The organism is Anabaena sp. WFMT (assembly GCF_051781005.1).
GTDB lineage: Bacteria > Cyanobacteriota > Cyanobacteriia > Cyanobacteriales > Nostocaceae > Anabaena.
The window spans coordinates 115344-173014 of the sequence record NZ_JBPWOA010000057.1 but is presented as its reverse complement, the minus strand read 5'-3'; the positions used below and the strand labels follow the sequence as shown (position 1 = coordinate 173014).

The 57671-nt window shown below is 39.1% G+C and carries 50 protein-coding genes and 2 pseudogenes (1 of these 52 only partly in view); 30 read left to right on the top strand and 22 right to left on the bottom strand.

Going from position 1 to position 57671, the window contains the following annotated elements; translation table 11 throughout:
• The 5 genes from ACSQ6I_RS27930 to ACSQ6I_RS27910 form a co-directional block, all read left to right on the top strand.
• Positions 1-368, top strand: the 3' portion of a protein-coding gene (locus tag ACSQ6I_RS27930; protein ID WP_438893409.1) for a hypothetical protein. 46 nt of this gene lie to the left of the window's left edge; the window shows 368 of its 414 coding nt (coding positions 47-414); the start codon falls outside the window, past its left edge; its stop codon occupies positions 366-368.
• Positions 369-471: 103 nt separating this feature from the next.
• On the top strand, positions 472-1128 hold the full coding sequence (locus ACSQ6I_RS27925; protein ID WP_438893408.1) for a hypothetical protein: 657 nt from the start codon (positions 472-474) through the stop codon (positions 1126-1128).
• A gap of 224 nt (positions 1129-1352) precedes the next feature.
• Positions 1353-2777: a hypothetical protein gene (locus tag ACSQ6I_RS27920; protein ID WP_438893416.1), complete on the top strand. Its 1425-nt coding sequence runs from the start codon at positions 1353-1355 to the stop codon at positions 2775-2777.
• 91 nt (positions 2778-2868) lie between these two features.
• A complete protein-coding gene (locus ACSQ6I_RS27915; RefSeq protein WP_438893407.1) occupies positions 2869-3630 on the top strand; it encodes a hypothetical protein in 762 nt (253 codons plus the stop codon).
• Positions 3631-3683: 53 nt separating this feature from the next.
• Complete coding sequence (locus ACSQ6I_RS27910; RefSeq protein ID WP_438893406.1) at positions 3684-4868, top strand: ARPP-2 domain-containing protein; 1185 nt, start codon at positions 3684-3686, stop codon at positions 4866-4868.
• A 193-nt stretch (positions 4869-5061) separates the two neighbouring features.
• On the opposite strand, the gene ACSQ6I_RS27905 is transcribed toward ACSQ6I_RS27910, so the two are convergent.
• Positions 5062-6921 (bottom strand): type IV secretory system conjugative DNA transfer family protein, encoded by a 1860-nt coding sequence (locus ACSQ6I_RS27905; protein WP_438893405.1) that lies wholly within the window; start codon positions 6919-6921, stop codon positions 5062-5064.
• Between the two features lie 196 nt (positions 6922-7117).
• Between ACSQ6I_RS27905 and ACSQ6I_RS27900 the strand changes: the two genes are divergently transcribed.
• Both ACSQ6I_RS27900 and ACSQ6I_RS27895 read left to right on the top strand, forming a co-directional pair.
• Complete coding sequence (locus ACSQ6I_RS27900) at positions 7118-7765, top strand: Uma2 family endonuclease (protein WP_438893415.1); 648 nt, start codon at positions 7118-7120, stop codon at positions 7763-7765.
• A 118-nt stretch (positions 7766-7883) separates the two neighbouring features.
• Positions 7884-8969 (top strand): DUF5895 domain-containing protein, encoded by a 1086-nt coding sequence (locus tag ACSQ6I_RS27895; RefSeq protein ID WP_438893404.1) that lies wholly within the window; start codon positions 7884-7886, stop codon positions 8967-8969.
• A gap of 248 nt (positions 8970-9217) precedes the next feature.
• On the opposite strand, the gene ACSQ6I_RS27890 is transcribed toward ACSQ6I_RS27895, so the two are convergent.
• The 3 genes from ACSQ6I_RS27890 to ACSQ6I_RS27880 all read right to left on the bottom strand — a co-directional run bounded on the left by ACSQ6I_RS27890 (position 9218) and on the right by ACSQ6I_RS27880 (position 12493).
• Complete coding sequence (locus ACSQ6I_RS27890; protein ID WP_438893403.1) at positions 9218-9946, bottom strand: hypothetical protein; 729 nt, start codon at positions 9944-9946, stop codon at positions 9218-9220.
• A 158-nt stretch (positions 9947-10104) separates the two neighbouring features.
• Positions 10105-12039 (bottom strand): M23 family peptidase, encoded by a 1935-nt coding sequence (locus ACSQ6I_RS27885; RefSeq protein WP_438893402.1) that lies wholly within the window; start codon positions 12037-12039, stop codon positions 10105-10107.
• Between the two features lie 145 nt (positions 12040-12184).
• Positions 12185-12493: a hypothetical protein gene (locus tag ACSQ6I_RS27880; protein ID WP_438893401.1), complete on the bottom strand. Its 309-nt coding sequence runs from the start codon at positions 12491-12493 to the stop codon at positions 12185-12187.
• 128 nt (positions 12494-12621) lie between these two features.
• Here ACSQ6I_RS27880 and ACSQ6I_RS27875 point away from each other — a divergent pair, with 128 nt between their 5' ends.
• From ACSQ6I_RS27875 to ACSQ6I_RS27860, 4 genes are all read left to right on the top strand, one after another.
• A complete protein-coding gene (locus ACSQ6I_RS27875; protein ID WP_438893400.1) occupies positions 12622-13317 on the top strand; it encodes a hypothetical protein in 696 nt (231 codons plus the stop codon).
• A 355-nt stretch (positions 13318-13672) separates the two neighbouring features.
• Entirely contained in the window at positions 13673-14296 is a 624-nt protein-coding gene (locus ACSQ6I_RS27870; RefSeq protein WP_438893399.1) for a hypothetical protein, read from the top strand.
• A gap of 160 nt (positions 14297-14456) precedes the next feature.
• Positions 14457-16271, top strand: coding sequence for a bifunctional 3'-5' exonuclease/DNA polymerase (locus ACSQ6I_RS27865; RefSeq protein WP_438893398.1), 1815 nt, complete (start codon positions 14457-14459; stop codon positions 16269-16271).
• Between the two features lie 392 nt (positions 16272-16663).
• Positions 16664-17446, top strand: a complete 783-nt coding sequence (locus ACSQ6I_RS27860; protein WP_438893397.1) for a peroxiredoxin-like family protein — start codon at positions 16664-16666, stop codon at positions 17444-17446.
• Positions 17447-17550: 104 nt separating this feature from the next.
• On the opposite strand, the gene ACSQ6I_RS27855 is transcribed toward ACSQ6I_RS27860, so the two are convergent.
• Positions 17551-17967, bottom strand: coding sequence for a DUF1348 family protein (locus ACSQ6I_RS27855; protein WP_438893396.1), 417 nt, complete (start codon positions 17965-17967; stop codon positions 17551-17553).
• A 189-nt stretch (positions 17968-18156) separates the two neighbouring features.
• Positions 18157-18822: pseudogene (locus ACSQ6I_RS27850) on the bottom strand (HNH endonuclease); the annotation flags it as partial.
• 322 nt (positions 18823-19144) lie between these two features.
• Between ACSQ6I_RS27850 and ACSQ6I_RS27845 the strand changes: the two are divergent.
• Complete coding sequence (locus tag ACSQ6I_RS27845) at positions 19145-20158, top strand: IS701 family transposase (protein WP_438893395.1); 1014 nt, start codon at positions 19145-19147, stop codon at positions 20156-20158.
• Positions 20159-20221: 63 nt separating this feature from the next.
• Here ACSQ6I_RS27845 and iscB read toward each other — a convergent pair.
• The 4 genes and pseudogenes from iscB to ACSQ6I_RS27825 all read right to left on the bottom strand — a co-directional run.
• A pseudogene (gene iscB / locus ACSQ6I_RS27840) lies at positions 20222-20848 on the bottom strand (RNA-guided endonuclease IscB); the annotation flags it as partial.
• Between the two features lie 235 nt (positions 20849-21083).
• Positions 21084-22046, bottom strand: coding sequence for a flavin-nucleotide-binding protein (locus ACSQ6I_RS27835; protein WP_438893394.1), 963 nt, complete (start codon positions 22044-22046; stop codon positions 21084-21086).
• 136 nt (positions 22047-22182) lie between these two features.
• Positions 22183-22785 (bottom strand): glutathione S-transferase family protein, encoded by a 603-nt coding sequence (locus tag ACSQ6I_RS27830; RefSeq protein ID WP_438893393.1) that lies wholly within the window; start codon positions 22783-22785, stop codon positions 22183-22185.
• A 232-nt stretch (positions 22786-23017) separates the two neighbouring features.
• Positions 23018-23167 (bottom strand): hypothetical protein, encoded by a 150-nt coding sequence (locus tag ACSQ6I_RS27825; protein WP_438893392.1) that lies wholly within the window; start codon positions 23165-23167, stop codon positions 23018-23020.
• Positions 23168-23371: 204 nt separating this feature from the next.
• On the opposite strand from ACSQ6I_RS27825, the gene ACSQ6I_RS27820 reads away from it, so the two are divergent.
• Complete coding sequence (locus ACSQ6I_RS27820; protein ID WP_438893391.1) at positions 23372-23929, top strand: TetR/AcrR family transcriptional regulator; 558 nt, start codon at positions 23372-23374, stop codon at positions 23927-23929.
• A 151-nt stretch (positions 23930-24080) separates the two neighbouring features.
• Here the strand turns inward: ACSQ6I_RS27820 and ACSQ6I_RS27815 are convergent, their stop codons facing one another.
• Together ACSQ6I_RS27815 and ACSQ6I_RS27810 are read right to left on the bottom strand one after the other, a co-directional pair.
• On the bottom strand, positions 24081-24932 hold the full coding sequence (locus ACSQ6I_RS27815; protein ID WP_438893390.1) for a zinc-dependent peptidase: 852 nt from the start codon (positions 24930-24932) through the stop codon (positions 24081-24083).
• Between the two features lie 172 nt (positions 24933-25104).
• Complete coding sequence (locus ACSQ6I_RS27810) at positions 25105-26691, bottom strand: AAA family ATPase (RefSeq protein WP_438893389.1); 1587 nt, start codon at positions 26689-26691, stop codon at positions 25105-25107.
• Between the two features lie 218 nt (positions 26692-26909).
• On the opposite strand from ACSQ6I_RS27810, the gene tumA reads away from it, so the two are divergent.
• Both tumA and tumE read left to right on the top strand, forming a co-directional pair.
• The gene (gene tumA / locus ACSQ6I_RS27805; protein ID WP_438893388.1) at positions 26910-27140 is read left to right on the top strand and encodes an antitoxin TumA; all 231 of its coding nucleotides are present in this window, start codon (positions 26910-26912) and stop codon (positions 27138-27140) included.
• Positions 27130-27513, top strand: coding sequence for a toxin TumE (gene tumE, locus ACSQ6I_RS27800; protein WP_438893387.1), 384 nt, complete (start codon positions 27130-27132; stop codon positions 27511-27513). Before tumA ends, tumE begins: the two co-directional genes overlap by 11 nt.
• Here tumE and ACSQ6I_RS27795 read toward each other — a convergent pair whose 3' ends face one another.
• Together ACSQ6I_RS27795 and ACSQ6I_RS27790 are read right to left on the bottom strand one after the other, a co-directional pair.
• The gene (locus ACSQ6I_RS27795; RefSeq protein ID WP_438893386.1) at positions 27514-27996 is read right to left on the bottom strand and encodes a hypothetical protein; all 483 of its coding nucleotides are present in this window, start codon (positions 27994-27996) and stop codon (positions 27514-27516) included.
• Positions 27989-29359, bottom strand: coding sequence for an AAA family ATPase (locus ACSQ6I_RS27790; protein ID WP_438893385.1), 1371 nt, complete (start codon positions 29357-29359; stop codon positions 27989-27991). Before ACSQ6I_RS27790 ends, ACSQ6I_RS27795 begins: the two co-directional genes overlap by 8 nt.
• Positions 29360-29769: 410 nt before the next feature.
• Between ACSQ6I_RS27790 and ACSQ6I_RS27785 the strand changes: the two genes are divergently transcribed.
• The 3 genes from ACSQ6I_RS27785 (at position 29770) to ACSQ6I_RS27775 (ending at position 31982) form a co-directional block, all read left to right on the top strand.
• Complete coding sequence (locus ACSQ6I_RS27785; protein WP_438893384.1) at positions 29770-30393, top strand: primosomal protein; 624 nt, start codon at positions 29770-29772, stop codon at positions 30391-30393.
• Positions 30394-31079: 686 nt separating this feature from the next.
• Positions 31080-31406 carry a hypothetical protein gene (locus ACSQ6I_RS27780; protein ID WP_438893383.1) on the top strand — a complete coding sequence of 109 codons (327 nt, stop codon included), beginning with the start codon at positions 31080-31082 and terminating at the stop codon, positions 31404-31406.
• Between the two features lie 186 nt (positions 31407-31592).
• The gene (locus ACSQ6I_RS27775; protein ID WP_438893382.1) at positions 31593-31982 is read left to right on the top strand and encodes a hypothetical protein; all 390 of its coding nucleotides are present in this window, start codon (positions 31593-31595) and stop codon (positions 31980-31982) included.
• A gap of 95 nt (positions 31983-32077) precedes the next feature.
• On the opposite strand, the gene ACSQ6I_RS27770 is transcribed toward ACSQ6I_RS27775, so the two are convergent.
• The 5 genes from ACSQ6I_RS27770 to ACSQ6I_RS27750 form a co-directional block, all read right to left on the bottom strand.
• Positions 32078-32623 (bottom strand): hypothetical protein, encoded by a 546-nt coding sequence (locus ACSQ6I_RS27770; protein ID WP_438893381.1) that lies wholly within the window; start codon positions 32621-32623, stop codon positions 32078-32080.
• Between the two features lie 33 nt (positions 32624-32656).
• On the bottom strand, positions 32657-33445 hold the full coding sequence (locus ACSQ6I_RS27765) for a DUF6753 family protein (RefSeq protein WP_438893380.1): 789 nt from the start codon (positions 33443-33445) through the stop codon (positions 32657-32659).
• A 194-nt stretch (positions 33446-33639) separates the two neighbouring features.
• A complete protein-coding gene (locus tag ACSQ6I_RS27760; RefSeq protein ID WP_438893379.1) occupies positions 33640-34410 on the bottom strand; it encodes a mobilization protein in 771 nt (256 codons plus the stop codon).
• Between the two features lie 46 nt (positions 34411-34456).
• Positions 34457-35068 (bottom strand): hypothetical protein, encoded by a 612-nt coding sequence (locus tag ACSQ6I_RS27755; protein WP_438893378.1) that lies wholly within the window; start codon positions 35066-35068, stop codon positions 34457-34459.
• Positions 35065-36213 (bottom strand): ParM/StbA family protein, encoded by a 1149-nt coding sequence (locus tag ACSQ6I_RS27750; protein WP_438893377.1) that lies wholly within the window; start codon positions 36211-36213, stop codon positions 35065-35067. Before ACSQ6I_RS27750 ends, ACSQ6I_RS27755 begins: the two co-directional genes overlap by 4 nt.
• A 683-nt stretch (positions 36214-36896) precedes the next feature.
• Here ACSQ6I_RS27750 and ACSQ6I_RS27745 point away from each other — a divergent pair.
• The 9 genes from ACSQ6I_RS27745 (at position 36897) to ACSQ6I_RS27705 (ending at position 51443) form a co-directional block, all read left to right on the top strand.
• Positions 36897-37256, top strand: coding sequence for a plasmid mobilization protein (locus tag ACSQ6I_RS27745; protein WP_015217637.1), 360 nt, complete (start codon positions 36897-36899; stop codon positions 37254-37256).
• A 160-nt stretch (positions 37257-37416) separates the two neighbouring features.
• A complete protein-coding gene (locus ACSQ6I_RS27740; RefSeq protein WP_438893376.1) occupies positions 37417-38943 on the top strand; it encodes a relaxase/mobilization nuclease domain-containing protein in 1527 nt (508 codons plus the stop codon).
• Positions 38944-39041: 98 nt separating this feature from the next.
• Positions 39042-39716: a hypothetical protein gene (locus tag ACSQ6I_RS27735; protein ID WP_438893375.1), complete on the top strand. Its 675-nt coding sequence runs from the start codon at positions 39042-39044 to the stop codon at positions 39714-39716.
• 157 nt (positions 39717-39873) lie between these two features.
• Positions 39874-40596 (top strand): hypothetical protein, encoded by a 723-nt coding sequence (locus tag ACSQ6I_RS27730; protein WP_438893374.1) that lies wholly within the window; start codon positions 39874-39876, stop codon positions 40594-40596.
• 508 nt (positions 40597-41104) lie between these two features.
• Positions 41105-45058: a PriCT-2 domain-containing protein gene (locus ACSQ6I_RS27725; RefSeq protein WP_438893373.1), complete on the top strand. Its 3954-nt coding sequence runs from the start codon at positions 41105-41107 to the stop codon at positions 45056-45058.
• Between the two features lie 189 nt (positions 45059-45247).
• The gene (gene glpK, locus ACSQ6I_RS27720) at positions 45248-46741 is read left to right on the top strand and encodes a glycerol kinase GlpK (protein WP_438893372.1); all 1494 of its coding nucleotides are present in this window, start codon (positions 45248-45250) and stop codon (positions 46739-46741) included.
• A 69-nt stretch (positions 46742-46810) separates the two neighbouring features.
• Entirely contained in the window at positions 46811-50701 is a 3891-nt protein-coding gene (locus tag ACSQ6I_RS27715; RefSeq protein WP_438893371.1) for a hypothetical protein, read from the top strand.
• A 188-nt stretch (positions 50702-50889) separates the two neighbouring features.
• Positions 50890-51114 carry a DUF433 domain-containing protein gene (locus ACSQ6I_RS27710; protein WP_438893370.1) on the top strand — a complete coding sequence of 75 codons (225 nt, stop codon included), beginning with the start codon at positions 50890-50892 and terminating at the stop codon, positions 51112-51114.
• A complete protein-coding gene (locus ACSQ6I_RS27705) occupies positions 51111-51443 on the top strand; it encodes a DUF5615 family PIN-like protein (RefSeq protein WP_438893369.1) in 333 nt (110 codons plus the stop codon). Before ACSQ6I_RS27710 ends, ACSQ6I_RS27705 begins: the two co-directional genes overlap by 4 nt.
• 61 nt (positions 51444-51504) lie before the next feature.
• Here the strand turns inward: ACSQ6I_RS27705 and ACSQ6I_RS27700 are convergent, their stop codons facing one another.
• Together ACSQ6I_RS27700 and ACSQ6I_RS27695 are read right to left on the bottom strand one after the other, a co-directional pair.
• Positions 51505-53043, bottom strand: coding sequence for a phytoene desaturase family protein (locus ACSQ6I_RS27700; protein ID WP_438893368.1), 1539 nt, complete (start codon positions 53041-53043; stop codon positions 51505-51507).
• 430 nt (positions 53044-53473) lie between these two features.
• Positions 53474-54094 carry a hypothetical protein gene (locus tag ACSQ6I_RS27695; protein WP_438893367.1) on the bottom strand — a complete coding sequence of 207 codons (621 nt, stop codon included), beginning with the start codon at positions 54092-54094 and terminating at the stop codon, positions 53474-53476.
• 102 nt (positions 54095-54196) lie between these two features.
• Here ACSQ6I_RS27695 and ACSQ6I_RS27690 point away from each other — a divergent pair, with 102 nt between their 5' ends.
• Both ACSQ6I_RS27690 and ACSQ6I_RS27685 read left to right on the top strand, forming a co-directional pair.
• On the top strand, positions 54197-54397 hold the full coding sequence (locus ACSQ6I_RS27690; protein ID WP_438893366.1) for a hypothetical protein: 201 nt from the start codon (positions 54197-54199) through the stop codon (positions 54395-54397).
• A 2-nt stretch (positions 54398-54399) separates the two neighbouring features.
• Positions 54400-54978, top strand: a complete 579-nt coding sequence (locus tag ACSQ6I_RS27685; RefSeq protein WP_438893365.1) for a siphovirus Gp157 family protein — start codon at positions 54400-54402, stop codon at positions 54976-54978.
• 306 nt (positions 54979-55284) lie between these two features.
• Here ACSQ6I_RS27685 and ACSQ6I_RS27680 read toward each other — a convergent pair whose 3' ends face one another.
• Positions 55285-56031 carry a response regulator gene (locus ACSQ6I_RS27680; RefSeq protein ID WP_438893364.1) on the bottom strand — a complete coding sequence of 249 codons (747 nt, stop codon included), beginning with the start codon at positions 56029-56031 and terminating at the stop codon, positions 55285-55287.
• A gap of 500 nt (positions 56032-56531) precedes the next feature.
• Between ACSQ6I_RS27680 and ACSQ6I_RS27675 the strand changes: the two genes are divergently transcribed.
• A complete protein-coding gene (locus ACSQ6I_RS27675) occupies positions 56532-57653 on the top strand; it encodes a hybrid sensor histidine kinase/response regulator (protein WP_438893363.1) in 1122 nt (373 codons plus the stop codon).
• The last annotated feature ends 18 nt before the right edge of the window (positions 57654-57671 follow it).

Below are 57671 nucleotides of genomic sequence, written 5' to 3'. Positions count from 1 at the left end.
GTCTAGCTATCCTCTTACTAGGCACTATGGAATTAATTGATTCTAATAAATCCAAGGAGGATAAAGAAGGGGCATTAGCAGCAATAGTTGTATTTGGTATACCATCAACAACTATAGGAACATGGATAATCTGGAGTTTACACCAACAACACCAACAAAAACTTAAACAATTTCAGTTAGAAAGAGAGCAACTTTTTCTCCGGTTATTACAACAAGAAGAAGGAAGAGTTACAATTACCAAATTTGCTTTATTTGCTCAAATATCTATAGAAGAGGCAAAACAATATCTAGACGAAAAAGCCAAACAACTAAATGCGAATTTTGAAACCAGCGACCAAGAGGGAATTATTTACAAATTCCCTGAATAAATAACTTTTCGCGCCAAATTAGTGATAAATTTAAGCAAGATTAATCAAAATAATTAATTTGCAGCTAACCGCTGCCTGGGAGAGATGCAATTTTCTCCCAACCATGCCAATAATTAATCTGGCTGATATTCAACAAATTAATAAAACACAGCAACAACTTTTATTTCCCCAGCAAAAACACCATCAAAATCACTCTGCTTTTGATTCTATTATTGCAGATAACTTCCATTTGCTGATGAAACAATTATTTTTACAACTACCTGTAGAAACTTTATTAAATGCCCATCCTCAAATTGCTCAATGGGTTGCTCAAGTACAGGAACTTGCACCAGAAATCTTTCAATATCGGAAGAAATTATTAGTTGATAACCGAGTCATTGCCTCCCTAATGATTAATAACGATAATTACTTTATTCAAGTCACCACAAATATAGCATTTAAACGGGGTATTCCCAGACTTTATGAATGGGCTGTGCGCTATCCTAAATTAAGCTGGCAAGACCGAGTAAAGTTGTGGACTACAACTGTTCAATATTCAGTTGACCCTAACCAAATACAACTTGTAATTGTAGCAGTAGACCCCATAAAACCAGCGCAAAGGTTAGATATAAACTGGACTCAAAAATTGCATCAACAAACTGAAAAATGGTTAATTAAATTACTCAGTCAAACTCAAGATAATAATTTAACATCAAATCAAGTCAATCAACAAATATCTGCAATGGTCAATTTAGACAATATTTCTGAAGTCAACATTTAAGAGGCGAATGCCTTCCTTAGCTAATAGAAGTTAGATTCTTGATTTTGTTAGTAAAATTTCGTTGTATTCCTGTAGCTATTTGATAAATTAGAACTTAAAATAGTCATTAATACTGTTTGCGGGACTTTGGTATGACTTCCGAATCTAGCCTTTGTAGCTATCCTAGCTGGTCGTGCCGCCATTCCCCGAACAGTACCCTTGGAAAGCAAGCCACTATGCCACAAATGAACATTAATTGGACTAAACAACATCAGCAGGTGGCCAGGGAAGATTTAGTCATGTTCATTAATGCCTGCCTTTCCTGCACAGGACAGCGTGAATTTTACAGTGATGGTTACGGGCAGCGTGTATCTATTGACTTTTTACATGATTATATTTTAGGTAATTACCGCTTACTTTATACCCGGACATTGGCAGCAGGGATTAACCACTTCAACCAAGCGCAGATTATTCTCAAATTACTAGCAACCGGAAAACACACATCCCCTGAACATCGCCAAGAAGAAGGGACATTAATAGCCGCCGCATTAGCAGCCCTACCACCACAACGAGGTTGGGATGTATTGCAACAATTACGGAAAAGAGGTATTAATAATCGCCGTAGCCGAGCGATCGCTCGTGACTATCTCCAGCAAAGACGCGACATTAACTTTGATGCTGTCAAGTATCGCTCCAAATTTCGCGCGATCGCCTCCCATGCACACCTCACCCTCAGAGGAGAATTAGGTAATTTCCTCTTTGGTAAATGGAAACAGCGAGTTTATCAAACCGAATTATTCGAGACATTTCGCCAAGCACACTATAGTGCTGAAGCCGTTTATCAGCTACCCTTTACCGTTGCTGAAGGTTTAGCCATAAAACACGGAATTAAACGTGAGGTCTTCTTGTCCCGTATTCAAGACCAAATGACATTGAATGAAAAATTGCGCTTACAAACTTCAGCTAACCACACAGAAGTAGAAATCAACATCAATTTAGGTCGTCTCCCCCTAACTCGTTTGGTGCTGTATATCCTATCCTTACCATTAGAAACTCGCAAACAGCAGTGGGATATCTTCAATCAAGCATTAGAAAAATCTGCGGCTTTCACATTAAAAAAATCACCCCTCAAACTAAGACGAGTAGCAGCAGTCCTAGATTGCAGTTACTCCAGTTCGGGTTCCACCGAAAAACATCGTCGTCCTCTAGGGGTAGCCTTAGCCACTCATTACCTACTCAAAGCCGCATCTCAGGAATACCAAGCCTTTTGGACAACATCAACCAATGATCCACTGCTGATTCTCCCTCGTGGACAAACAGACTTAGCTACACCTCTACTGGATGCTTTAGATTGGGGTGCAGATTTAATAGTCATCATCACCGACGGTTGGGAAAACGACCCCCCCAATGGAGCATCGGAAATTCTGCGTATATATCGTCATCATTTAGACCCTCAACAAAAAACTTCCATTGTGCATTGTAATCCTGTTTACAATGCCGATGACTTTTCCTTACATCCCCTCAGTCCCGCAATTCCCACAGTCGGATTACGAGATGCAGAAGATTTACCGACAATGCTAGGCTTTGCCCGATTTGCTGAAGGTTCTGCATCTTTAGCCGAACTAGAGGAATATTTAGCAGCGCGAGTCAAGCAAATGTTAAGTGGATAGGTTGTAATAAAATTTTGGTAACTTTATCCTCAAATTATTGCATCATCAAATCATTAAAATTCTTACTTTTTAAATGGCTTTTAAATAACTTATGAAAGCGTTGCATTATTTAATATTTCATCCTGACTACGCTAGGAAAAAAACTGAAGTACAATGTCAAGCTCTGACTGATAATCAACTTATAGATTGGAAAGGTAATGTTTGGGTAGATGAACCCTGTGAAAATGAAGACCCTTTCGTATTTTCAGATAGGTGGCTTTATTCCTATTGTCATGCTACTCAATTAATAAGAAAACCTAAATCTCAAGCTGCCTATGTAACAGCAGGATCATATCTTTTCTTCTGTAGTGGAGATGCTGCCAATAAAAACATGATTCAGCTAGATACAGTTTTTGTTGTAGATCATGTTGCTCATTGGACGGAAAACCAGCAAGAAATACCTGAAGAATTCAAAGAACATTATAAAAACAATAAATCTACACTATGGGAGAGACATTTTAAGTACCCTTTTCTTGGACAACATTCTGGAAAATATACCTATGTGAGTAGACAATGGTTTGATAATCCAGATGAGTATTCTTTTTTACCTATTTCTCAAAATGGTGATAGAGTAGACTTTGATTTAGAATTACTAACACCAGATATTCAATCAAAAATAAAAAATAAAGTAAAGGGTAAATATCCAGTACCATTAAGCGACGAACAAAAAAGCGAATTACTTAAAATAATATTATCTCGAACGAATATTCAAGTAATTGGCAATCTCACGCCAGAAGATGAAAATATCAAAATAATAAACCCTGATAATACAGGTGGATGTGGAGGAAGGTTGGGAAAGCTTGGAAAATGTTAGGCTTAGTAAAAAAATTAATATGAAAGATTCAATAAAAATAGGCACACCATCCTATGGCATCCAAAAGTAATTTATTAGCAGATATATCACTCAAAGGATTAGAAATTGCCCCTTCTCAGATATGGGGTTCAGTCCGTATTGTGCCATTATTGCGTCGTCAGGTTCGTGACGATTTGCGCTTATTTCGTCGTAATTATAACGAAGATTTAACAGTTGTTTCCTTAGCAGGAGAAATGACAGCGCCAGGAATGAAATATTTCTCCTATATTCCTCATGGATTAGTATTATCTTGGACTGATGATGGTAGTGCTATGGGTACTTTTGGAGGGCAGATTTTTAAAACAGATAGTAAGCAGTTAAATTGTAATTGTGCTAGTGTTCGATTAATGCACCGCATGGTCAAGCGGGAATCTAGTAATCAACTGAGATTTTTACCACTACATTTAGCAATGGAAGGCTTTTTATCAATGTTCTTTAAGGCTCCTGATATTGCTTGGCGTGAATATTCTAAATATGCCCTTTCTCATGGTCTGGGTAGCCGCATGGAAAGTTCTTTTAGTGGACGTTATATTGCTGGACTTGAAGATGCTTTGCGGGTCTTTGAAATCCACTCTCAACAAGTAGGAGTATTGGTATTTGTGGCTGAAGCATTAGCATCAGCTTTTGTAGTTCCCACACCAGAAGATTATCGCCTTCTACACAATAGTTTGTTGGAAGATTTTTATGGTGAATTATTGTACCAATATGCTTTATTGCACGATACTATTTTCCCAATGAATGTATCTTTAGATGAATCAAAAATTAATGATTTAACAGCTTTGAGAGCAGCAGTAGAAAATATGCGTTCAGATTGGGCATCCTTTCAGGGGTTCATGGCAGAAGGACTGTTAGGACGCAAGTTAATTTCTCAAAAAGTTTATACTGCTGGTTCGTTTGTTTTACAACGATTTATTACTGACCTCAATCCTAAAGAAGAAAATCATATTGGGGAAGCGATTATTCGAGAAAATGGTGAATTGGAGTATTTGAAAACTTACCGTTTATCAGGAATGCAGACTCGTCGAGTTTATTTGTTGAGTCAATTAGCGGATCATAATTGGAATTTGGATGCTACAGCTAGTAAACTGGGCAATACAAGCGAGGAATTTGTCCAGCGTTTAGAGAAGGTAGGTTTTGGTTATTTACTCAATGCAGAAGTACGACTTGCTGCACTGAAAAAAGTTAAGGCTAAAAGATAATAAGAAATTAGCACTCGTTTAGCGATACCGTCCAGGGCAAACGCACCTTATTGTTAGAATGCTTACAGGATAAAGGTTTCAAGCATTATTTATTTTTGTAACGAAAATCTGAAACCCTTACTGGGCATGGATTACAGAATTTAGATGCGTTTGTCCTGCGATACCGTCTAGCCCTATAATTATTCCCAAACTCTTATCCTTGCAATCCCGGAGTTTGATAAACTCGTGGTGAAAAATTCTCCAAAACATCAGGTTCTTGATGATTACTAGACTCCTGGACTGTGGCTACATCTTCCTCTGGTAATGGCAACATCCGTCCTGCTTCCTCAATGCGGTCATACAATGCCTGTGTGAGCATTTTAATATCAGGAATTGTCACCTGACTTTCTAACGCAGGTCTAACTTGTGTTTCCCAAAGACCTTCACTTTCTTTAGCTCGTTTTTCATCTGTTTTCGACACAGGAATAATTAAAGGATAGGGAATTGATGCTTGTCCCCCGGAACTGTAACCGGGACTGGTAATTACACATTTACCTTGGGGAAACTTAAGAATTTCATCTGCACTAATCACAGGCATCTTTTGTAAATTCTCACTCCAGCTAATTGAATGGCTCATTTGTCCGCCCAAAGAACGCCCAGTAGTCCGATTTTTAATTAATATTTCCTTTTCGCCGTAACGCTTTGAGTAATCCTCAGCAGTTTTATAGTTACCAGGATTAAATAAAACATGGGTACTGCTAGCTGATGCAATGGCACTTCCCATTTTATCCCCATAAATATCGTAAAGCTGCTCTAAACTTTGAATACCCAAGATAAAACAAGCACCATTAGAACGGTATTCATTAATCCACTGAGGCAGTCGGTCTAACTTAATTGATGGTAATTCATCCAAAGAAATAATCAACGGGTCTTTACGGGGACGGCTCAAATTACCGACAATCATTAAGTGCATTGCTGCTGCCAGTAAAGGACCAACCACACTACGACGTTCATCATCTAGCTTGAATACTACCATTTCTCTACCTGATAGCTGAGTGGGAATATCCGATTGACCGATAAATGCCCGTAACAAATCAGCTTGAATAAAAGATGAGAAAGTCCCAGCCGCTGTGGTCAAAATCCCAGAAACGGTTTTTTCTGCATCCTTAGCACTCAAAAATTGAATAAACGAAGTAGCTACCCATTCATCCAACCGTTTGGACTGTACCGCATGATCAAGGCGTTGTACCAATTTTGGCAACCGCAACACTGCATACAACATCGCCATATCTGGGTAAGGTGAACCCTTGACTAACTGTAATAATGCTTTTGCTAACAAATCCCCGGCTTTAGCAAAAAACTCGTCACTTTTACCCCCACTAGCAGCATTGCGGTTAATGACTTGACCAATTTCCCCAGCCATCACCCCATCCCGTGCATCCCGCATAAAATCTAGGGGATTGATGACACCGCTAAAAGCTTCACCGGGGGCAAAGACTCGGACTTTGTAGCCATAACGTGCTGCTAGAGGGGCGTGGAGCCGCATTTGTTCTCCCTTTTTGTCGTAGAGTAAAATCGGGAACCCTTGCTGCATTGCACTTTCTAGCATCCTGTCGATAGTTGAGTAAGTTTTTCCAGAACCAGGCGCACCTATTACCAGTGTTCCCCGTTCGGCATGAGGAAACCAAACTGTAGGTGCTGCACCTAGCATGGTTTGCAGGTTTACCAGTAACCCCCGCCACTTGCCTTTTGTCCAGTAACGGGGAGTACCAGACCACAAGGTAACTTTATTGTGTTTGTGTTCTTGGATTTGCTTAAATGCGAGGTTAGTGGCTGCTAGTTTTTCGCTGATACCGCAGACTTTACCAGTGGTGATTTTGCCTTTACCCGTACCACTGATTTGCAGTAGTATTAAAACTACCAGCAGTCCAGCCATCATTGTCCAACCTTGGGGGTTGTTGTATTGTTGAAAGAATTTACCGAAGTCAATACTGGCTAGTGTTGGTTGGTAAGTTGAGACTTCAATTAATGTGGAGTTAGCAGTGTTTACTAGATTTTTCTGGTAAAGGTTCATGGCGGTTGAGTATGCGTTTACCAGCAATTTTAGTTACCAAGTCAAAGTTAGGGAATTACCTTCTGGATATTTTTAGAGAAAAAAAGCAATTCTCTGTTCCCTCCCCATGCCCTAGTTTTGGTCATCTTAAATATGAACTATACTGGAGAAATACTGATTGGGCTAAGTTAGGTTAAGAAAGAGGTAAAAAATGAGTATGTTACTTGAACTCAACCAACTAATTGTTAAACCCGGTCATCAATTGTTAATTAAAAATATCTCTTGGTCTACATACAAACGTATTTTGGCAGAATTAGGAGATAATCGCAATTATAAACTAGGTTACGGTCAAGGAGTGTTGGAAATAATGGCTCCATTACCAGAGCATGAAGTAGCTAAAGTTATTATTGGCGACTTAGTAAAAGCTTTATTAGAAGAACTAGATCTGGAATTTTGGAGTTTGGGTTCTACAACTTTTGATAGAGAAAACATGGATGCAGGTGTAGAACCTGATGATTGCTTCTATATCCAAAATGAAGCAAAAGTCAGGGGGAAAGATAGAATAGATTTAGAAATAGATCCACCTCCAGATTTAGCGATTGAGATTGATATTACCTCCCGCACTCGTTTCAATAATTATCAAGCTTTGAAAGTACCAGAACTGTGGCGATGGAATGGCAGAAAGGTGGAAATAAACGTGCTAATTAATGGTAAATATGTAGAATCCAATACCAGTTCTATTTTTCCCAACCTGCCAATTTCTCAAGCAATTCCTAAATATTTACTGTTGAGTAAAACTAATGGTAGAAATACGACAATGAAAGTATTTCGTGCGTGGGTTAGACAACAAATAGGAGCAATTTAAGTGAACTTAGATAAGTTTATAGTTCTCTACATTAAAACCGCTACATTTCAGGCAAACTCAATAACTGAATTTAGAGGCTAACGCCTCAGACTTTGGACAATCATATTTATGTAGTCCAATGGTTAAATCAAGAACTACAAACAACTCTAAACGCCCCCATCAATCTACGACAAAAACTACTGCTTCTCGACCTAAAACTACCAAAGCTAAAGCAACTGAACCTGATGATTATGACTTTGAAGGAGAAGAATTTGAAATAGACCCAGAACTTTTGGATGATAGCTATAACCAAGTTCGCAAACCACTTCTTCCTTATGGTATTGTCGTTAACGATAAACCTGCTGGAATTTTGATTCCAGAAGACCAGTTAGAAAAAGCTGGTTGGATAGAAATGCCAACAGAAGATGATTTAACTACTGTCACTTTAACTGAAGATGTTACCGGATTATTAATTACTGAAGGGCGGTTACTGGTTTTAGCTTTTGCACCAGAATATATCCGCTATAAATCAGATGTAGAAGATGTAGGTAGTTCGTTTGTTGGGCTTTATGATGACTACAGGAATAGTCTTGATAAAAGAACAATGGATGTGTGTTCAGAACACGCAATCATGTTTCTGGATGACAAAAATCAACCATTACATACTACTCCTGTTGTTGTCCGATTCAAGAATGTAGCTCTCTGGAGTTTTAAATCAGTACGTGAAGAGTTTTATCGTTCATTAGAGAAAACCTTTGCTGATTATTTCCAAGTACCATTTAGCGGTAAAAGTGATAAATGGCGCAGTTTAGGTGTGCTGGAAATTGAGTTTAAAGCAGTTAAAGAAGGTGAAGGTAAGAATAAACATAACTGTTGCAAAACTGTAGCCTACACTAAACCCACAGTTGATAATTTCACCCAACTTTATTTAGGTAAAACCACAACTAAAAGTTTAATTTGGCAACAGCATGATGCTATCGCTGGTTTCAATGAACCACAATCTCTACCTGCTAACCCTGGAGAATCAACTTCTGTAGAGGTGGAAGTTTTACCACCAAACAAGAATAAGAGTAAAACTCAAACTGTCCGTAAATCCAAACCAGCAACTAAACCACCCAGAAGAATTCAAGTAATTGAAGATGACGAGGATGAAAACGACGATTTAGAAACCGATTTGGACGATAATGAATTTGACGATGACGATGAACTAGATGATGACGAATAGTTGAATGTTATCAAATTACCTGGGTTGAACATAAAATCTGCCGTAGTCAAAAACTATGGCAGGTTTCTCACTAAAAGAACTAGACCTTATTTTTATTTACAGCCATTTTCAGGTAAGCTGATAATGTTAAGGAACTCCAGCAAATCTGTATTGAAGAAGATTATTCCTTAGAAATTCCCTCTCATCAAGACTGTCCTAATTTGTTTTTTAAATACCTGCAATGACCTTTTTATTGAATCATAAAACTGTTATTTTGGTAATTTATTCATAGTAGCCAAAAGTTGACTATCTGCAAGTTGATAACGATTACCATTAAAACAAAAGTTCATTTGTCGTAATTGCTGTTTTTCTGTTTGCAATACCTTGATACAAGGTAAGGGCTGATGGTGATTTTCTCCTACTGCTAATAATTGCTTTCCTGGTGGTAATGTAGGATTTAAATAACTCAAAAATACCTGAGTAATTGGTTGATTTGGTTTGAACCAATAACCAGCATATAGACAACCTAAAGCACCACAAACATCTGGAGTGTTAAAGTTAAAAATTGTCAGTTTGCCATCTTTTCCTGCCACATTTACAGCCAGTATATTGTCAACAGATGCTTGAGGATTCAAGTCTGTATTTTCTACAATTATCTGTTCTACAACAGAACTAGAAACAAGATTAACAGCTTTGTTCCAAGTCACAGTTGCTGCATTAAAACTACATCCTCCTAAACCACAGAGAACAGAAAGCAGCAAAAACATACTTAAACCAACACGAAACCAATGCACCCAATAACGTATTCTCATGGGAGGTTCTGGTAATTGATATCCTGTTGTTTTTAGTGGTTGAAACTGAGCAGAAGAGACTGACAAAGAAGAAACTACCTTGTCTACTGTTGCTTGCTCTAATTGCTTTTTTGAATGCAAGTCAGTATCACAAAAATCCTTTGTCTCTGGCTCGGAAGATATAGAGATTGTAGATAAATTAGTCATATAAACCACGGTGATAAGTATGGAAATTACAACTTTTGAGAGCCTAAAAAAACGATGATTTAAACAAATTTATTTGTTGTGATAAGCTATAACAATAGCCATAATTGTTATAAGTAGCTTTCACTCCTGACTCATAACTCCTGCTGTATTTGCTACTTCTAATTACCAATGTTTTGAGCATCGCTCATGTATCTAGAAGTTAAACTAGGAATGCAGGTCAACGTTCCATTATCACTGTTATTATTGCCATAGAGAGTTAAAGCAGTTTGTCCATAATCTTTCAGACTGAGACGACCAAAAACATCAGAACTACTAGCATCAACTTTGCTATTATCACCACCAAAATGCTTTTGAGCTACCCGTTCAATCAGCCGTCCACCAGTGAATGATTGTCCTGTAATTGGGTCAATTTCTCCTTGAGTTACTTGAATTTTATTGGCTATATCAGTCATAAATGCCCTATCCTGATCAGCAGGAGGAAAAAACTCAAATAGTTCAGCTTCAGTAGGTTGATAACCTTGTCTTACCTGATTAAGAAACTCTTCCCCTCCCGGTTTGGCAGCAATTAACCGCACTGCGTAGGGGTTGTAACTCATGAACTGATATCGTCCCAGTCCTCGGCCACAGTTTAAACCCCCATCAGCGCAGGTATGCACACCAACAGCTTTATAATCCCCACTACCAGCACTTTCAATTTCGGCAATGGCGTTTCCTAGTAATGGCAAATTAACACCGTAAAATGATTGACTGATGATTGAGCGATTAGCACTGGTAAATGTGCAAGGATTAATTTGACTTGTTGTGCTATTTTGATTGGGATTACTTCTTGCTTCTCTTTTCGCACCTGTTGGTGTAGAAGTAGTATTTATACTCTGCTCATTCCCATTCTCCAAATTGCCTACAAACATCAGCGCATTCACCTTATAGCTGAAAAAAGGAATTGGACCAATAAAATAAGGTGTGCAACCCATCCTCCAAGCGCAGAAACGAAAATATAAAGCCGTATCAACTGTATCTGTGGTTTCATCTGTTTCCATCACCACAACTTTAAAAGCTTTACCAAAGGGTAAACGTCCCGTTGGTTCTTGTCCATTGTTAACCGCTTTGAGTATGCCCCAACCTCCCTCAACCTCCTGGTATTTACCGGATATCCATTGCTTACCTTCTAGAGATGAGCGATCGCTTGCACCAACATTTTCCAAATTATCTAGCTCTACGTAAGTACAGTCTGTTTGAGTACATGGTACAGAGAAACCTTGTACATCTGAGCCAGAAATTGTATTGTTACGGCGATTTTCTGCTATTCCATAAACTGCATCAATCCGCATGACTAAATTACCAATTTCATTGATAGGATTGGGCATCAATCCTAAAGGTACTTGTCCTAGTCCAGGAATGTTTTTAACAAAGCTATTCATCCAATTGGTCAAATCTTGAATTGCTACTGTTTCTAAATTGGGAATTGAAGTCAACGAAAACTTTGACAAGTCAATTTCTCCCAACTTTATATTCCCAACTTCATATTGTGTCAACACCTGAGCTAATGTTAAATTCAATGCTTCAATTCTTTGAGTTTTCAGTAAAGCAACTACAGGTTGAATATCTTTCACTGGTGTTTGAGCTAATTGAGGAACAACTTGGGCTAAATGACTCAATGTTTGTGCTGCAATTAAAGGAAATTCACTTAAAGCAATCTTGTTTAAATCAGTAGAGGTGATATCTCCAATGGCTTGCAAAGAGAACTTTTCTGCTTGCAAGGCTTCACTGATATCTCCCAACTTCAAATATTCATCAGGAGTCATTCCCACAGTCCAAGTCCGACTCAAATCATAACCTAATGTTTGACTGTAGTAACTACCATTAATTGCCCCAGATTGACTGATACCTGGTAGTTGGTCAAGAGAAATGCGATTCCAGTCTGGCAGTAAAAGTTTGTTAGCAGGTAATCGAGATTGACCATTATTGGCAACTTCTACAATTCGAGTTGGTAGATTGCCATTATTCAATGTACTGTTTGCAGCTTGCACAGTCACACTGTAGATAATAAAACTCATGACAATGAGCAAAAATATCCATCTTTTTGAATTGTTCATAATTCCAGGTTTTTAAATGATGACAACTACACCTCAATCAGTCAAGTACTTTCTTGAATTAAGGCTGGATTGTTTGACTTAGGGGTGTAATTTCAGTGTTAATATGATTAATCAACTGCACTCATGACTCCTAAATTATTACGATTTACAACTCTAATTCTGGAGATGTTGACTGCTGACTTTTCTTAGACTTGTAACCTGAACCAGAGCCATATCCTGGTAATTTAGGATTGGGATTAGCGGCTGATTCAGTATAGGGTGTATCGCCAAAGTTGATTTCAAAAATATTCTCTTGATAACCATCTTCAAATCTGTCTGTTGTCCAGGGATTACCATTATCCTCATCACTGGACTCCTCAATAATATAACCCGGTGATTGATAACCATTGACAGACTTTACTTGACGATTATCTTCATCCTCAGAGTTTTGATTTAATGCGGGTTCTTGATTCATAGCTATTACCTGAACAACAGTACCAATACCAGCATAAAAAAAGAGTTGAGTAACAGCAATAACCTATTGGCTAATTATGTATTAGCCTATTGGCTATTTTTAATGATGCGCTCATATCGAGAAGACAAATGGAACAAATCAACTTGATTCCACCCGAAGTAATGGCAGAAATAAATAATCATAAAAATACTAAACTGCCAGACAACACTTTGAAAATGCTGCAAATTCTCGCTAGTTTAAATACTCCTAAAGAATTGTTAGCAACTCTATTAGAAATAGCCGAATTTTCCATACACCATATTCGCTATTTAGCAGGTCCATTGGTTATTCATGGCAATTCTTGGAGTGATACTATTCCTCAATGGCTGAAGTTTGCCTGTATTCAAGACAGGTTAGAACTAATTTGCAATGAGTATGAACAAAATCAAGTTGGTAAGTATGCCACAGCTACAGAAGTTCTGACTTACATGATGCCTGCAACTTACGAAGCACCTTTGCATCGAGATTACGCTGATCTTTATCTTTGGGTAGGCAATGAAGTTTTAACTAAATACAATAAATTACCAAAAGATTGCCAGAGTTTTTATGAATTTATTGATGGTACTACGAGTGATACTAGCAATAAATCCATCATTCATTTTCAGCAGGTAAAGAATGATTTTCACGATATTAGTCACTCAATTCGCCGCAGCATAGTTAAACACGCAGCACAAGAAGGATGGGGTAAACGTCGTGTTAATTCTAAGTCTAAATTAGACTCAATTGAAAATACTCCTCATCCTGAATCTTCATCGAATTCATCTGTACAAATGGACTTATTTTAGAGTTACCAATAATCCTCAGTCTCGAACTTCTAGTTTTAAACTGAGGATACATTGGCTTTACCAGATTTCATCACTTTTGGCTCAATTAATGAATTTCCAACGATACAAGAAGTAAAGATTCAAGAAGGTTTCACCCCACTTTCATGAAAGTGTCCGCATTCTATAAATATCTAAACAGATATTTTTGTTTCTCACAAGCAGTCCACAAATGGCGCACCACCCACAATTAATGAAATACTCGAAATCTACAAATATTGTAATGCTCTAAGTCTCATTGAATCGTGTTGATTGAAAGCAAGTGCAATGGAAGCTATTGCTTCGTTGTTTTTGATAATCAAATCTCAATTTAGTCACTATGAATATTCAACAAATTCAAGAAAGGTTAAATTATCTCATCCTGGTAATTACAGCATTCTCTACCATTATCATGCTTGTTGATTTTCTGGTGGGATTAGTGCATTTATGGCATCAAGTCGCTCTGAATGTCGAATCTTGTACTGCCCACAAAACATCTGAGCAATCAAACATTGAACCTATTGATACCACAAATAGCAATCTCAATATTGAACAAGAAAATTATCATCCATCTGCTCACTATAATTATACTTCAAATAGTTCTCTCAATGTTGAAAATGACAATGGCAATCAATCAAATGATAGCACTTCTGGACAACCAGAACTTGAACTCAATAATTCGGTTACTCTTAACATAGATAAAATTGATTTACGCACAGCCAGAAAAATTGCCAGTGCCATTAAAAAAGTTTCAAAACCCAAGTCTGACTTAATTATCAAACAAACAGTTAACGGTAAAAGCGTTCCTTTAGCTTGGTTGCAAGCACAGATTAAAAATCGCTTAGAGATTGCCCCAGAAATTGTTAAGCCAATTATTCAAGAATTAGCTCCTACTGCCATTCATAATTCTCAACAGGATATCCAGCATCATCAAGTTGTACAAACAACTAAACATCAGCGTTAAATTAGTTAATTGAATCAAGTTACAAAGAGAGGAATATTTCATATAAACCTCTCTTTAACACAGTTTTTGGCTTTAATTACTAATTACGAATTAATTTAATTATTTTTATCAAACAATACCCGCTAATACTTATAGCTAAAAACCCCAATTAATAAACCCTATGACTTACTCTCCAGAATACACTTTAGTCAAAGATATTCCCACTCTCAAAAACGTTATCAAACCTTTGTTTCATGCAAAAATATTAGCCTTAGATTGTGAAACAACAGGACTCGATCCTTTAACTGACACAATTAGATTAATTCAAATAGCTGCACCCAATTACCCAGTTGTACTAATTGATTTACCAGCTATATCTGTGCGCGATAGCGCAGAACACAATCGTGAAAGTAATCAACTACACTGCACCAGAGGTGGACGCAGTGAAATTTATCGTTTGCTCCTCAAAAAACTCTTCTGCAATTCTGCTGTAAAAATTGCTCATAATGCCAAATTTGAATGGCAATTTCTCACTCAAGCCGGACTTCAACCTTTTGGATATTTCTTCGATACTCAACTTGCTTACCAAGTTTTAAATGCGGGCATTAAAACCAGTGCATCTTTAGAAAATATCACTCGTAAGCTGTTACGTATCCAACTAGATAAAACATTACAAACCAGCAATTGGCATCAACATCTGACTCCAGCACAATTACAATATGCTGCTACAGACGCTGCTATTTTACTTGACCTTTACCCGATTTTAGTCAAAAAATTAACACAGGCGAAATTGCTAAAAATTGCCCAACTGGAATTTCATTGTCTGCCTGTTGTCGCCCAAATGGAACTCAATGGAATGTTGTTTGATTTGTCTAGATGGCAAACGCTGGGTGCTTCTTTAGAAGCTGATAAAATAAATGCACTTCAACAGTTGAAACAATTGCGTTTGGCTGGTAAATCTCAACTATCACTGTTACCAGAACTAACGGATACTGTTAATCCGAATTCACCCCCACAAGTATTAGCCTCTCTCCAAGCTATGGGTATTCCAGTACAATCAACTAATCAAAAAGATTTAGTCCCTTTAGCCAATGAATATCCTATTATTAAGGCTCTTTTAGACTATCGCCACCTTGCCAAAATTACTACTACTTTTACTGATAGTTTACCTAAACACATTCACCCCAAAACTGGGAGAATTCACCCCAATTACTATCAACTAGGAGCAAGGTCTGGGAGATTTTCCTGTCGTCACCCACCATTGCAAACCATTCCACGTCATGCAGCAGCTCGAAATTGTTTTATTGCTGCACCTGGCTATCAAATACTTACAGCTGATTATTCGCAAATCGAATTAAGAATAGTAGCTCGTCTCTCTGGTGATGCTAAGATGCGCCAAGCCTACCGTCAAGGTGCTGATTTACACAAACTTACGGCTGCTTTGGTAACTGGTAAGCTGATCACGGAGGTTACTGAGGAAGACCGCAGACTGGCTAAAGCAATTAATTTTGGTCTGATTTACGGTATGGGGGCTGCCAAACTTCGTATCTATGCTGAAACTAAGTATGGTGTGACTATGACACTCGATGAAGCTAAGGCTTTTAGAAAGCGGTTTTTTGATGCTTATTCTGGTGTGACTAAGTGGCATGAAACGATTAAGCAAGCATATTTGCGGGGTGTTAAAGAAAGTCGGACTTTAGCTGGGAGAAGACGGAGATGGGCTGATAAACCCAGATTAGCAGAAATGCTTAATCATCCTGTGCAGGGGTTAAATGCAGATATTAATAAGTTGGCGATGGTGAAGCTGGTTAAACCGTTAACTAGGACTAATGCAAGGTTGATTTGTGTTGTTCATGATGAAATTGTCCTGGAATGTCCAGAGAATGACGTTGAGCGAGTGAGAAAAATGCTACACAGATGTATGGTTGCTGCGGCTCTTAAGTTTCTCAACCCTGTGCCTGTGGTAGTAGATATTACAGTAGGTGATTCCTGGTAAGTTGGCGGAACTTAGACAAAAAATGTCTTGACGCTCCTTGCACTATAGCTACAGTGTACACACAAGTACTATCTGCAAGGGTTTTAGGCGTTATAGACCCCTTAAATTGTCATTACGAGCGGAGCGAAGTAATCACATCATCCCGTGGTTTTTGCGATCGCTCCGTCGTTCCTCCTCTCTACGAGACGCTAACGCAATGACAGGCTTCCAGAACGATCGCAAAACCTCAAGCTAGATGACGAAACCAAGCACTAGTAGGAATTTTAAGACTTGTGTGTACACCGTAGTCGCACTATAGAGGGACGGGGTATTACGGCAATCTGATAAAATCAACGTAAATTCTGTTAAATTTAACTAAAATTTAATGGCTAAATAGCAGTTTATCCGTGGCAATGAACCCCTACGCTATCCTTAATCAGAGCAAATATCAACGTGTAAGTGATGGCATGAGCCGACCCTTGCTAGAAAACTGCGAGACTGCCTCACATATCCTTATTTTAGTTTGGCCACAACTTGGAGATTTTGATAGTCTTGAATATGCGTGGTGGTTGCAGCGTGAAGCTAAAAAGTTGACAGACAAAAAACTCGCTATTCGTGCAGTGGGAATAGGCAATCTCGCCTCTGGCACAAAATTCTGTGAATATACAGGATTTCCGCCGGAAAATTTATTTGTTGAACCTGATGGAGAATTACATCGCCAACTCAATCTCTATTCTGGTCTGAATTTTTCTCTCCCTGGGCTTGCTGAGTCTGGGAAAGCTTGGCTAAATCTAATTTTGATGTGTGCAGGGATTGGTAGTCCGGGAACGCTGGCTGAAGTTTTTCGGGGATACAAGGGAGACCGCCTTGCCCCTCAACTCATTGGAGATGATGAAATCATTCAAGGTACTCCTCTGCCTGCTTTCCAAGGCTCGTTTTTCCAATTAGTCGGCGGCAGTGGCTTTCAACGCCCCTTTGAATTAGCTACTCTGCGGCTACGGAATATGGTGGAAGTCCTCAGAAATTGGCAGACTTATGTACCGAATTCTGCCTACTTAACTCAGCGCGGTGGCACTTTTTTGTTTGATCGCAAAGGTCAGTTACTTTACGAACATCGAGATCCAGGAATTCTCGGCTTTGCTGCTAATATGAGCCAACCCCTATCATTTTTATCCTTAATTGAAAACTGTGCGTAAACTAAGGAGATGCTGGATAATCGCGTTGGAGCATATATGATAAGCTTTTTCAGATTTTATTTCAGTGATTGCCCTGATTTCTGCTTCATACCAAAGATGGTTAATCACCATCGAAATTTTCGCTCGCTCTCCTGAATAGAGATATCATTAATGCTGGCAAAACGCCGCATCATCAGCCCGTTTTCGGCAAATTCCCAGTTTTCATTGCCATAGGCGCGATACCAAGAACCAGAATCATCGTGCCATTCATATTCAAATCGCACCGCAATCCGATTATCCATAAAGCACCAGAGTTCTTTTTTTAAGCGGTAGTCTAGTTCTTTTGCCCATTTGCGTTGAAGAAACTCTTTAATAGCGGTTCGTCCACTAAAAAAATCGGAGCGATTCCGCCACTGAGAATCTTCCGTGTATGCCAGGGCAACCCGCTCTGGATCACGGGTATTCCAAGCATCTTCAGCCGCTTGGACTTTGGCTTGAGCAGTTTCTAAGGTAAACGGAGGCAGAGGGGGTTTAGTTTCCATGAAGCCATGTTCCTGAATCTGTGTGCAGCTTAATAGTTATTTCCTATACTCGATTAATCATAAGACCTCGCGGTAAGTGGGAAACTCAGACACTTCAGTGCTGAGAGGGATGGTTCGACGCAGATCACCAGCCGCGACACGGGCAGTTCGACAAGCTCACTGACCACGGTTTTAACCGCATTGAATCTTTTAATTTGAGTAGCCATAACCATCTTTTTTGTGGATAGTTTTACAGGTTTTATAACTAATTCCTTGGACTAATCCATTTCTAGTTGAGATATTGAAACTTCCTGTCGCGCGAGTAGCAATTCTTCCAATATATTCGCCAATTTTTTTACCAGTTTTGACGACTGATTTAACGATGTCTCCTGTTTGAAAACCAAAATGAAATTTAGTTCTAGAACAGTGACGATTTGGGAATCCATGTTTGTCAGTTCTGCAAGATTGTCTAGTGCCGTGACCATTAGCTGTAATTAGCAATGGTTTAACACCTTTGATATTGAGAATTGGAGTTGATTGACCAACACAAGCCGCGTCAATCCAGTGAGTTTTCTCTAGTTTCTGTTGACTACGATTGAATTTAGTTAAACCTCCTGAACCCGTTTCTACAGGTAATCCAGTCGCTTTCAAAACGAATAGTAATATAAAACGAGTTGTGTTTACTGCGGCTGCATCAGCCAGTGGTCTTTTTGCTTGTTTCAAGATTTTTTCCAATTTTGATGGATCTTTTTTGAGGAAATCTTTGATATCTTTCGTTCCTTTTTTGGTGTTACATTGTTCACAACTTAAAGCGAGGTTTATAATTGAATCACTACCACCCTTGGCTCGTGGATGAATATGCTCTACTTGAACAGGACTTACGCAACTGGCATAAAGAGTGAGAGGTGAGTGCGCGGCAAAATAGATCATAGAAAACTGTAAACGCCTGTCCTGATCTCACTTTTAATCATACTCCTCATGAAGACAGTATAACCTAGTGATATCTTATATCATTGAAGGCTAAATGAGTGGCACAATTGGTCTGGAAACTGTGAAGTAGCAACCTGGATATTACCTGAGTTACAAATATTTAAAACGCCAATTCTCACGACAAATATCATAAGTAATAAAAATATGATTATCCTACTTTGAGTGAGATAATAATAGGTATCTTTTAATAGTTGCTTGATGATTGTATATGAAATTCACGAAACTGGATTATTGTCATTACCTACTCAGTAGTCAAATTAACTATACAATCACTAATTTAGCAGAGCATTTGCAAAATATTAGTCATGATAAAATTAATTACTATTTAAGAAAAGAAAAATTAACACCTCGTTTACTGTGGGATAATGTAAAAAATTTAATTGTCCCTGATGAAGATGCTTATATCATCTTTGATGATACAGTTTTAGATAAAAGATTCTCAGAAAAAATAGAAATAGTCCGAAGACAATACAGTGGTAATGAACATGGTATTGTTAGAGGAATAGGAATAGTTAGTTGCATATATGTGAATCCTAAAACTCAAAATTTTTGGGTGATTGATTATCGGATTTTTGATCCTCAGAACGATGGTTTAACCAAGATAGACCATGTTAAAAATATGCTGCAAAACCTTGTATATCAAAAGCTTATCCCATTTGAGACTGTTTTAATGGATACGTGGTATGCAGTAAATAATTTAATGCTTTATATTGAGAGTTTAGATAAAATTTACTATTGTCCTTTGAAGACTAATCGTTTAGTTGATGATACTTTCGGCAAAGAAAAATATAAAAATATTGAATTATTAGAATGGAGTAATGAGGATTTAGAATGTGGTAAAATAATAAAAATCAAAGCGTTCCCTGCTGACAAAAAAGTGAAATTATTCCGGGTTACTATCTCTACCGATAGAACGGATTACGTCGCAACTAACGATTTATCTCAAAGTTCTACGGATGTTGTACAACAGGTGTGTAAAATCCGTTGGAAAATAGAGGAGTTTCACCGAGAAATTAAACAATTGACTGGCATTGAATCATGTCAATGTCGTAAAGCACGTCTTCAAAGAAATCATATTGCTTGTGCTATGTTGGTTTGGCTGAGATTAAAAAATTTAGCCTATCAAACAGGTCAAACTATTTATAAAATCAAGCATAATTTACTGTCTAATTATCTAATTCAGCAATTAAAACGTCCAGATGTTCATATGTCTTTGATTTGATTTCAATGACTACGTGGCTTCGCTCAGTCACGCTGTTATTTTGTGCCAGTTGCGTAAGTCCTGTTGAAAAGGAACGTCTTTCACTCCACAGTAGGCACATTGTCTATTCCACTTTTCTAGTAAGTATTCTCTGGTTTCGTAACCAGCTAAAGTTCCTTGTTGATATTCCCTACCTTGAATATCAGGATTAGCCATTAACTGCATATCAAACCGTACCAATTCTTGACTAATCGCCCCAATTAGTGCAAATTGGCGCAACTTCTTAACCCAAGTTTTGATATTCTCAACCCGACTTTGTAAGCTCGGTGCTAACCATCCCTTTGGGCGGGTTCTATTCAAGAATCTTGGTTGTCTGTAACGAGTTTTTCTGGTACGTCTAGAACGTCTTAATTGTCGTCTAGAAGTTAAAGCATCTCGAATTGCAAAACCTCTGTGCTTTAATTCTGCTGCAAATACAACTTCACCAGTAGCATCGTTGATTAATGCTATTCCTGTATGCTTTGCTCCGGGGTCAATCTTTAATCTTAGAGGTGATATCGAAGAATCTGGGCAAGCTTCTTTTAAGATAATTGTGAAAGGAAAACGTCTAAAAACTGCTGCGTTACCATTTCTTAATAGTTGTCTAGCTTGGGCTGAATGAATTGGATTTAATGGTCGTTTGTCGGTATCAATTACAAATATTTTGGACATAAAGTCCCTCCTTGCAGGTAATGTTAGCTTCGTCAATGTTTTAAGAGCTTGTTAGGCTTGCAACACTGTTTCAGTGACTTTGAAACTGTTTAATCACAAGCGACAGAGCAGGGAACTAGCTACGCATTCCAGGGTGTCGTGACTCAAAAAACGTAGTCAGTGAAGACTTAGACTGGTCAGTACAGCTTGCAATTTCTTACAAGCTCAGTCCCTTTAGGGCTGAGTTACTGACTTCTTACCAAGAACCAGTATGAGCGAGAAAGGGTGAGAATTCAGGATTTGACCAACGGAGGGGAAGACTACCTTCCACCCGATATCCCTGCTCAACATAGAAGCGTAACAATCGCTCTGCCCCTCGATATCTGCTAATTTCAGCCCCTTCCCAAATTACTTTGGCAGTGCCTGTGAGGTAAAGCAAATTACCCTGAGAAAAATCTACAAACAGTAATCCTGCACGGGGATTTAACTCCAAATTACCGAAGGTATTAAAGTGACAATTGCCTGAAAAGTCAGGAATAGTCAAACTGCAATCTTCGTCCACCCGCACGAAACCCGCTTTGCCACCTCGATGGGAAACATCTACACCTCCAGCCACACCCGCCGATTCGTCTTGATAGGCAGTGGCAATGAAAAATGTATCAGCCTCCCTAATCATGGCTTGTTCTACTGCTCCCAAGGTTATTACCTGATGAACTGGTTTGGGCGCTGCGGCCTCATACTCGTCTAGCTCAAACATCCGGGACTGAATGTATTGGGGACAGTTACCAAAGCTTTGCCCCACCTGCACCTCAAAGCCATCTGCATGAGTTTGTATGACTGTCCCATTTAGACGATTCCGGCGACGAGAGTGTAGTTCAATGCCGAGAAAGCCAATGTTAATGCCGGCGGCGAGTGTGGTTGTCAGAGGATCGCCAAAGAGCGGTTTGGACACAATCTGCACGGTACGACTATCAGAAGTGGAAATAAAGCCCGGTTTTCCCACTAGAATCGAAGCCCAAAGATTATCGGCTGTATCAACTGTTCCAACAATTACTAATGGCAGTTGGGCAAAAAATTGCCGATGCTGATCGGGGAGATAGTCTCGAATCACTCGCCGTCCTTGCTTGTCTATCTGCTCCTGCGCTCCAAATCTAGCCTGAATTGCCAGTTCACCTGCGTGAAAGGGTGATTCGGTACGTGACCAGCCTGGGTTTGCCATCGTGTTTTGCTCCTGAAATTAAAGAAACTTCTACCGTAATTCAGATAAGATCACCTTGCTGATCGCTCTTCCAAACTCTAATAAGCTATGTGCCTTTGCTAGATTTGTGATATTCAAGATTATGGCTAACATTTGTCTAGATTCCTAACATGGGAATATAACCAGGGAGTTGTTTAACCCGTTCAATCCAATTCAAAACATGAGGATAGGCATCAAGTTCAATCTTGCCATCTCTTGCTAGAGCAATATAGGGATAGATAGCAACATCAGCGATTGTAGGATGCTCAAATTCTAACCAATTGCGTGTACTTAAATGCTGCTCAAGTTGCTTGAGAATAAATTCGGCTTTTTGCGTTGCCCGTTCAACATTGATGTTAGTTCCAGCCCCAAATAAATAGTAGAGACGAGCATTTTCTGGACCTTGACGCACTTCACCCGCAGCCGTTGACAACCAACGAATTACCTGTGCCATTGGTAGTGCATCCACAGGTAGCCACTGTTCACCGCCATATTGTCGTGCTAGATATACGAGAATTGCTTGTGCATCAGCAAGTGTTGTTTTTCCATCTACTAACAAAGGCACTTGTCCAAAAGGATTGATTGCCAGGTATTCCGGTGACTTATGTTCACCCTTCATCAAATCAACTCTGACCCATTCATATTCAAGATTTAGCAGTGATAACATTAAACGGGCTTTGTAGCTGTTACCAGAGATTTCGTGACCATGTAACTTAATCATTGTTTTTCCTTCAGTATGTATTGATTAAATAACGGCTGGAATTGTTGCTAGAGATGGTAGATGAATATTTACCAGAGGCGATTCCTACGGAGCGCTGAGTGCTTTGCACTCCCGTCAGGGATACGCTATCGCCTAGTACACAACGGCGGAAATCAACCAACGGCTCGACTGAGCTTCGCCGAACGTCCATTAAAAATCCCTATAAAGCCTATGTAATCTGCTTTTTTAATTTTTAATTATCAATTTTTAATTCCGAGAAAGCGGTACTAGTGTCTTCTGTGCGGCGAATATCATGCCAGATTTGGGTGGCTGCCAAAGCGCCGTGGCAATTACCAATATTCCAGGTTTTGCCAGGGTAAGCAGTCGGCTGACAATAATTCACGTTCTAAGGGAAATAGCAAAGATAAGAACCAAAGCTGATCCTGACAAACTCGGTTATTTGTCTTGATCTGAGGAATGTTGCCTGGCGTGGGGTTCATATCTGTAACCTCTGGGAAGCTTATTTAGTGTACCGTTCGTTCGGTATGCAATTACTGTACCGTTCGTTCGATATAATTGTCAATAGATAAATTCCTCTTTTTTGCCAATGTCTAAACAAACCTATGTGCCAACTCTGCTCAAACTGTTTCGCCAATATGGTTATGAGGGTGTAACGCTCTCCAAAATTGCCCAAGCAACGGGGCTGGGGAAAGCCAGTCTCTACCATCACTTCCCAGGTGGTAAGGCAGAAATGGCTGCTGCTGCTCTGGCTCAGGTTAATCAGTGGCTAGAGGCGAGTATTTTGCAGATCCTTGATAGTCAGGAAAAACCTATCGACAAATTTCAGTCCATGTGTGAGGAAACGAGTCGCTTTTTCAATGCGGGGCAAAATTCCTGCCTATGGGCAGTTTTGGTGATGGAACAATCGAGTGATGATCTTTTTCACTCACAGATTGGTTGGGCATTTTCTCAATGGATTGAGGCGATCTCTAAAGTCCTTATCACCGCAGGATTGGATGAAACTTTAGCAAAGGAACGCGGAGAAGATGCCATGATCGCCATTCAAGGCGCATTGATTCTTTCCCACGGATTGCGAGATTTTGCTCCATTTCAGCGAATAATTAAACAATTACCGCAACAACTCTGTCGGGATATTCAAAGCTGACAGAATGATTGTTCTTGTGAAGACATCAAAAAGGGGGTAGTTAGGCGAATTGGGAGAGCGATTTTATCTGATGGGGTGACAAAAGAGGTATTAAAAAACCAGTGCTTGCTACCACGTCTTTTGCTCAATCCTCAATTCTTGTATCGCTTTCTTATTTGCCAAAATTGACAGGAGAAGGATAATTCCACTGCACAGGATCTAGATGATAGTAACGTTGTAGTTGCTGATAAACTGCCGGATAATGAGATAACAATTGGTGTGGTTTTTCAAAGAAAGTCTCAGTCGCTACAGCAAAAAATTCTGCGGGATTTGTTGCACCATAACTATCTATGACATTATTGACTCCTTGGAGAACATCGTTACAAAGTTGTTGATATGCTTCGCTCATCACTTTAGCCCAAATCGGATAGTCAGAATTGCGTTGTAAAATCGGTACACCTTCAGCTTTTCCATCTTCTTGATCTAACTGATGGGCAAATTCATGGAGGATAACATTATGCCCATCTTGCCAATTAAAAGTATCCTGTTTTATCTGTTCCCAAGACAATATTAACTGGTCTTTTGTCCATGATTCCCCTAGTCTGGCTACACGCTTTTCCTCAACAACATAATTATCAATAGCAGTTGTTTCCTTGACAACATACGCACTGGGATAAATTAGAATTGAACGCAATTTTGGGAAGTATTCTCCTCGTTCATTAAGTAGAAGTAAACAGGCAACAGCGGCAATAATCAGTTTCATTTCTTCTGTCACTTGTAAACCTCTACAGCCAATAAATTGCTTTTCGGTTAAAAATACTTGAATATGTCCTTGAAGTCGCCTTCTTTCATCTGATGATAGATAGAGATATATAGGAAGATTATTCTCAATAACGGCATTCCAAAGTGGAGGAAAAGGGCGACGTTTGAGACTGTTTCTTCTCCTTTTAATGAAAAGGGGATTAACTAAAATTAACGTGATGATTAACCCAATAATGACAAAGACAATAATTGTTTCAATCATTGATTGTTAGTCGCATTACTGCCATATTTTATAAAAATTTAAAATCATATATAGGAATCATATTTAATTACTGAAAACCTCAGTACATTTTCCGTATTCACTCTCTACACAGATAATTTCATAAATCAAATGCTAATTATATATTAGCTAAATTATTGAGGATAATACCAGCTTATTCAAATAACTCCCGATGTTGATAAGCAAACGGTGAAACATCCTGACTCGACACAGGTTGAGCATAAATAGCCTGATTGCGAATAGCTTGCATCTGTTCTGATTCTCGCTCCATAGCTGGAGTAAAGAGCGATCGCTGTTTCAACAAATCCTCAAACTCAATTCGCCCTGCTCTACCTTGAGCAAAAGCGTTCTCAGCACAACGACGCACAGCATTACCAATTTCGGCTGGAGTACAAATCCTATACTCAGTCAATAACCTGCGCCATTGCTCATCACTCCAAGGTGAATTATCACCTGGAAAAGCTGGAAAATACTTAGCTAAATGCAAATTGAAAACTTCGTATCTTGCCCCCTCATGGGGTAAATCCACAAAAAAGATATCATCAAAACGACGTACTAATTCCGCAGGTAGCATTTCTAGACGGTTGATAGTAGCAATGGTATAAACAGGCTCTTGATGCTCCTGCATCCACGTTAACAACGCCGCAGACAAACGCCGGGCTATACCTCCATCTGCATTCGAGTCCCAACCTGCAAAACCTTTATCAAAATCATCCCAGTAGAGAACGCAGGGAGCAAGGGATGTTACCAAAGCAATAAATTCCTTTAAAGCTCGGTCAGGATGAGTGCTACCCAATAGTACACCCCAATTAGCAGCTAACAGTGGCAAGCCCATTTTCTTAGCTGCTAACTTGGCAGATAAACTTTTACCAGTACCCGGTGGTCCCCATAACAACATTCCTGTAGGAAACTGCAAATTATATGTTTGTGCTTCTGGTTGTAGTAAATAAGTAATAGTCTCCAACCTTGTTGCCAATAAATCTAACCCCGCAGATGAAGGGATATCCGGTTGGGCAATGTACTCTAAACCCCGTCCCTTGAATTTGTTAATTTTATGCTCAAGAACTAATTGGGCGATATCCTCAAGCTGCAAAGCAAAACCTAAACATTGTTTCAGTAGCCTATTTATCTCACCCCTGGGTAAACCTTGACAGGCACGAATTAGCAATTGCAATGCTTGGTTTGTTGAAACTGTGTTTGAGCAAGGATAGCCATTACCTAAAGCCGAATGCAAACAATTATCAAAAAACTGCTGTACAATCAATTGCACCTGCTCTTGATTTGGCAGTGGATTAGACAACACCGGAATAAAAGGCTGTAATTCTAGAGGTAGCTGAACGTAAGTTTCTAGTAACACCCAATAATTATCTTGCTGACTCCACAAAGCTTGATGATAAGCATTCAATAATTGATAACTCAGTTTTTGATTAATTTGGCTACCATTATCTTCGGTGAGCATCCCCTCTAACAAATAAATACCTGGTTGATAGTCTGACAAAAGATACTGAAGAATATCCTCATTGTTACCCCTATCTGTTGACTGGAAAATGTACTGACCTTGATGCTGAATTAATTGCTGTAGTTCGCAGTAACCGGGATTCCAGAGAAAAACTGACAAAGACCGTTCCTCACCCCAATGGTAAAACTGCTGTAAAATCTGCATTCTGTCAGGGGTATGATATTCCACAGCCACAATTGCCGTATTTTGGTTAGCTAAGGCAGTCCAATCTGTCAACTTCATTAATCTTGTTTGAACAACATACTTCCTCCTTATAGAGTAAATTGATTACTGATGCCTTAGCCTTATGGACAATTATCAGTATCCAGCAGACTATGTTTTTTATTTGAGCAATAGCGATATCTTCAACGCAACGTAGGGTAGTCAATAATCATATTCACAAAGTCTATCTGATTAGGATTGCTATATGATTAAGTTAATCAAATTAAACAGATAAATAAATGCGTAAACAAGTTATCGAATATACATCTCCACTAGATGCGTTGATTGCCCTTACCAAACAGTTAAATGTTTATGAAATCAAGTTCCAAATGAGTTCAGAAGATTTTTTTGCCAAATATAGCCAAGGAGAAACTTCTGATGATGAAGTGTTTGTCGAATGGGCAGGAAATTATCAGCATTATCTAGCTTTACACCAAGAAATAACCAGCAAACTCCAAGATGTCGCGTAAACTTATCCAAACGTATTTAGATGAAACTGAGCAACTTTTACTCAATTGCTCTAATGCATACATTGAGGAATATAGTGCAGTCATTTTAACGACAGAGCGGGCTAATCTCCGCATTAGGATACGTTTTGCGATTAGATATTTACTAGCAGTCAGTGAAGCCTTTGTTGTTGTAGATAATCAGATTAAATATATTGATTACCGCTATCACTTTCAAGATGAGCAAAATAGTCTGATTTTTCGTTATGACAGTACACCACACTTTCCCAACTTGCCTAGTTTCCCCCACCATAAACATCTTTTTAACAACGTAATTGCTTGCCAAAAGCCACATCTAGCTGATGTTTTACAAGAAGTGATGGGGTGGCTCATATAGTCATTTTGGCTTTTGATGATAGCTCTGTAAATCCCTGTCTAGCGACCAAATAAACACTTCACTCATGGGGAAAAGTTTACACGATTTATTAAATTCTTCAATAATGCTGAGATCCCCGAAGCTTGTTCCTTCTTGTTTATCAGGGGCTTTGTTTTTACCAGCCAGATCAGGAAACTGATCAATCCACAACATTATTTCTGTTGTGTTTGGAAATGTAGTAGTTCGCCAGGGAGCTACGCCTGTAAATGCTTCTTTAACTTCTTTAACAAAACGTAGGGCTGTTGTCCTTCGCATTGTGCCGTCGCCGTTTTGGGCAATATGGTTGCCTGTTTCGAGAATGGTCGCCATAGGCAACAAAAAAGTACAGCCCGATTGAGCATAGGTCTGAAAATCTTCGAGAACTGATGCTCTATGTTGATTATAGTTAGGAACGTTGAGTATTTCCAGGAATATGCTGGTATCAATCAGGCAAATACTACTCATTGTCGTACTCCTGCAAACGAGACAGCCATGCCAGAGCCTGCTGTTTTCTATCTTCAGGTGTATGGGGTGACTTAACGAACCTATCCACTACCCCAGCAGTTACCAGTTGTCCCAATGGTCCTTGCGATATGAGACTGGGGAAATCGTACATATCCCCAAGCCTGATCAGGCGACTATTTCCTTGATTCCCTTCTTCTGGATCTCGGAAACAAAAGACTACATCGCCTAAAGCCGCATCGGGTAAAGCATCCATTAAGGCTGGGTTGTGTGTGGAAAGCAGCACTCGTAATTTACGCCGCTCGGCAATATCTCGGATGCTAGACAGTAGATGCTTGGCACGGTTGGGATGAACGCCGTTGTCAATTTCTTCAATAACTACCAAACTTCCTTCGGTTGCCGATAGCATAGCAGATGCGATCGCTAATACCCGCAATGTGCCATCTGATAACAATGCGGCTTCACAATAGCGGCGGGTATTACCAAAAGTTTCGGCTAGTCGCACCATGACTTCATCCCGTGGACCAACAAGGAAATCTAGCCCATCTATAGCCTGTTCTGGTAAACTCTGAATAAAGTTGAGAATTGCTTGTTGATTTTCCGGTTGATTCTCCCACAAGCGATAAAGAACGCTGGACAGATTAGTACCATCTTCTTGTAATCGCTTATCAGATTTGAAGCTGTACTCGCGCATTTTGGCGGGAACGGGATCTAGAAACAGGATATTCTGTAAGACTCGTTGATATTCGCGGACTGTCTCCGGAATTATCTTTTGGGAATTTTCATATTTGGCATCAAAACGGGCAGGGCTGTCTAATTGCACAAAGATAGCCATTTGATCACTGCACGTTATTCGTGGCTTGTTCTTTCCTTTGGTAAAATTGTTATACGCGACACTAACATCAGTATTTATCCCTTCAGAAGGCTGATTTAGCTCATATAGCGGGACTGAATTTGTCGAGTCAACAATTCGTTCGCTACTGATATGCAGTTCTCCATCACGCACATTCAGAGTTATATTGAGTTCGTTCCACTCTGTTGAGTCTAAACGGCAACCGATAGTAAAACTTGATTCTCCTCGATGGCATAAATCATTGACTCGACCACGTACAACTCGCTCGGCGCTATTCACTGCATATTGAATACTAGAGAGTTTTTGCCCTTGTGCCAGCCATGACAGAAACCGCAAACCTTCCAGGGCGTTACTTTTACCTGCGGCATTAGCTCCTATTAGGACAGTCAGAGATCCTAGAGGCAATCGGCTCTTCGACAGGTGGGATAGCGAGTCTGTCGAACTGTTCAGAGTTGCGCTTGTACTGTAACTTTTAAAATTGGCGAGGGTAAATTCGGTTAGCATAGTATTCATATCATAATTATCCTCAAAATGCTCGATTTTATAGGGAAGCAAAGAGGAGATGGGAGCAAATACATTCGTCAGTCTTCGCTCTTGTTGCTTCTGTTTAACTTTTTACTTTTTTACGGCTTTATTGAGTATGAATAAGCATAATTTATCGTAATCCTAAATAAAATGTGAATGCCTTATGTTGACTGTTTTATGATTCAGTATGGCTACGCCTCGCCAGCTATGATAACTCAAATCGGATTGCTATATCACCAGAATAATCTGCTTGTTTATTTGGATATTTGCAAGTGTAAATAGTATCAGAGCCAAGATAGATTTGAAACCTCAATCAGGAAATTGGAAGTAAATGGAAATGAAAGCCGCGATTGCGGCAAGGAGGTGAAAAATTCACCTTCTTAAAGGAGGAAAGTTAAATGGCAATCGCCAAAACTCATACTAACGGCAATACTCGCAACACAGCTAACAGTAAAACATCAGCGAAAGCAAATAATACAGCTTCCGCAACTAAATCAAAAGCAGTAAAGGCTTCACCACAACAGGAAGCATCAGCCTTATTGAAGGAATTGCGAAATTTAATCTTCAAAGAATATGGGATTAAATTACAGCTACGGGACTCCAGAATTTCTACTAAAGTCGGTCATGCAGCCCGTGAAAAACTCGGACTTGATATTGCCGCTCAAGTCAAAAAGAAAGGTGGTAATAAAAAATTTGATTGGCAGAAATGGAACACCAAATTATTTCCTAAATTATTTGGACAACCAGATACACTCCAATATGCACCAGAAGTAGTTGCCATCTTCATGAGTATGCTGTACGACACAATCAGCACCGACCCAGAACAAGCAATAGCTGATTTGGTTGAATTCAACCGTGCATCACTAGAACGTCGCAATTCTTTCCAAGAACAAGAAGAGGAAGAACTTGATGATTTGGATGACGAACTTGACGAGGACTTGGACGAAGATTTAGATGAGGATGATGATGACGAACTCGATGAAGACTTGGATGAAGATGACGATTTAGATGAGGATGATTAATTGATTCTTAGCAATTGGCATAATCACAGGGCTATTTCATTCTAAAATCTGACATTTTATGTATTTACGAGAATGCGTCATTTTGGGCTTCAGGGATTCTATCTCACGATAGCTGAAAATACCTAAATTCGTTGGTTAAATATAGAATGAAATAGCCCTGGGCATAATCATAACTCAAAATAACCATGTATTGCCAACAATACAGGTTATTTTTCCTGAATTTGAACAAGAAAATCCTGAAATTGAATAAATCTCATTTCGTAAAAACTTTTAGTAAGTAGTCGGATAAAATTAAATTCATTCGTTCAGAGAGGGAACTCTTAACAGAGAAATCAGTTGTGTAACTCATTCTGTCGCATTACTTAAAATTTGTGAATTTACAGACTGAATCTAGTAAATATAGTCATCGACAAGGTGATTAAAACATCAAGTGCATCCCTTCGGAAAGTATTAGGTTCTGATAAAACTTTCATTCTATCACCTACGATAATACATTGCACACAATCAACGAATTGAAATTACAGTGAATTGCATCTTTCGATGCTGTTTCTATGAGAAAAATCGAAAATATCAAGGAGTAATTCTCATGGTTAGCACTCGTAAAACCACCAAATCAGCACGTAAAATTGTCAAGCACATTCCGGCTTTAAAGCGTGTTGCTTACTTATCAGGAGAAAGTCCACTTGATGGTAATTGAGGTATTACGGGAAGAATCGGGTAGAGAATTAGCAGCTACCGCCCGATTTAATGAACAAGAGTTTGATTGGGACAAACACAATACTCAATTTCGTAAGGACTACATAAACACACCGTTGAAAGAATTAATCAATTATGCCCGCCTACTTTACGGCTTGAATAATCTGGACGAAATTCGAGATAGACGTGCTGCTCATAAAGCTGCTCGCTCTAAACGCATGGACGGACTTCATGGTTTAAGTAACAACTCTAATGACTGGATAGATGACGATTTTGACCAAGATGAAGATGACGAAGATTTAGAAACTGAAGATTAATTATCATGCCCCGAATTATCTGCATCGGGGCATTTTGATTTTCCACATATCTAATCCCAACAGCAGAATTGAAGACAATAATTGCCAGTGAATTCCAGCACGCAAAGAGTGAATTTTAATTTGGAAGGCATCTGTCGATGCTATGTCTGCGAGATGTAAGTAATTTGTTAATCCAAGGAAAATTGTATGCAACGTAATCAGCCCCAGACCAAAGCTTTGAAAAAAGTCATGGAATCTCAGAAACAGGAAAATCCAAGGAAACGGAAACTCCAGCAGCAACAAATCAAAGCTTTAGAAAAGGTCATGGGATATCCAGACAAAGTACGGTTAATGGTACTGGAAGTTTTGCGAGAAGAAAGTGGACGAGAACTCGCTGCCAAAGCACGGTTTAATCAAGAAGAATTTGATTGGAACGAACACAATACAGAGTTTCGCCAGGACTATGCTGATACTTCCATAAATGAACTGTTAGCTTATGCTAAACGTTTCTATGGATTGAAAGATTTGGATGCAGTACGCGAACGTCGCAAAGCTCACAAACAACAACGTACAGCTAGATTTGCTGAAGCATCTTAAGTATCTGCTGCTCAAAACAGCACCCCACTTAAATGTGGGGTAACTTTTTTGCCCACCCACCCTAACCCGTAAAAACTAGTTATCCTGCTGAAAAATTACTTTTTTTTCGTAGGTAGAGGCTCACAACCAACACCACCAAAGGTGGCAATTGTTGGACTAGAAAACTGATTAGTCATCAACCGGTCAATCTGCTGGTTAGATAGTTGAGTTGTGTTAACTTCAATTGTTGGTTTCTTTCCTGTTTTATTCACATAAATCAGGAGATCCGCCCAATAAAACTGCTGCTGGGAAGGTTGAGAATATTCAGGATAACAGCCTTTAGAGCTAATTGCTAATTTATGATCTACAGCAGACATTGCTGCCAGAGGAATACCTGTCTGAACCAATTTCGCTTCTTCTACTGGTCCCCACAAACGCAGATTGTGCTTGATACAGCGTTTCCCATCTTTAACTGGAGCAATGATATTACCACAAACCTTTACTTCAACATCATACATTGGTGGATAATTAGGTACAGAGGGAGTCTGTGCTTTGGCTATATTGCTTTCACTTTTTCCACTTTTATCCACAGTATTAGGGGTACAAGCCGCTAGAATTATTCCTATTACTAATAGCCAAGTTGCACGAGGTTTGTAACTCATCTTTTATTTCACTCCTATTTCACAATTAAACAACTAACGATTATTTTTTGATTGAGAGACAAACTTACGTTGATTGGCAGGTTGTGTCCAAAGAGTACAAAAACCTGATACTGCTTTTCTGCTGCTTGCTCCTATTTCCAGTGTCACTCCCAAGCGTTTCACTTCCTTAGTACAAGCCAATTGACCAGCACTATCTCGACTCAATAAATCTCGATTCCATTCCATAAAATTGCGAGCAAACTTGCCTTCATTCGTAATTGCCCATTCCAAGGCATTAGCTTCTTGTTGAGTCAGTTGGCGTGAACCAGTTGGGTCTAAATTGCTAGATTGATACCAAAGCATTCCCCATACACTGAGAACTCCACCCACTGCTGCGGTAATCAATAAGAGTATTCCAGCTGCAATTAATGATGGAACTGAATGAATGGCACGCTCGAATTCTGTATGCTTAATTAATGTCGTGACTGCGTGAGCGATCGCTTTCTGCTGTCCTTTGACTGCTGCTTTTTCATAGTTTTGCAGATGGTCATAAAGCTGCGTTTGCCACTGGTCAAACATTGACTCCATTTCTTGAGGACTGTCTTCCAATAACACTTGTAGTCTGCCAGTAGCAATCATCATCAGAAATGCGGGGTCATCAGGGTCTAATCCAGTTTGCACTACTATTTCCCAAACCCTAGCTTTGAAAGCATCATCCTTACCGCGAATGGCTAAATCGAGTAAAGTTGGGTAAGGAATTCGGCTTAAACCTTTACCTCTAGCAGCGACTGAATCCAGAAAATCATCATCTAAATCGAGTTCTTCAGTATCAGAATTCCTCATAAGATAACTCCGTAATTAAGTGGAAAACGAGCCAATCTATGGATAGAGCCACGCTTTGCTATTAGACCGGAGAGTGTCGGTGGAAGGATAATTTTGCCGGAATGGCTTGCTTATGCTTCCAATTCACTTCGGCAACATTATGGGTACAACGACAGAGAGTGACAAAATAATTCGTAATTATCCTGTCAAATAAATTATTTTTTAGGGGCAATTCTGCCATTATTGTTATTAACAGCAACTTTTGTTGATGGTGGCGTAATTGAAGCTGCTGGTGGGTTCCAAATTTTAGCTTTTTCAATTTCCTCACCAGCCTTTTTCAAAAAACTGTGCAGTCTCTGTCTACCTAATATCCCTAACTCGTCATAATCTTTAGCCGCAGCAAAATTTATCCGCTTGGCATCAAGCATATTCCTTTCTCGATAGCTAAACTTGGGGAAGTCAATCACAGCTACTTTGTAAGCCTTTATTAAATCCTTTAAATCCTTATTTTCATCTACGTGTTTCCAGTCATCGCATAAACCAAAGTTACGGACAAATATATGTTTAATCTTCTTTTCAAAACGTTCGAGAGATTGCATAAATAACTGCACACTGTCATATCCACCACTGCAAACAAACCATTTATGGATTTTGACCTTATCTTTACCAGTAATTTCTAGTATGTGATTACGCTCAATCCAATCAGTTACTGCTGGATAGACTTGAGCAGGTAAATTAACAATCACAGAAGTTGTCAGTGCCAAATTAAAGATTTCATCAGCTTCATAAGCCTTGCGCTCTGATTCACTAAACACTGCTATTTTATGATTATTTGGATAAAATGCACCTACATCTGGATTACTTTGGTCTGCTTCCACCAACTCATAAACTAATTTATTGTCAATGCAATATTGCACCATAACTCTGGTAAATAAAGACTTGCCAACGCCACCCTTTTCACCATCAACGAAGTGAATTGTAGCCATCTTATTCGCTCCTTTTTGATTTTACTAATCTTGCATTGCTAGGTGCTTAAATATCTGCGAACATATCGTCATCGTCATCATGAAAAGACCCTTCACCAGGAATGAAAGAGTCAGAATCAATTCTTTGTGAATCACTACCACTATTACTATTGGTGCTATCTTGATTTTTATTACTGCTATCATCACTACTGGGATTACCAACATCCAAACCAAACATAGCAGCCAGGGTTTGAGGATTAGTCATCGTACTTAAAGGTATAGGTAAAACATCACTTGATTTGTGTGGTAATCCTAATTCGATTCGTAAATAAGCTAAGTGTTGATCGAGAGCATGACAACAAATTAAACCTACCCGACGCACTTCTTGATCACTAATACCTGCACCTGCTTGTGCTTTGTATGCTAATGGCAACCAACACATTCTTAATGCCTGCAATACCATTTCTTTACTAGAATGCACGTTATCTCCCTGTTGCAAATAAGAAATTAACTGCCCATCTGCTGTATTTGAATAGGGACGACAATGAAATTTGAAATCTTTACGATATCTGTTAGTTCTATTACTATCAATACCGTCAGACCTTTTGCTACTGCTGTTCTGTCTATTATGTTGTCTGTTATTGTCATTATTTGAGGGCTGTTTTTTATTGGTAGTCATGCTACTTTCTCCATTTGCGCTCTAAATCGCATAAATAAACCAAAAGCATCAATCAACCTAAAAGACAAAGCTTCTTGTTCTTGGAAACTATGGTAATAATCATTACTTGCATTCTTAAAAGCTGCTTGTACCTGCTGCTGTAAATCAGTACCCCAATAAGTAGGAATCTCTTCAAAACATTCTTGTAATTCTTGCTCTAAGTACAAAGCTGCACCACCACTCAAAATGACTTCGTTTACAGCAGGTAAAGTTGATTCCAGCCAATCGTAAAGCCTTGACCAATACTCAGTTTTAGCAGTCGCAATGGCATTAACAATCATCTGCAACTCATAATCAATGTTTTTTGCGTCTCTACTTTTGACCAAAGCGCGAATTGCTTGATTATCTACTGTAATATCTGAACCGGCTGCATAGATAGCAGCAGTTAAAGCAGTGGCATCTTGTCCAGAGGTGCGTTCAATTACTCTCTTTACCATTTGGTGAAAGCCCAGCCCATTGGTGTAACCCGCTGTCATCTTGCCTCGTTCAAATAAAAGCAGGCTGGTATTGCGATGCCCAAACATCAGCACGGCTATGGTTTGGGCGTTGAACCATTCTTTACCATTCTGGCGTTGACGAATCATGGCTAATCCCGCACCTTCAGGTAAACACTCGAATCGTTCCAGTTTTACCCGCAACCTTTGACCCCGAAATTTAAAATCTTTGAGTGCAACTTGCAACTGTTCTGCAAAGGCTTGGCGATTTTGATATTCGCCATAGGGTAGTAGTGAAGTAAGCGATAGTGAAAATCGGTTGGGCAGTTTATTGTGTTGAGCGATCGCACCAATTACTGCTAAAGCTTTGTCAATTGAAGTTTCGTACTTGAGTTTATCTAATCTGGCTGATGCTGAAAACTGGCGTGCCAAGAATCCAACTACTGTACATTGTGTATCACCATCTACTGTACAAGATACCCAAGCTTCATCTACTGGTTTAGGAGATTCTAGACCCTTGCGACTCGACATATAAGCGTTAATCGAACTTTGCGGCAACTTCAGCATTTCTGGTTCCATTGTCATCAAACATGGTTTGCCTTCAGTTGCTAGTTCATAAACAATCTTGGTCAAAGAAGCACCAGGGTCAAAACTAACAATCAGGTTTGACATTGATCGTGGTTCACCTAAAAGCTTTCTTTTAACTTAAGTGCAAATAGAAATCATGCCTATCTACCTACTGACTATTTTTATTCAGCAATTTTTATCCAGTTGGCTATTTTTTTCACAGCCGTTGATCAAGTCGTTGCTTTTATGCTCAAAATTTTCGATTCCAAAAAGTGCGCCAATGAACCACCATCTAACAGACACTGAGCTACCATGCTACCGCCAGACAGCAACCATTAAACAGCCTTCCAACCACCAGTCAGTATTTTGCGTATAAATAATTACTATCAATAATAAGCGTTATTGACAATAAATGTGCCAACGAACCACCATCGAACTGCCAACATACAACCATTGAACAACACTAATATTTTTGATTTGAGTAGCCCAAAAAAACGTTTGGCGCGTAGCAAGCAATGTCGCAATGTGCATCTCTATGATGCAAAAATTGGTAATTTTCAGAGAAACAGCGACAAACTTGCCCTCCTTTCACGGTTCCCCTACCTCAGTAGGTTAACCACCGTGACGGAGGGAAAGAGGATACGAAAAAAATCAAACTCAACGAAAACAAGATTCACTTTCACCAACTGTCGTAAAACGCAAAGAAAAAATATCCACTTGGCTAATGACTGATTAGCTTAGATATTTCAAACTAGAAATACAACTTAATCTTTGTAAGAAATTCAGCCATGCCTCCAAAAGAGCGCACAATTAGGTTTCATATCTGCCTCACACCGCAAGAAAAGGAACAGGTGCGACAAATGGCAGCAGAAAACAGCTTGACGATGGCAGAGTTATTCCGTGCCAAGACTATCAAAAATAGATTGCCCAGGCGTGTCACCAAAGTGGCAGGTCAAACTTACTGGGAGTTGGGAAAAATCGGCAACAACCTTAACCAAATCGCTAAAGCTATCAATACATCGGTACTAATGGGTGAGCCAGTGGTTGTTGATCGAGGATTGTTGGAACAGGTAAAAAATTTGGTAAGACAAGTGAGGAGAGAAATTGCTGAAATTGATTTAATCACTGATATACAGGATGAAGCGTAAATTCAGCACCACTGAGGGACTTCCAAGAAATATCCCATTGTTTTAATAGCAAGGGAGCAGGGGAGGAACAGTTGTGCTGATCACAGAAACTGTATGTTTTATTTCCTGGAGTTCCCTGCTGACACAACCGAGTATAAAGAAAGACTACTAGGAAATTAATATGATTGGCAAACACGTCAAAGGTAAAAGTTTCCGGGGACTGCTAAACTACCTTTTTGGTAAAGAGGGAGCAAAACAAATCGGTGGGAATATGGAAGGAACAAACCCACGGGAATTAGCGGCTGAATTTGGTATATCTCGTAGATTAAATCCAAAGGTGAGTAGGGCTGTTTATCACGCTTCTCTCAGCTTGCCTCACCACGAAAGTTTAGATGATGATACTTGGCATGAAATCGCCCAAAAGTATTTGCAAGCAATGGGTTTTGATATGAACCAATATGTTGTAGTCCGGCATACTGACAGGACTCATGAACACGCACATATTGCCGCCAGTCGCATTCAATTAAATGGCATTACAGTTTCTGATAGTTGGGACAATCCCAGAAGCGAAGCTGTGATTCGCAAATTAGAAAAAGAATACAATTTGCAATCAGTACAACCAAGTCGGAGAAAAGATAGCCGTAGTCCTTCTACTGGGGAACGCAGACAACTTGCTAGAACTGGAGAAGAAAGCGTTAGAGTGAGACTTCAGCGATTCCTACGGAGCGCTACGCTATCGCTTGACGAGGCAACCCATGACCGCCCAACTATGCCAGAATTGATAGAGCGATCGCAACAACAAGGTATCAATGTCCGTATCGGCTATACTCGTACAGGCAAAGTCAAAGGCATTAGTTATCAACTTAATGGCGTGGCTTTCAGTGGTACGCATCTCGGTAAAGCATATACTTTTCCGGGTTTACAAAAGCATCTAGGTGTCAGCTATATTCCTAAGCGGGATGATCAACGCATCCAAAAACTGATGGAGCAAATTGTTGATAATTCAATGTCAACAGTGGAAGCAAAACAAGATGATGAGCATATCCAAAGACTGACAGCGCAACTTGTTGATAATTCAACACCACCGATCAGGCAACCAAATTCTTTACAAGCACCAGAACCCACAAACTGGAAACAAATACGCCAAAATTTAAACCAGCAGTACAATTTACCCAATTCTCTGCTCGATGAACTGTATCAAAAGGGTTGGCTCTATGCAAGTATTACAAATCAACCAGTATTTCTAGAACGCACGCTTGATGATGTTCCAACTCTTGCCAAACAACTAGAACCAACTGGTGATTTTACTGCTATTCCTCTCAACTCTGAAGCACCCAAAAATGGTAGTTTTTGGATTGCTACGGATACCACAGTAACAAGAGCAGTGTTACTCAGTGATCCCATCGAAGTTCTCTCTGTCATTGCCTTAGAATCAACTATTAACAAAAAACAACGACAACCAACATTGTATTGGAGTGTAAGTGAAAATGAGCAAATACCTTTAGAATTTTTGCAATCCCTTGATACAGTGGTCATCGCTTTTAAAGATCATGAACAAGTTGAAAACTTGATATCTGACCTATTGACTGAACTACCCCAAGCCAAACGAGTATCTCCCGGTCAAGCCAGTTGGAATCAGCTGTTATCTGACAGAAAACAACAAGCAAAAAAGCAGCAAATCACACAAACTCTAGATTGGGAACTTTAAGTCTATGCAGGGTCAGTTCCTGAGCAAAAAAGAGAGAATAACTGATTAAAACCTAAAAAACCAACAAAATAGCTTAAAAATAATCAATAGAGGTAAATATGTCAAATTCTTTGAATAATTACCGCAAAAAAACAAGTTACGGCTTTCAAAAAGTGAATTCTTTTCAGTATAGAGGAGTAAATTTTAACTCACAACTAGAAGCGAGGTGGGCAGCATATTTTGATTTATTGGATCGTGATTGGGAATACGCACCCGATTGTCAAGAAGGATTCACAGGTTGGTTTCCTAAATTTAAAGTAGGAATGCGATTCGTCCGTAATGTAACAAATGAATGGTTGTACTTAGATTTTTACTGTGAGGTAAAACCAATAGATATTAGCTGCAAGTTTCCATCTGAAATAGCCAAGAAAATCATGTGCGCCCATCCTTTCAACCATGAATTCGTAGACTTATCAGAATTATGTTCAGAATTTCTCCCTGGACAAGCTGTGATCACAGAATGTTCTTACGACAGAACCATGATCTTGGGAAATAGTCCTATCTTTCCCTGGACAGATAATTGTTATAGAACAAAATTTAAAACGGTTTCACAAATTGATACTCTCTGTGAGCCGCAACCACCAGTAGAAAATCCTGGATATTTTTCGGGTTGGTATTCAATAGGACTGCAAAGAGACGCTCGACTCTGGTGTACAATGCTTTTAGGCACTTATAATCAAGAAGAAACTCAAAAATTATGGGAGCAAGCGTTAGATATAATCAATCGCGTTTAATCCCTATTAAAGAGTAGATTTCTTGCATAAATGCATTTCCTTGGGTAACTATTAAACAGGATAACCATTAAATAATCATTGGTTCAAAATGCCATATTAGGCATTAGTATTTGGAAAGGAAGTGTCATTTTCACACCACTAATTGTTGATATCGCCAATGTTAACCGTGAAAGACCCACCAACCGATTTTCAGCTACCGCCGCACAACGAAGCGGCTTTAGAGGGACTTAGGGAAGCAAAAAACGTTGACTCCACTGTTGCTCTAGCTGCTAGTGGTTCAGCAATTGCTACAAGCACAATTAGCCCCGCTGGCTGGTTGCTTTTTGGTTTGGCTTACAAGCCATTGGTCAGGGTGGAAAAAATTGCGCGGTTGGAAAAATTAACAACCTTATTGTTAGAGGAGTTTAAAAGCAAGGGAATACAAATCTTTCCCGTCCTTCAAATTGAGGACAAGAACCCTATAGACTTGTTTATCAGGTTTCCGCGCAAAACTCACCTATTTATCTCTATTCGTTCACGAGGAGATAGAGAGGTTGTTTACAACGAAAGCAGAGAAGCTTTGCAAATTAGAAGAAAAGATAAGCATGGACTAAAGGTATGGACACCCTGCCCTCTAGTTGAGTTGGCAGATTATGAAAAGTGGCTTGACAAAAATAGAGCCTTATTTGGGATGTCCTCCCGTGAAGCTCAAAAGACTCCCACAGCCAAAGTTTTAGTTTTATGGCCTCCTACCAAAGCAGTGGAAAGTCACAAAGACCATCTTTATACTGAAGTAGGAAATATGAAAATTCTAGCTCTTAGGAGAAAAGGCACTGCGTTTGTGATCCAAAAAGAAGAAATAACCGAGTTTATTACAGCTTGGTTAGCGAAGTACGAATAGATTAAAAGGCGAAAACCTCACGTCCCGGTGGGACAACGAGGTTTTCAAAATAGATTCCATCATGGAATTGGAGCAGGATATTGGGTTCGCTGCCTAATATTTATATCCCTGTTAGTAATCTTATCTCAAAAAGTTGAGATGTAAAAGCAGAAGAACACTGATTTTACGAATAAATTAGGATTTACGCAATTACGATGCCTTCGGTGTACCCCTTTGGGGAAGCAAGCTCAAGCTACGCGCAGCGTCTCTTAACGCTAAATCGTTAGTATAGTGTGCCGCAAACACAAGCTCCGCTAATACACACCGTCTCCAATAGGAGAAGCAAAGAAAGCTTAGATATCGCCGGGAAACAATCTCAAACCCATATTGTTTGTACCTCGTGCGTAAGTCCTAGTAAAAAAGCAATTCAGGAATTTTATCTTCTTATCTTCCTGAGTATGTGTGTAAAAGATTACTGATACGGGATAGCTTCAATTCCTCCAACAAACTTACTGGAGGATTGGCTATCATGTCACAACAGCAATTTAACAACTCATCAGAATCACAAAACCCAAACACTCAACAACAATTTAATAACCAATCAGAACCACAGCAGCCCAACGTTCAACAGCCATTTCACAACGAGTCAGAATCGCAACAATCAACATCCGCACAGCCTTTTCATAACCAATCAGAATCACAAAAACCAACCGTTCAAAAGACTGAATCCAGTAGCAAGATCAAACAACAGCTAGAACCCAAAAACCCAATCACACAACAGGCTCAATTTACACCAGGGTTAGAACCAGAGCCTATCCAAGAGAACAAAATCAAATTCGCGTTTAACGCCACTGGTAAAAATAAAGACTGGGACTTTCGCAAACTAGCAGCCAACTTCCAAGACAGAAAAGGCACAATCTGGGATGTGATGAGACACGTAGGAGCAGGACACGCCTTATGTGCTGGCTTACTGGGTGGACAATGGCGAAGTAAATCTCATGTTATTGGTTCTCAATGGTTATTACTAGATATTGACAACACACAAACGTGGACAGATGAAAATGGCAATCCATTAGATGAAAATGGTAGACCAATCAAAATTAATCGAGCTTGGGTAGACATTAACGGTAATGTCATTGAAAAATCAGATGGTAGACAAGCAAAGAAAATCTATCAACATCAGCTAAACTTAGACGAAGCACAAGAACACCCATTCATCAAAGAATATTGTGCATTAATCTACACCACAGCCAGTCATAAACCAGATTGGCATAAATTCCGCTTAATCTTCGTACTACCTGAATATGTTCAAGGTGCAGAAACCGTAGAAGTGCTAACACGGTACTTAATGAAGCATCTACCCCATGACCCAGCTTGTAAAGATGCTTCACGGGTATTTTATGGCAATACCCAAGCCACATTCCCATTAATTCAACCTCATGTCACACTACCCCAATCTTGGATAGATGAAGCTGTCACCACCGCTTATCAAGAAAAAATCGAGTACGAGAAACGGATAGCAGAAATTACAACCCGTCGTCTACAGTTTCAAGAACGGGCAGAAGCTCACAACTGGGATATTGATCAGCTAATTCAACAGGCATTAACTTATATTCCCTCACGTAGTCCTGGTAGTAACAACTATAAAGAGTGCATAGATGTATTAATGGCACTAAATTCTCATTATGGTGCTGTAGATGCGGAAATTATCGGAGAACAGTGGAGTCCATCAATCAAAGGGACAACTTGGAATATTCGAGCCAAAATTAAGAGTTTTCGCGGTCGTTCCGGTATTTCCATTGGGACGCTATTTCACATTGCTAAACAGTATGGATTTAGATTTCCGGTAGTTGAAGAAGAGAAGAAGCAGGGGGGCAGGGAGCGGGGAGCAGGGGGCAGGGGGCAGGGGGCAGGGGGAATATCTGCTTCTCTTTTCCCTGCACAAGAAACTCTATTTGAACATTCAACTCTTAATGGTAATTACGGAAAGGAAGACTTCAATAATAACCTACACCCCACCGTCACAGATCCCACAATCAGCAAAGAAGAATGGCTTGCTAAATACGGTATAAAGAGAGACTTCCAACAGTTCCTGCAAACCTTAATCACTGTTACTAATAAAGTCCAACGGTTTATAGGTAACGTTGTTTACCAACCAAAACCAACCATACTTTTACCAACCAACAACCTAGACGTTGATATCTGGTTTGAACCGAAGAATCGCACCCAAACTTACCTAGATGCTGCCAAGTACGGTAAAAAATTCATCTTAGATTTATCACACGCTGGTGCTGGTAAATCTCACACTGTGGGGGAATTTATGCCAGAACAGTTGGGAGTCCATACACTTTTCTACCTCAGCAATGAACACCGTAATCCCACTGTAGCAACTATTGAACAGTGGACAGACTTACCAGTACGCCACAACGGATTAGTAGCAGATGCTTATAAGCTCACTCCACTGGGCAACCCACAAATACACTGGCCTCAACCAGGAGAAGAATCTAACGTTGAGGGAACTTGTCCTCTCACAGATTTTTTTAATGCCCTAGCAAGCAAAGGATACAAAAAAGAAACATCCGCAGAAGCCAGCCTCAATCCTATCTGCAACGGTTGTAAACTCAGGGCTAATTGTGCGGGTAGAGATGCTGCTGGTAATGTCCTCCCGAAAGTCAATGGTGCTACCTTCCGACGTGATAGAAGGGATGCTCTAGCATCTAAGCGGATTCGTGCCAATATCAACTCTTTACCCCAAGCTACAGATATTACTGCCATGAAGGCAAGTGCTTTTGTTGATGAAGCTTCTAGACAACTACAACCAGTTGACTTTATTAAGGTTAGTTTACGAGATTTTGACTCTTCAATGATGGAGGTGCAAACCAAGTTACCCGCAGTGTATGACAAAATTAGAAGTTTAGTTCTACCAATCCGGGTACTGCTAACTGGTGAAATTCCCCCTGTTGAGGAAACATATCATGGGTACAATGATGAGTTAATCCGGGCTTTATTAGGGGAAATTCCCACAGCTTTACCGGAAATCATTGCTGAATTGGAAACTATTGCTCCAGATATTGAAGAATTGGTACAGCAGGCTGATAGTATTACATTAGATGGGGTTGATAAGAGCGATCGCATTTCTTTCAGCAGAAAAACTTTAAAGTTTATCCGTAGTCACCTGAATAAACAAGCTGCTCAAGAGACTTACAGGAATATCGACAGTTTACCTGTGAGATGGTTGATTCCCCTTCTAGAAGTTATCGGAGACATTGAACCAGGGGCTTTACGGGTTAAAAACAAACTTTTGATTATTGCTACTAAAAATAGCCGTCAAGTTGATGTTCTCAAAGCTTTTGAGTTTGTTTTCTTGATGGACGCTACTGCTAACCGTGACAATGTGGCTATGCAGTTGGGGATTAATCCAGAGGAAATACTGGTGATTTCGGAAATCCCACCAGATTACAGTAATCTGATTATTCACCAAATTACGGGCTTTGGATTACTGAATAAAGACCGAGGTCACAAATTAAAGGAACGAATTGCGGCGTTGCGTGAAGAATTAAATCAGCGTCATGATGGCAATATTGCTTACATTGACCACTTAGCACATAAAAATAAGGGTGATGGACATTGGTTTGCTGATAATCGCGGTAGTAATGCCTATCAAGATAAGCAAGCGGTTTGCAGTTTTGGCACTCCTTATCAGGATATTGGAGCGTCTGGACAAGTTTATGTAACTTTAACAGGAGATAGATGTGTTGGTAAAGAGAATAAGGCTTTTCAAGATGTAATTAACTTTTTGGTTCAGACTGAAGTTGTTCAGTGTGCAGGTCGAACTAGAGCTAATCGCAGGATGGAGGAGGTTACTTTTTATGCGGTTAGTGATAAAGATTTATCCTATTTAGCAGATTACTACCCGAATGCTAGGTTTATTAAATCTGATGCTTTTGATATTTGTCCAGGAGCAGGTACTGAGATACAACAGACACGTAAGGGCATATTAACAGGTTTCAAGTTGCTGGTAGCAGATGGGGTGACAGATTGGCAGAAAGTTACGCAAGAGGTGCTAGGTAAAGCCTCTGGTATTTCTCAAGAATGGGTTAGTAGGATTGCTAAGAAGTATTTTGGGGGGTGGAATAGCTTTAGAAAATTATTACTACTCCTATATAACTCTCTATATAGGGTTAGTAATAATTCTCCAGAGGTTTTGACTAAGGAACAGCAGTGGTTTATTGATGAGTATTTACCTCTGTTGCAGCAGGATAGGGAAGCTGGTTATGAATCTGCGGATTTGGTGATTGAACATTTGATTACGTTTGCTGAACATCTTGGTTGGCAAGGGTTTTCTCAGGCTGTGAATGCAGCTACGATGGAAGTTAAAGCTTTTTTAATGGATTGTTTGATATCTGTTTTGCCGAAACACGTTCATGATCACGTTAAGCGCAATTTAATTTCGTACTTAGCTCAGGTAGAACCTGAGTACTGAGTTTATACTTAGATTTGCTGATTTTTTATAGTTGAATAAAAGCAATACAATATTGCGGTCTAGCTTGCTGCTTTTTTTACGAGTAGGAGTAATTTCTTTTTGTCAACAATATTTGTCTTAGTATATGACTGGTATTCACATAGCGAAAATTTTGTGACACTAATGTGCATAGCCAAGTAACATAACCCCATGACTAAATACGTCGCTGCAATTGACCAAGGAACGACCAGCACCCGCTTCATCATCTTCGACAAGCAGGGTAAAATTGTCAGCTATGCCCAAAAAGAACATCAGCAGATTTATCCCCAGCCAGGTTGGGTAGAACACGACCCTCTGGAAATTTGGTCATGTACTCAAACTGTAATTAAAGATGCCTTAGAGCAAGGTAATATTACCGTTGCTGAGATTACAGCCGTTGGCATTACCAATCAGCGAGAAACAATAGTAGTTTGGGATAAGAACACAGGCGAACCTTACTACAACGCCATTGTCTGGCAAGATACCAGAACTGACTATATCTGCAATCAACTAGCAGCAGATGGCGGGATAGACCGTTTTCGCGCCACAACAGGTTTACCACTGGCTACTTATTTCAGCGCCCCCAAAATCAAATGGTTACTGGAAAACATCCCAGAATTAAAAACCGCAGCCGAAAATGGTAACGCTCTTTTTGGCACAATTGACACTTTTTTGATTTGGCATTTAACAGGTGGTACACAAGGCGGTTTGCATATCACTGATGTTACCAATGCCAGTCGTACTTTGCTGATGAATTTGAATTCTCTGGAATGGGAACCGGAAATATTAGGAATTATGGGCATTCCCCGGCAAATGTTGCCAGAAATTCGCCCTTCATCAGCTATCTATGGCAAAGCTACAGGTATTTTGGCAGGAGTTCCCATTACTGCTGATTTAGGTGATCAACAAGCCGCATTAATTGGACAAACTTGTTTTCAGGTAGGTGAAGCCAAAAATACCTATGGTACAGGTTGCTTTATGCTGCTGAATACAGGCCAGCAAAAGGTAATTTCCCAACATGGTTTATTAACAACCGTAGCTTATAAATTGGGTGATGCTCCGGCGGTTTATGCTTTGGAGGGGAGTATAGCGATCGCTGGTGCTTTGGTTCAATGGTTGCGTGACAACTTAGGATTAATTCAAAATAGTGCAGAGGTAGAAGCTTTAGCCAGTACAGTTACAGATAACGGTGGTGTTTATTTTGTCCCTGCTTTTTCTGGATTATTTGCTCCCTATTGGCGCAATGATGCTAGGGGCGCAATTGTGGGTATGACTAGCTACACCAATAAAGGTCATATTGCCCGTGCGGTGTTAGAAGCTACAGCATGGCAGACTCGTGAAGTTTTAGATGCGATGAGAGAAGAGGCGCAGGTAAATTTAACGGCTTTGAAGGTAGATGGGGGGATGGTGTACAACAATCTGCTGATGCAATTTCAAAGTGATGTATTAGGTGTGCCTGTGATTCGTCCCCAGGTAGCAGAAACTACAGCTTTAGGGGCAGCTTATGCTGCTGGGTTGGCGACTGGTTTCTGGAGTAGTCTGGAGGAGTTGTCTGATAATTGGCTTTTAGATCAGACTTGGGAAGCGAAGATGGATGAGGTGGAGAGGGAAGGTTGTTATCAGTTGTGGAAGAAGGCGGTTAGTAGGACTTTTGATTGGGTATAATCAACTAATGCAAAATCTACAATACGTAAATTTATACTTTTTACAAACTAACACACAGCTTAAAATAGTATGATTTTTAATATCTCCCCATCTCAGATTGAAAGCTTGGATAGCAAAGAGCTTGTAGAACTGCTGAAAAAATTGCTACACGCCGAAGCACAAAGTTCTGGTATTTGTTTACGAGGAGTTTCAGTACCCCTTCAGATTACTGTCCCTGATGGTGGAGAAGATGCACGAATTATGTCATGGGAAGGAGGTTTCCAAAAAACTGACTATCTACCATCTAGATTTTGCATATTTCAATCAAAAGCTACAGATCCACAACCAAAAGGTTGGAAAGAAGAAGTTTGGACAAAAGATAGTCGCAAAAAAGGGGCTACACCAAAGCTAAATGAAGCAGTTACAAAGGTCATTAGTGAAAGAGGTTCTTACATTGGTTTTACGTCTGCTGTATTAATTGGCTCTAAGTATGATAGACGAATTGAAGGGATAAAACAAGGCATTCAAGAAGCTGGAGCTAATCCTGCTCAGTTAGCGGCTATTGATATTTATGATGCAAATAAAATTGCTGATTGGGTATCACAATATCCTGCGATTGCAGTTTGGCTTAACGAAAAAAAATCTGGACTTACTTTAAAAAATTTTCAAACAATTGAAAGATTGGGTAAGAAAGCTGATATCTTCTTAATTCCAAAAGTCGAAGACAAAGCCAGCCGTTTTCTAATTGGAACTAAGAGCAGTTCTTCTGGCGATAACTCGCTTAGTTTCGAGAAAGCAAAAGAACGAATTGTAGATGACTTAGCTGATTCTAGAAAATCAATCCGAATTATTGGATCATCGGGAGTAGGAAAAACTCGGTTTGTGTATGAGGTGTTTAGAGATGAAACAACTACAGCGAAAATCGCATTAGCAACATCTGCAATTTATTGTGATTTTAGGGAAGTTAGCCATCAGATTTTTCAAATAGTTCAAAGTCTTTCAGATGTTGGAAATTATGCTCTCATGATTGTGGATGAATGTCCGCGTGATATTGCTGTTAAGCTTGGTGAAATTATAACAACTGAAGGTAGTAACCTTAAAATAATAACAATTGGTAATGATAACCAACCTATTGAAAAAAATAACTGCTTCAATCTTTCTGTTACTCCTGCTGATGAAACTCTTATTGAAGGCATTATTCAGCAGCGATATCCAAAAGCTGATTACTCAGATATTAACTTTATTAAAAATATAAGTGGAGGATATCCACGCATTGCAGTATTAGCTACAGATAACTATTCAGAGGGACTACCAATTCTGAAATCTGTAGAAGATGTTGTAGAGCGCATTCTTACAAGTTGTGGCATAAACCGAGCCGAACAAGTTAGAGCAATTGAGTGTCTTGCTTTATTCAAACAATTAGGTGCGGATGAAAATATCAGTGATGAGATTGATTTTGTTGCTGAAAAGTTAGCTAGACAAACTGGCGATGAGATGTATGAACATTTAGCTTATGCAGCAAAACAACATCTTGTAGATCATTTTGGTTGTTATTTCATAGCTAAACCTCTTCCCATAGCAGTTTTCCTTGGAACAAGAAGGTTAGATTTACTGCGTGTAAACACAATCCTTAAATTTATAGAAATTGCATCTCCAACATTACGTGCGTCTTTCTTAAGTCAATGGTGTTATTTTGATGGTTCAAAAATAGCCGCTACAGTTGCTAAAAGGCTTTTGGCAAGCGATGGGTGGTGTGGTTCACGGGAAAATTTGAAAACTGAGCTTGGTTCACAGTGCCTGAATGCCATAGTACACATCGATCCTGATGGTGTAGCTAATGTTATTCATTATCTATATAAAGATTTATCTATAGATGATTTGAAGGAAGCCATAACGAGAAAGCATGATTTTGTCCAAATTTTAGAAATACTTGTTTTCCGAAAAAGATATTTTTACATAGCAGCACCACTACTCATGCGGTTAGCTGTGATTGAACATAATACTTATTCAAACGACGCAGGTAATCGATTTAAACAACTTTTCCAATTATATCTCAGTGAAACTGAAGCTGAACCTGATGAAAGGTTTGAAATCATAGATCAAGGACTATTATCAGGTGACGAAAAAATAATATCAGTTTGTATTGATGCTCTAGAAAATACTCTCAAACACAATCATTTTCTTGGATCTGGTATTTATAATTACATTGGAAGTCAACCTCCCCCTAAAGAATGGACACCAAAGCTTTGGGATGAAATTTTTGATTTTCACAGAAATGGTCTTCAAAAGTTAGATTATATACGCTCTCAATATCCAAAATTCTCTAGTCAGTGTGAGAATCTTATTGCCAAAGCCATTCGCTCACTTATTTGTGAAAATCTCTTTAATGATATAGAGAAAATTTTATACAAAATTACTAGAGAAAAAGAAATTTGGTTTGAGGCTATTAAGGGAGTAAGTCATTGGCTATACTTTGATAGAATGAAGGCACAGACAGAATTTTCTGAACGAGTTAGGAAACTTTATGATAAGCTCATTCCATCTGCTCCAATTCAGCAAGCACTTCTCTATACCAAATTTTGGACAGCCGATATTTATGACCCTGATTTAACCTATAACAGAGATAATATCTCCACCCAGCATTTTGAATACTCGTCTAGAAAAGCTAAAGAAATTGCTGCTGAAATTGCAGCAGACAAAGAACTTACATATCGTACTATTCAAATAATGGTAAGAGAAGAACTGAACAATGTTTTCCCATTCACTCATGAGTTAACAATGAGATTGGAAGAACCTGTACAGGCTTTTCAATTTGCAGTAAGCCAATTTGAGGTATCTACTAATGGAAAGGGAATACAATTTATTCGTGGATTACTTTCTGGTATTGATCAAAAGGACGCTGAAGCAGCAAATCAGTGTATTCAAATTGTTCATCAGTCCGATGTTCTCAAAAATCAGATGGTAAATATATACACGGCGGTTAATATTTCTGTTGAGAGACTTAATGAAATTGTTCAGAGTTTAAAAGAGAGACTTATTCCTGCAACAGAATGTGTCTATGTTTCATATGGCAAGGGATTGGACAATCTCAGTGCTGAAGATATTTTTCCTTTAATTGATGAATTAGCTTGTAATCATGGGTCAGAAGGTATGTGGACATCTCTCGAAATTATTTCCATGTACCAACATAATAGAGATATTCTTGACAAGCAACTCACTAAACGGATTAAAGAAATTATTACTTCAAAGGAACTTTTTGAAAAAATAAGATCAGCTACTACAGATGGATATTTATTTGAACAGCTTGTTTTATTGGTGCAAAAACATTATGGTATAGATGACGAATTCGCCATTGGACTTAGCAAGCAAGTAATAAGGTTATGCCAAGTTGAAGAGTATCAAATTTTCTCTGCGCTAGAAAACTATTGTCAAAATATCATTGAATTATTAGTGAAGGAGAAGCAGAGTTTACTGTGGGAGAATTTATCACATTTCTTTGAAATCGCAACTTCATCAGAGATTTATCGTTTAAAAGCTATTATTAAGCCACAACAAGACGCTTTTGATGTAAATTCTCGTAATGTAGGATTTAATTATCAAGAAGGCATACTATTCGGTATTTCTGATTCTATATTTAGAGAATGGGCTAAAGTTAATCCAGAAATTCGTGCATCCTTACTATGTATTTTCTATCCTATTCTTGAAATAGACGATCAAGGTAATCATAGATGGCATCCAGCTTTGGAAAAATTGACTCATGAATTTGGGGCTTTTAAAGAATTTCGCGAGGCTTTAGAACCTCGTCTCTTTCCTAATATATGGTCAGGGTCTATAATTCCATACATTGAAATTTATTTAACACCTTTGGAAACATGGTTTAAACATCCAGTACCTGAAATGTCCGTTTGGGCAAAAGATATGTATTATTTCCTAGAAAGAGAAATAGCCAGTGAACGTAAGCGAGAAAGGAAAAATTCATAGTGTGGTTGCTATTTTTGCAGATACGCTTGAGTGAAAAAATGCTGTGAGTGTCACCCAAAGGGTGTTAACAAAGCGATCATCGCTCACCTTTTCCTTTCTCTCTCAATAAGCGATCGCTACCTTAAGACTAATTTGCCATGATTTACCCTAAAATTATATAGACCAAAGATTAAACAACAGGAGAGATCATGAGTTACCAAGACATTATTACAATTGAACCTGGAAAACGCAGTGGAAAACCTTGTATTCGAGGAATGCGTATTACTGTGTACGACATTTTAGAATATTTAGCAGGTGGAATGACAGAAGCTGAAATTCTGGAAGATTTTTCAGAACTGACATCTGAAGATATTAAAGCTTGTCTTTCTTTTGCTGCTGACCGAGAGAAAAAGTTATTTGTTGCATCTCTATGAAACTGCTATTAGATGAAAATTTGTCAGATCGGATTGTTGATAAAATTCTTGATTTGTATCCTGATTCTCAACACGTTAAAACTTTAGGACTTATAAATACTGATGATGCCATTATCTGGGAATTCGCCAAAATGAATAGTTTTGTGATTATTTCCAAAGATTCTGACTTTCATCAACGTAGTTTACTTTATGGTCATCCACCAAAATTTATTTATCTGCGTATTGGTAATAGTCCCACATCAAAGATTGTGCAGATTTTGAGAGATAATTTGGCCACAATTACCCAATTTGATAGTAGTGACACGGAAAGTATTTTGGTATTAACTTAATTATACTCCCAGATATTGGAGATTTATATTTTCTGATATACAAATCATGCGTAAAGACATTTTAACCAAATGTCTCTGAAATATATTGTAAATGTTTCTGTACCGGAGCGATCGCATTAGCAACTATCATCCCACTAGCAGCCACAGCCGGCAACCCAATCCCCGGAAAAGTCGAATCTCCACAACACAACAACCCCGATAAAGGAGTATTCCCACCAGGAAATAAACCCTTCCCTGCCGCTATAGCTGGTCCATAACTACCATGATGACGACGCAAAAATCGCCCATGAGTAAGGGGAGTACCCACCAAACTAACTTCGCAACGAGAACGAATATCAGGAATAATTCTTTCCAAAGCTTGCCACATCACTTCCGCACGTTCTTGTTTTAACAACGCATATTCTTCGCTATTGCGTTCCTTTCCTTGCCAAATAGCATAAGGTTCATTACCAGGAGTATAAACGTGAATCACGTGCTTATCCACTGGTGCTAAAGACGAATCAAGAACTGAAGGAATAGATACAACTACCACATTTTGCGGTGCAGTTACGCCTTTATCCCAATCGTTAACTACAATGTAGTGAATACCTAGATTCTCAGGTAATTCTGCTGCATCAATACCTAAATGTAGGTGCATAAAACTATCACATTCAGGTGTTGCTTGTCGCTTTTCTACATACCGTTTAGGGACAGCACCTTCAGGAATGAGTTTGAGAGTATCCCACACAGAAGCATTAGAAACAACAGCTTTACTAGCTCGGATTTCTTTACCACTCCGCAGACGTACCCCGACAGCACGGTTGTTTTCTACTAAAACTTGCTCCACATGAGCATTTAAAACTAACTTACCACCATGTTTAGTCAACCCCCGTACCAGTGCATCAACCAATGCACCACTTCCCCCAATCGGATAATCTAACTGCACACCAGGACGATACCAATCTGCAAACATGAAAGCCACTTCTGCGGCAATTGTCCCATCTGCGGGTAATCCAGATAACAGGAAGCAAAGTAAATCTAACCAGTTGCGAATAAAAGGGTCTGTGATTACACCATCAATAATATTAGAAAAAGACCCTGTTAATTTAATCACGTTAGTCGCCTGTTGCAGTAAAGCTGGGGCAAATTTACCCATAGTTAACACCGCACCTAAATCATAGCGTAAGGCAGAGGGTGGGAGAGCGATCGCACTCTTACCCAAAGGTGTCATAATTTCCTGGAGTTTGCGCCATTGTGCTACAGCTTTATCTCCCCGCAATTTTTGCAATATTTCACAAAACTGGTCAGCACCAACTTGAGCATCAAAGTAGCCTTCTGGTAAATAACAACCCCAGGTATTGTAATTGACGCAGGGTAAATCTTCGCCAATAGCATCTAAAACTTGGCGTAAGGGATTAGGGGAAGGGGTATAAGATAAACCAGAATATAAAGAGGGTCCAGACTCAAATTTGTAACCGTTGCGTTCAAAAGCATGAGCCGCACCACCGGCAATGGAGTGGCTTTCTACTACTGTGACATCAATTCCATAGCGTGCCAAGAGTGCAGCGCAACTCAATCCGCCAATACCGCTACCAATTACGACTACTTCTGTGTTACTCATAAATAATTATTGATTACTGGGCTTTTGCAAAAATCATAGATAATGGATTTATTCTAAATTCTCTTCAACTTTGGTTAGCAGCAGGTTGGCTGGAAAAATTCAAATCATAATTCGGTATGTAAAGTTGATTCAATCCGTTATTGTTGTTGAGTTTTAGCAATTTTACAAAACCCAATATATTTGGATTTTATCACACGAACATACTTATACCAATTTTATGTGAGGCTGCACAGAATCCTGAAATTCATTGAATAGTTTCATCTTTATCTGTGTTCATCTGCGGTCAATTATTATTGATATTTTTATTCTATGCAGCTTCATATTAATTTGGTATTACCTATTGATGATTCATGTCAGCAAGAATAAAAATTTTATCCATTTAAATGTGTTTTCATAAAAAATTACAATTTTACTTTTGTTATATCTAGCTTTACTTTACTATTTTTGGCAGATAAGATTGACGATAATTGTTTTTAGCCATCAGCCTAGCCTCACGCCTTGTCCAACATTTTTGTAAAGGTACATCAGCCAATCTTTGCAGCAGTATAAACACACTATCATCTCCTGTCAACTTAACAATTGTTTGAGCAATAACTTTACAACAATTCCAAGGATGACGCACAACTTGAATTTCTGCAAACCTAACTACACCCCAATTCCGTTTCAAGAAAAAACGGTTACGAATCTTATCATCATTAACATCAATACAATGATGAGGTTTACCTGTATTTCCAATATAAGGTTCATCAATTTCTATATCCAAAGCTAACCCAGATGAGTGATGATAAAAAATAAAATCAGTTGAGTAACGGAGAGGATAACCTAGAATTTCAAACTCAACCGCCTGACAAATCAGATTTCCAGCAAAAGCCGCCAGTAAATGCCGAAAAAACTCCTTTTCACTCACTCCCTGCTTGGCTGTACTATTTTCATCTGGTAATACAACACATCCTTGAAACGAAGCTTTGAGATACTTCTGTTCTTGATCACCGTTAGCAAACCGCCTTCCTAAAGGTGGATAAAGAATAATTGGATAATAATCAGTAGACATAACCACACTTTTTATTCAATTTTACTTACTAAGTGGGCGTTAAAAGATTCGCTAATAGATGCGCTACCGCGCTCAAATTGATGGCGTTATGCAACCCAAACAATGCAACAACTAACAGTAATTCTAGCAGAAAGTGTAACCACACTGAAACCTAATTTTCCTGCTGTGACTGCTCAAAATAATCAAACACAAACACTCACTGCAAATTTATTCGTTGATACTGATTTAGATGCAGGTACGATAACTATTCTCAAACAAATTGAAGCTGAACATGAATACTATCAAAGTTGTGGAGAGTGGTAGTCATGGTTGTATCACTGGCTCAACAATCTTTAGCAGGATTATCCCAAACTGCTGCTCATCTCTGGGAACAGTTAAGCAATTGTCAGATTCCTGAAGAGGAAGCTGCTATCATCACCGCTATTTGGGAAACTCAAGAATTACAATCTGAAGCTGTTGATATTCAAGCCGAATTGGCATTGCAACTAGATGCAGAAATAGCAGCTATTAAGCAACGACTAGAACATCTCAAAGCCGTGCATCAATCAGCATTATTAAGACTAGAACGGTGGCGACAGAAATTAGATGAAACCATTCTAGAACATAATGCCACAGGAATTATCCCTGAGCAAATAATTGGTAATTCACTGCGGATCACAATTAAAGAAAATCCACCGAGTTGTGATGTACTTATAGATGCAGAAAAATTGCCAACAAAATACCGCAGAGAAAAGACTGTTTACTCAGCAGATAAGAAAGCAATTATTGCAGCTTGGAAAAAAGGAATTCCTGTGGATGGTACTCATGTTGAACGTAAGCGTCGGGTTGTTTATGCTTTGACAGCAACAGCGATTCAAGACTTGAAAAATTCACTATTACCTTAGCAATTAACGCAACTAGTTCAGGACTTCCTGAAAAAAATGGGTTTATGGTTGGGGTATCAACCCGAAAGGTTAGGTGATAAGTAATCAGACACAATTAATTACACAAAAATCTGGTCTGAAATCCTTGACCGACAAAGGATTGATAAATAACTAATATGTAATTAATTCTGTCCAGTTACTTAGGTGATGTTAGATTGGTGCAGTCGCTTATGGGGGAACACGCTGCACCGCTTTTTTCTGGAGAGATGCCCTTACCCTGGAAAACTTATCCCTGACATCGTTAATTTGCTTCCCATCTAGGTGATTTCAATTGAACAAACCAGCCCGCAAGGCTATGACAGCTGCTTGGGTGCGATGGTTACGTCCCTCAAAAGCAGCATTGGCACAAAGTTTGTTCAAAACACCACGCACATATATCTTTACACTGCCGATGCTGAGATAGAGTCTTTTGGCAATCTCTCGATTTGTATAACCTTGAACAATCAACTCCAAGACTTGCAGTTCCTTGTTTGTCAGTGGATCTGCTTTGAGAAGACTCGCTTGCTCTGGGTCAATCGCAGAGATGGTCACTGTTTGAGCAGCTTTTGATTTCACTGCCGTCACTGCCGATGCCAATTGACGAGTATGCTTGAGAATAATACGAGCGATCGCTGCATCTATCCAAGAATAGCCTTTATAAGTCATGTATAGAGCTTCTAACAGCAACTCAAACTTAATAGTCTTAACACAGTAAGAGTCTGCTCCAGCCGCAAAAGCTGCCAAAACCTTCTGTTCTTGAGCAAAAGAAGTGAGCATCATAATTTTCGTTTGTGCTGCTGCTCCTGGTGGCATAGATTGTCGAAACCGATGCACCACTGTTATGCCATCCATATCTGGTAAGCCAATATCCACAATGGCAATATCTGGCTTGGTATCTTGAAGCAATTCTAGACCAGCAGTACCTGTCTCTGCATCTCCTATAACTTGAATATTCTTTTGCTCATTCAAACAACTGCGTATGCCCACCCTGGTCAAACTGTGGTCTTCAATAATTGCCACTCTTATGTTTTTCATGACTTACCTCAGCGACTGGTTCAATGTACTCTCACCAATGTCGAAAATAATTGATGTATCTGTTTGACACTTCCAAGCAGGCGATTCTTGGTTCGTAAACAACACGTCAATTTTTCTTAGTTGTCATCAATACCTTAGCCAAAATAAGAGCCTTGATAATTTTTGGCAAAAACGGCAAAAATAAGCATACATAAGCGTTTCGAGGAAAAGGTTATTTAGAATCTAAAACCCTTATCCTACAATCAATACATTAAAAACCCTTGTGGGAAACCTTCAAGGAATTTTTAGGACTGATTGTTTTTGCCAAGCCTAACGAGAAACGGGAGTTTATAGTTAAAGCATTATCATCTCACCCTCGTAATTTGGCTAAGGTATTGTTAACATCTATCTATGTATTGATTAAAAACCTTTAACTTCTGAAAAAAATCTATCTAAAGACTCATATAAGTATAAAAACTTAAAGAGCAAACTTGAGTTTTCCCAAAATCTACTTGATCTGTATGACACCTTTCTCTTTGAATCAAACTTCAACAGAAAGTATCCTTTTGATAGATGACTCAGCCAAAAATTTTTGCTTGTTAAAATCTACTCTCCAGCAAGAAGGATACAGGGTAACATTCACAGATAGTGGCAGTGAAGCCTTAATTAAGATTGCCAAATCTCCCCCTGATTTAGTGCTATTAGATACCTTAATGCCAAATATTGATGGCTATGAAATCACTAGACAGATTAAACAGAATTCCGATTTACCTTTCATACCTGTGTTACTCGTTACGAATTGTGATGAGTCCTCTTTCATTCAAGGTTTACAGGCTGGTGCTGACGATTTTTTGATTAAGCCTGTAGAGCAAAATGAATTGTTAGCACGAGTGCGCTCGCTCCTCCGGTTAAAACACAGTATCCATCAACGTGAGCAATTTGCTCACCAAAGTCGAGAAGATTTTCTGATTAAGCTGACTCACGATTTACGAACTCCTTTGACCTCAACAATTCAACTACTAGGAATGATACAAAAAGGAAATTTTGGTCAACAATTGTCAGAAATACAAGAATATCTGCAACAAATTACTGAAAGTAATCAAATGTTACTGTCAATAGTTGAAAATATGCTGGAGGTTTATCAGTATGAAACTGGATCTAAGGATTTGGAGTTTTCTGCTGTAGATTTGTGGGAGTTAAGCCAAAAAATAGTTAGGGAACTACAACCTTTAGCTGTTGTGAAAAACTTAACTCTCAACGCCAAATTAAATGACACACAACCATCTGCTGTGAAAGTCTGCGGCGATAGAATAGAACTTTACCGATTGCTCACTAACTTAGTTGGTAATGCCATTCGTTTTACTGATACTGGGTCAGTAGAAATTCGCCTCAGTTCTAATGTTCAAGGGGTAACAATTGAAGTAGAGGATACAGGTATTGGCATAAGTCGGTCAGAAAAATCACTTTTATTTGAACGCTTTCGACAGGGTAAGCATCAGCGTCGGGGTAACGGTCTAGGATTATATTTGTCCCGTCAAATTGTTGAAGCCCATCAAGGTAATATCTCTGTTTCATCAACTGTGGGAAAAGGTAGCATTTTTACAGTTTATTTACATGCTTTAACACCTCTAGGGCTGGATTGACTTTTTTCCAAGTCTTAG

Coding starts and splice junctions, on each gene's coding strand:
- ACSQ6I_RS27925 (WP_438893408.1), top strand. CDS start 472: ATGCCAATAATTAATCTGGCTGATATTCAACAAATTAATAAAACACAG.
- ACSQ6I_RS27920 (WP_438893416.1), top strand. CDS start 1,353: ATGAACATTAATTGGACTAAACAACATCAGCAGGTGGCCAGGGAAGAT.
- ACSQ6I_RS27915 (WP_438893407.1), top strand. CDS start 2,869: ATGAAAGCGTTGCATTATTTAATATTTCATCCTGACTACGCTAGGAAA.
- ACSQ6I_RS27910 (WP_438893406.1), top strand. CDS start 3,684: ATGGCATCCAAAAGTAATTTATTAGCAGATATATCACTCAAAGGATTA.
- ACSQ6I_RS27905 (WP_438893405.1), bottom strand. CDS start 6,921: ATGAACCTTTACCAGAAAAATCTAGTAAACACTGCTAACTCCACATTA.
- ACSQ6I_RS27900 (WP_438893415.1), top strand. CDS start 7,118: ATGTTACTTGAACTCAACCAACTAATTGTTAAACCCGGTCATCAATTG.
- ACSQ6I_RS27895 (WP_438893404.1), top strand. CDS start 7,884: ATGGTTAAATCAAGAACTACAAACAACTCTAAACGCCCCCATCAATCT.
- ACSQ6I_RS27890 (WP_438893403.1), bottom strand. CDS start 9,946: ATGACTAATTTATCTACAATCTCTATATCTTCCGAGCCAGAGACAAAG.
- ACSQ6I_RS27885 (WP_438893402.1), bottom strand. CDS start 12,039: ATGAACAATTCAAAAAGATGGATATTTTTGCTCATTGTCATGAGTTTT.
- ACSQ6I_RS27880 (WP_438893401.1), bottom strand. CDS start 12,493: ATGAATCAAGAACCCGCATTAAATCAAAACTCTGAGGATGAAGATAAT.
- ACSQ6I_RS27875 (WP_438893400.1), top strand. CDS start 12,622: ATGGAACAAATCAACTTGATTCCACCCGAAGTAATGGCAGAAATAAAT.
- ACSQ6I_RS27870 (WP_438893399.1), top strand. CDS start 13,673: ATGAATATTCAACAAATTCAAGAAAGGTTAAATTATCTCATCCTGGTA.
- ACSQ6I_RS27865 (WP_438893398.1), top strand. CDS start 14,457: ATGACTTACTCTCCAGAATACACTTTAGTCAAAGATATTCCCACTCTC.
- ACSQ6I_RS27860 (WP_438893397.1), top strand. CDS start 16,664: ATGAACCCCTACGCTATCCTTAATCAGAGCAAATATCAACGTGTAAGT.
- ACSQ6I_RS27855 (WP_438893396.1), bottom strand. CDS start 17,967: ATGGAAACTAAACCCCCTCTGCCTCCGTTTACCTTAGAAACTGCTCAA.
- ACSQ6I_RS27845 (WP_438893395.1), top strand. CDS start 19,145: ATGAAATTCACGAAACTGGATTATTGTCATTACCTACTCAGTAGTCAA.
- ACSQ6I_RS27835 (WP_438893394.1), bottom strand. CDS start 22,046: ATGGCAAACCCAGGCTGGTCACGTACCGAATCACCCTTTCACGCAGGT.
- ACSQ6I_RS27830 (WP_438893393.1), bottom strand. CDS start 22,785: ATGATTAAGTTACATGGTCACGAAATCTCTGGTAACAGCTACAAAGCC.
- ACSQ6I_RS27820 (WP_438893391.1), top strand. CDS start 23,372: ATGTCTAAACAAACCTATGTGCCAACTCTGCTCAAACTGTTTCGCCAA.
- ACSQ6I_RS27815 (WP_438893390.1), bottom strand. CDS start 24,932: ATGATTGAAACAATTATTGTCTTTGTCATTATTGGGTTAATCATCACG.
- ACSQ6I_RS27810 (WP_438893389.1), bottom strand. CDS start 26,691: ATGAAGTTGACAGATTGGACTGCCTTAGCTAACCAAAATACGGCAATT.
- tumA (WP_438893388.1), top strand. CDS start 26,910: ATGCGTAAACAAGTTATCGAATATACATCTCCACTAGATGCGTTGATT.
- tumE (WP_438893387.1), top strand. CDS start 27,130: ATGTCGCGTAAACTTATCCAAACGTATTTAGATGAAACTGAGCAACTT.
- ACSQ6I_RS27795 (WP_438893386.1), bottom strand. CDS start 27,996: ATGAGTAGTATTTGCCTGATTGATACCAGCATATTCCTGGAAATACTC.
- ACSQ6I_RS27790 (WP_438893385.1), bottom strand. CDS start 29,359: ATGAATACTATGCTAACCGAATTTACCCTCGCCAATTTTAAAAGTTAC.
- ACSQ6I_RS27785 (WP_438893384.1), top strand. CDS start 29,770: ATGGCAATCGCCAAAACTCATACTAACGGCAATACTCGCAACACAGCT.
- ACSQ6I_RS27780 (WP_438893383.1), top strand. CDS start 31,080: ATGGTAATTGAGGTATTACGGGAAGAATCGGGTAGAGAATTAGCAGCT.
- ACSQ6I_RS27775 (WP_438893382.1), top strand. CDS start 31,593: ATGCAACGTAATCAGCCCCAGACCAAAGCTTTGAAAAAAGTCATGGAA.
- ACSQ6I_RS27770 (WP_438893381.1), bottom strand. CDS start 32,623: ATGAGTTACAAACCTCGTGCAACTTGGCTATTAGTAATAGGAATAATT.
- ACSQ6I_RS27765 (WP_438893380.1), bottom strand. CDS start 33,445: ATGAGGAATTCTGATACTGAAGAACTCGATTTAGATGATGATTTTCTG.
- ACSQ6I_RS27760 (WP_438893379.1), bottom strand. CDS start 34,410: ATGGCTACAATTCACTTCGTTGATGGTGAAAAGGGTGGCGTTGGCAAG.
- ACSQ6I_RS27755 (WP_438893378.1), bottom strand. CDS start 35,068: ATGACTACCAATAAAAAACAGCCCTCAAATAATGACAATAACAGACAA.
- ACSQ6I_RS27750 (WP_438893377.1), bottom strand. CDS start 36,213: ATGTCAAACCTGATTGTTAGTTTTGACCCTGGTGCTTCTTTGACCAAG.
- ACSQ6I_RS27745 (WP_015217637.1), top strand. CDS start 36,897: ATGCCTCCAAAAGAGCGCACAATTAGGTTTCATATCTGCCTCACACCG.
- ACSQ6I_RS27740 (WP_438893376.1), top strand. CDS start 37,417: ATGATTGGCAAACACGTCAAAGGTAAAAGTTTCCGGGGACTGCTAAAC.
- ACSQ6I_RS27735 (WP_438893375.1), top strand. CDS start 39,042: ATGTCAAATTCTTTGAATAATTACCGCAAAAAAACAAGTTACGGCTTT.
- ACSQ6I_RS27730 (WP_438893374.1), top strand. CDS start 39,874: ATGTTAACCGTGAAAGACCCACCAACCGATTTTCAGCTACCGCCGCAC.
- ACSQ6I_RS27725 (WP_438893373.1), top strand. CDS start 41,105: ATGTCACAACAGCAATTTAACAACTCATCAGAATCACAAAACCCAAAC.
- glpK (WP_438893372.1), top strand. CDS start 45,248: ATGACTAAATACGTCGCTGCAATTGACCAAGGAACGACCAGCACCCGC.
- ACSQ6I_RS27715 (WP_438893371.1), top strand. CDS start 46,811: ATGATTTTTAATATCTCCCCATCTCAGATTGAAAGCTTGGATAGCAAA.
- ACSQ6I_RS27710 (WP_438893370.1), top strand. CDS start 50,890: ATGAGTTACCAAGACATTATTACAATTGAACCTGGAAAACGCAGTGGA.
- ACSQ6I_RS27705 (WP_438893369.1), top strand. CDS start 51,111: ATGAAACTGCTATTAGATGAAAATTTGTCAGATCGGATTGTTGATAAA.
- ACSQ6I_RS27700 (WP_438893368.1), bottom strand. CDS start 53,043: ATGAGTAACACAGAAGTAGTCGTAATTGGTAGCGGTATTGGCGGATTG.
- ACSQ6I_RS27695 (WP_438893367.1), bottom strand. CDS start 54,094: ATGTCTACTGATTATTATCCAATTATTCTTTATCCACCTTTAGGAAGG.
- ACSQ6I_RS27690 (WP_438893366.1), top strand. CDS start 54,197: ATGCAACAACTAACAGTAATTCTAGCAGAAAGTGTAACCACACTGAAA.
- ACSQ6I_RS27685 (WP_438893365.1), top strand. CDS start 54,400: ATGGTTGTATCACTGGCTCAACAATCTTTAGCAGGATTATCCCAAACT.
- ACSQ6I_RS27680 (WP_438893364.1), bottom strand. CDS start 56,031: ATGAAAAACATAAGAGTGGCAATTATTGAAGACCACAGTTTGACCAGG.
- ACSQ6I_RS27675 (WP_438893363.1), top strand. CDS start 56,532: ATGACACCTTTCTCTTTGAATCAAACTTCAACAGAAAGTATCCTTTTG.